Source organism: Rhizobium sp. 01L419 (genome assembly GCF_056400025.1).
This window is the reverse complement of the sequence record NZ_JBFTSM010000002.1, coordinates 169,703-227,373: the sequence shown is the minus strand read 5'-3', so window position 1 is coordinate 227,373 and position 57,671 is coordinate 169,703. Positions and strand designations below refer to the sequence as shown.

Sequence of the window (57,671 nt, the reverse complement as noted above, 5' to 3'; positions counted from 1 at the left end):
GAAGAAGGGCGGATAGGATTCGTTCATGACGCCGAAGCGGACTTCGGCCTGCGCGGCGACGGCGGAAAGCGCAAGTGCAACGCCGGCAAAAAGGGTGGGGATCAGCTTCATTCGCAGGATTCTCCTGGTTTGTGTTATCGATGAGAGTTCGCGCATCAGTGGGCGCGCAGACCGGTAAATTCCCGGCAACGGGCGCTCACCGGCGCCCCGAATACCTGCTCAGGCGGGCCTTCCTCCTCTATCCGTCCCTGATGCAGGAAGAGAACACGGCTCGAAACATCCCGGGCGAAGCGCATTTCATGCGTGACGATCAGCATGGTCCGGCCTTCTTCCGCGAGATCACGGATGACCTTGAGAACCTCGCCGACCAGCTCCGGATCAAGCGCCGATGTCGGCTCGTCAAACAGCATGACGTCAGGGTCCACGCAGAGCGCTCTTGCAATCGCCGCGCGCTGTTGCTGACCACCGGATAAGAAAGCGGGATAGGCGTCGCGTTTATCGAAAAGCCCGACCTTATCGAGCAGAGCCTCGGCCTTTTCGACAGCCTCGCGCCGCGAAATGCCCATCACGTGCACCGGCGCCTCGATGACGTTTTCCAGCACCGTCCGATGCGCCCAGAGATTGAAACTCTGGAAGACCATCCCCAGCCCGGTTCGCAGCCGCTCGATCTGCCGCCAGTTGCGCGGCTGCAGCCGTCCGCCCCGACCGATCTTCAGCGAAATCTCCTCGCCGTTGACCGCAATCCGGCCGCGATCCGGCATTTCCAGGAAATTGATGCATCTGAGGAAGGTGCTCTTGCCGGAGCCCGAGGAACCGATGATCGAAATCACATCGGACTTGTGGGCCTCAGTCGAAATGCCCTTGAGAACCTGTTGCGCGCCGAAGCTTTTATGGAGATCTTCGACACGAAGAGCAGGAAAGGGTTGATCCGACATGCATGGTTCCGGTTGAACTGAATTTGCGAAGGATAATGATAAAATAACGCGGCTTTTTCGCGCAATTTTCATCCATTCTGCATATTTTGTGCAAAATAATCTTCCCCGTGCGGCAAATACGGCAGAAACCATGAAGTGCCGCAGCAACAATTGGACTGGACAATGGTACAACTGGATCGCTTTGACCGTGACATTCTCGATATCGTTCAGCGCGACTGCCAGCTGAAAGCCGAAACGATCGCCGAACGGGTTGGACTGTCTGTCTCGGCCGTGCAAAGGCGATTGAAGCGGCTGCGCGAGGACGGGGTGATCAAGGCGGAGGTGGCCGTCGTCGACCGCAAGGCGACGGGGACATCGATGGTGTTCATCGTCGGGATGGAAATCGAGCGGGACAATTACGACGCTTTGGCGAAGTTCCGCCTCTGGGCAGAAAAGCAGGATCACATACAGCAGGTCTATTACGTCACAGGCGCGGTCGATCTGATCGCGATCGTCACCGCCCGCGACGTCGAGCATTATGACGACATCGCGGCGCTGATCATGGCGGAAAACCCGCAGATCCGCCGCATGCACACGAATGTCGTGCTGCGGGACGTCAAGCTCGGCCTGTTCGTCCCGCTGGAATAACGGGCAAGCAGTGGTCTCACCAGCAAGCTCGATGATGCCGCATCCAGCCAATCTGCAACGCTGCGGATGACGGGTAGGACGATGGCTCAACCTCTCACCCGATCAATCGTCCAATCAGCAGCTTCGCGCCGCTAACCTCTCGGGCGTGGCTGCACATCCGCAAGCGGACCACCAATGATGGTCTTCCTATCCGCCGTTTGACCGGACTGCGATATCGCACCGGACGGAAACGATCGGGAGTCGTCTTGCCGGCAATTCCTCTCGCCCCCGCCGCGGTGCGGTGGGGCAAAACCAACCATTGAAGGTTGACTCTCCCCCACCGGCCACTAGCTTTTCCTACGCGCAGTTGTGCTTTCGACTACCTTGCTGAAACAAACGAATGGTGAGTTAAGTGAAGGGAATCAAAGAACTTTCGCACAGCGAAATCGATCATGTCTCCGACGGCGCTTCCGTTACTGGCTTCGTCAGAAGCTATATCGACGGCGCGGCCGCATTGGCCGGCGGCGGGGCGATGGGTTATGCCGCGGCAATCGGTGCCGGGGTCGGTCTATCGACCTTCGGGGTCGGCGCTCTTGCCGTCGGAGCGGCAGGCCTCGGAGCCTACGGCATCTACAGGCTCGCAACAGCCTGAGACAGTTCCTTTTTCAGATCACTCGGGCTCTTCGCCGTGAGGCGAGGAGCCACCAGAGATCGGTCCGCACCCACAAGTGGCCGATTGGCTCCATCGTCAGAAAGCGTGATCGTTTGATTTCAGCCAGCCGCTTTTACGCCGATCCCGGGGCAAGCTGGGGATATGAACCAAGCTTCGATGAAACGCTGCTGGCCTGGTGGGGCACGAAGGGCGGACACCCGACGGTTTTCATCGGCGAGATTACAGCAAAACCGCCCAAGGCCTTTGCCAGCTTTTCCGGACCCCTGCTGCATTTCTCCTGGCGCAGCTACACCAACCGGCTGTTGCTGACGGAGGGGGACCGGCTGTTCGAGGTGGACCCCAGACATCCGAACGAACGCATCGACGTCACGCCGCAGGGTTTCCAAACCTGGCAGATCATCGCGGAGCCGTCCGCCGCCGGTGCAAGACAGGCCGTCATCTCGCACGACCGCAGTCCCGCCTTCACCGATCTTTACACGACGCTTGCCGACGGCACGGCACGGCAATTGCTCGAGGAAAATTCCGGGCGCACGGAAAGCTGGCTGCTCGATGCCGATCTTTTGCCCTGCCTGCGCGTCGAGCGCGGCGAGGATGGCGTCAGGCGCTATATCGCAAGGCTTGCCGACGACAGCTGGAAAGAGATTGCGGCACTGAAACCCGAGGAAACGCTGATCATCTGGAATGTCGATCCGCATGGCCTCCGCTACGAGGCGCTGTCGAACCGCGGCCGCGACAAGATCACCCTCGTCGACATCGATCCCGCAACCGGGCGGGAAACCGCAATCGCCGGCAGCGACGCTGTCGATATCCTCGATGCGATCCGTCTCAACCCTGCAGAGCCGACCGACCTTATCGTCATCCGCAACGGCTTTCCACGGCTCGTACCGATCTCCAAACGCGGCGAAGCCTTCGCCGAACTCCTGTCCAGCGCTGGCCGGCATGCCGATTTTGAAATTACCGGCGCGTCGAAGAGTGGCAGGATCATCGGCGCCTCCGTCTCCTTCGACGCGCAGCAACCGCGGCCCATGCTCTTCGATCTCGCGGCGAAAACCACTCAGCCGCTCGGGCCCAAGCCACGGGCGCTGCCCACAACGGCAACCACACCTGTTGAGATCGCCACACGCGATGGCGAGCAGTTGAGCGCCATTCTCACATTGCCGGAAAAGGCCGCAACACCGTTGCCAGCCGTCATCACCGCCCATGGCGGCCCGGCGCGGCATGAGAACTGGGGCTACCACCGCGACAAGGCCTTCCTGGCAAGCAGAGGCTATGCCGTGCTCTCGGTCAATTATCGCGGCTCGACCGGTTTCGGAAAGCGCTTCCAGGCGCTTGGATTCCGCCAGTTTGGCCGCACCATGCAGGACGACCTCGCCGATGCCGCACGATGGCTGATCGACAAGGACATTGCCGTGCCCGACCGCATCGCCATCCAGGGCGAAAGTTTCGGCGGCATGATCGCCGCGCTCTCCATGAGCCGGGACCCTGGGCTTTTCGCCGCCGCCATCATCGATTATCCGGTCGTCGATCTGCCCTTCCAGATGGAACACAACCCCGCCACCTGGGCGCTTTTCACCGACCAGGTGGAGCGATATTTCGGCACGCCCGTCAACGAGGCGGATGCCCGCGCGCTCCACGAATTTTCGCCGATCAACCAGGTCGAGCGTGCCCAGGGCGCCTTCCTGCTGACGGCAGGCGAAGCCGATCCGATCGTCGGCGCCGAGCAGACCAGGCGCTACGAAATGGCGCTCCGCAAAGCCGGTCGCACGGTGAGCGCTCTCTACTTCTCCGGCGAAGCACACGGCTACGCGAAATGGCAGACGAAACTGGCCAGAGCCCGTGCAATAGAGCTCTTTCTTGCCGGTTGCATTGGGGGAAGGGCAAAAAAATTCGATTGGCGGACAGCCCTGGCAAGGCATTGGAAATAGGAAAAAATTGCGCATCAAGGACGATTTCCACACGCTGCGCGCGTCGATTTCATTGATCACGAAGGGTTGATGCTCGCAGTGATTGCTCTAAACTTGTTCTCGTTCGCTAGAAACGGCGGATTTCTGTTCACCTCGGAGGCACCTATGGCTGACGTTCAGAGCGTTAACGCAAATTCGAACGACTACTACATCCTTCCCCTCGAAGACTTTGAAATAGATGCTGTCAACGGCGCCGGCTCCTGGGTCGGCCACGTCGATCGCGGCATGATCGGCGGCACGGCTGCGGCCGGCGCTACCTTTTCGACAACAGGCAGCCTCGGCAAGGCCGGGATAGCCAGCGGATTCGGATTTGCCGCAGGCGCCGGGAACAGCGTCTACAACGGCGGATTATCCGGGAGCGGCAACTCGAGCGGCCGCGTGATCTGCACGCATTTCTATCGGCGTGGAAAGCTAGACCGCGATCTTTGGCGGGCGGACCTCGAGTTCACTTTCGAGAACCTGTCGGAAACCACCATTCGCGGCTATCATTACTGGGCGATCCCCTATGTGCGCCTGATGCGGCGCAGCCCGCTCGCAGAGCGGATCATGTATCCACTGGCAAAAGCCCGTGCTGAGGAAATCGCATTCCAAGCAGGCCGTCGCGTCAAAGGATCGTTTTCCGGCAAGATCGTCCGCCTGATAGGCGAGCCGATCTGCTACTTGATCGGCTCCATGGTGAAGCAAAAAGACTTTGCGCCGCTTTGGACCGAAACCAGTAAAGGTTGAGGTGTCGCCGTGAGCCCAGTCCTACGCATCATCATCAGCGAAGTCGGTCTTTCCGCAGTCATTGCGGCGGCCTCTGTGATCGGATTGCCGAAGCTCAGCGATCCGGCAGCGGCGGTAAATTATCCGCTGGCCGTCATCGTGTTTCTGGCATGCTCCTTTGCCTTCACAGGGTACGAACTTCTCACCCGGCAAACCTGAGCTTTCGAATTTGACAAGATCATGGGGCCGGGTCACCGGCCTCATTCTCATCACCCAAGGGGTGTTCCTTCCGTCGGAAGCTTCATTTTTCCTCTCAAGGTTGACGAAAATTCCTTTTCGCCTAGCTCCCTTAAGGACGTCAGAGGAGGAAAATCCAAGTGAATGTCCATACAGGCCATCCTGCTCCGCCCTTACCCGACCATAGAGATCCTGTCTCGCTGAGATGAACCTGTTTCGCCGAGAAGCTCTGGAAAGACAATCCCAGCGGCTGGCGGGAACGGTCTCCATGGCCGTACCGATGGGCTGGCATCTGACCGGCTATCTGATGGCCGTTGTGCTTGCTGCCGTCGTGATCTTCCTCTCGACGGCAAGCTATTCGCGCATTGTCCAGGCCACCGGCGTCATCCTGCCGGACAAGGGAATTGCAGTGGTTATCCCACCCCGCGCCGGTGTCATCATGCAAATGATGGTGGCCGATGGCGACCCTGTGAACGAGGGTCAGGAACTGATCGCAGTGCGTTCCGAGGACTATCTCGTCAGCGGCGAATCCGCCTCGAAAAAAGTCGCTGAGATGCTGCAGCGCCAGAATGCCAGCATCGACGAGCAACTGCAGGAAGTGAAGAACGACGAGGCAGCGCAGACGGCGCAGTTTTCCGCCCAGATCGCCGGCTTCGAGACGCAGATTGCCAAGCTCGACGGCCAGATCGAACTGCAGCAAGACCTCATCAAGTCGATCGAGGCCGATGTGGAGCGCATCCGCGGCCTTGTCAGCAAGGGCATCGTGGCGCAGCGCGACGTACTGCTGCGCGAGGACTCGCTGACCGAGCGCCGCCAGCAGATGTCGGTCATCGAAAGCACGCTGTCCGAGCGCCGTTCCGATCTCTCCGACGCTCAGCGCATGCTCGACCAGGTGAAGGCGCGCGCCAATGAGAAGACGGCGTCGCTTGAGGCGCAGCGCGAAGACGTGAACCGCGGCATGGCGACCAACGAGCAGTCGCGCGCCTATATCATCCGCGCCGCCGTGCCCGGCACCATATCGGGGCTGACGGCCAAGATCGGGGAGGCCGTCAATCCGCAGCAGCCGCTGATGAGCATCGTGCCGGAACAGGCGGTATTGCATGCGCAGCTGGACGTGCCCAATGCCGCCATCGGCTTCGTCGAGGTTGGGCAGGATGTACGGCTTGCCATCGACGCCTTCCCCTACCAGAGTTTCGGCACAGTGGGAGGCCATGTCAGCAGCCTGTCGAAAAGCCCGGTTTCGCGCAGCGGCGCTGACAGTGCCAGCCTCAATTATCTCGTCAGGATCGAGCTCGAGCGGCAGGATATCCTGGCCTACGGCAAGCCGCAGGCGCTGTTTCCCGGCATGACGCTGTCGGCCCGCATCGCGACGGCTCGCCAATCTCTGCTGGAATGGCTGTTCGAGCCACTCTACGCCCTGCAGCGGCGCTAGGGGAGGCCTTGTGAACACTGCCGTCCTTCAATCAGGCTTTCTCTCCAGCGCCCGCGTGCGGCTGATCCGCCAGACGGAGGTCAGCGAATGCGGCCTTGCCTGCCTTGCGATGATCGCCGGTTTCTACGGCCGCAGCACCGATCTGGCGACCATGCGCCAGCACTTCACACCCTCGCTGCGCGGCGCGCCGCTCTCCAGCCTCATCAGGATCGCAGACCAGATCGGCTTGTCGCCGCGCGCCGTCAAACTGCCGCTGGAGCAGATCCCCAATCTGGCGCTTCCCGCCATCCTCCATTGGGACATGAACCATTACGTCGTGGCCGAACGGGTTTCGGCCGGCAAGGTGCTGATCCACGATCCGGCAGGCCGCAGCGAATGGCTCAAGATCTCGGAAGTGTCGGGCCGCTTTACCGGCGTGGCACTGGAGCTCAGGCCCAACGAAACCTTTGAGAAGAAGAGCGAGCGCGAGACGCTGCGCTGGTCGCAGCTCTGGAGCCGCATCACCGGGCTTGCCGGCGCCTTCGTGCAGGTGCTGGTCTTGAGCCTCGTGCTCCAGGTCTATGTGCTGGCACTGCCTTATTACCTGCAGATTGGCATCGACACGGCGCTACCGGCGCTCGATCACGATCTGCTGAGCGTGCTGGCGTTGGGCTTCGGGCTTTTCACGATCTTCAATGCCGCCGCAACCTTTCTGCGCTCCTTCGTTATCCTGGCCGCAGGTGCCGCCCTCGGCTTCGGCATTGCCGCCAATATTGCCCGCAAGCTCTTTCGCCTGCCGCTCGATTGGTTCCAGAAGCGTGAGGTCGGCGATATCCTTTCGCGCTTTCAATCGGTGACGCCGATCCAGAAAATGCTGAGCGAAGGCATTGCCGCGACACTGGTCGATGGCGTGCTAGCGCTGACGACACTGGTCATCATGTTCTTCTACAGCGCCCAGCTGGCGCTGGTCGCAATTACCGCCTTCTTCCTCTATTTCGTCGTGCGCCTCGTTTCCTTCTCACTGGAGCGCCGCGCGCAGGAAGGCAGCATCATCGCCCACGGCAAGGAACAAACGGCCCTGATCGAGACGATCCGAGGCATCCAAACCTTCCGACTCTATAACCGGGAAAGCATGCGTCACAGCATGTGGCAGACGCTGCTAACCGATGCCGTCAACGCCAATATCCGCGTCTCGCGCGTCGGCATCTGGCAGAACACCGCAAATGCCCTGATCTTCGGGCTGGAAAACATCGTGACGATCTGGCTTGCGATAGGCTTTGTGATGCAGGGCGGCTTCAGCGTCGGCATGGTCTTTGCCTATCTCGCCTACAAGGGCCAGTTCCTGGAAAAGACCGGCAACCTCGTGGACCAGGCAACGGCCTTCTTCATGCTACGCCTGCATCTGGAACGCCTGTCGGACATCGCACTGGAACCGGACGACCGCAGCTTCGGCTCGACCCAGGACACGATGACGGAGCTGAAGGGTTCGATCGAGCTTAAGAATCTCTCCTACCGCTATTCACCAACCGATCCGCTGGTGCTCTGCGATGTCGGCCTGACGATCGGCGCCGGCGAGCACATCGCCATCACCGGTCCCTCTGGCTCGGGCAAATCCACGCTGTTGAAGCTGATGATCGGGCTTCTGGAACCGATGAGCGGCGACGTGCTGATCGATGGCATACCGCTCAGCCAGTTCGGCTACAAATCCTTCCACAACCAGATCGCCGCCGTACTGCAGGACGACAATCTCTTCGCCGGCTCGATTGCCGACAACATCGCCCTCTTCGACGAGCGCCCGGACCAGGACGCCATCATTGCCGCCGCCAAGGCAGCCGCGATCCACGACGAGATCATGGCAACACCCATGCAATACGAGACACTGGTCGGCGACATGGGTTCCAGCCTGTCAGGCGGCCAGAAGCAGCGCGTGCTTCTGGCGCGTGCCCTCTACCGCCAGCCGAAGATGCTGTTCCTCGACGAAGGCACCTCGCACATGGATGTCGCCAACGAGGCACGCGTCAACGCCTCGGTCAAGGCCCTCGGCATTACCCGCATCATCGTTGCCCACCGGCTGGAAACCGTGGCTTCGGCCGATCGCGTGCTCTATCTCGACGCCAACGGCCTCGTGCCCGTCGAGACGCGCCAGGTGTTTCAGTGATGACGGCGGAAGGGATTTCTCCAGATGATTTCGCACCTCGCTGGAGCGGGATTGTTTAAGGTCTGTTCAGATCCGGCGTCGATAAAGTAGCTACAGTCCGGGCGCCTCTACGGCCCCACGGACACGAGCGATATGTCTCTGAAAATCCTTCCTTTCCTCCAGTAGCCGGGCATTTGCGACCTTTATCATTCCATTTTCAACCTTCAGCAAACACGAGGATCAAACGAAAGGAGCCTCCGGCGAACTGAGTTACAACCTTTTACCGTGGCAGCGTCTCCTGATTGCTGAATTGATAAGCGTTAACCTTTCGTTAACCATAGCTCCCTAGCTTTCCGGAAGCGAAGCAATACTGTCCGGCTATTTTCGAGGAGGGTGCCATGTCGCTCGTAACCGTGCCCGGTAAAATTCGCCTTTATGGCGGTCACGCAGTCCTGATCATGACGGAAGGAAACCTACATCAGGCCGTATGCATCACGGACGATGCCATGCCTGCTGGTGGCGACGTTATGCAAGGGCTCCTTCAGTCTCTTCATCTTTATGAGAGTATCGCCGATCGCAAGTTCGCCGAAGGCGAACTGGCATATGACGGACGGGTATGGATCACCTCCTCCGACATAAACCCCCACTAAGCAGCGGAACCGAGTTTGAATTCCGCCAACTGAAGATCCGGAAGAGCCCGCGGAGGACGATGGCTGCCGAAAGGCGATTGGATGTCTCCCGCCACGCTGCTGGAACGCAGTGAACCGGCCGCTATTCGTTCTTCCGATATCCGCTCCAGGTGCGTTCGTGCCCTAAAATTTCGCGAGCACTGAAAATCGGAGCCGAGAGCCTGCCGTCGTTCCGGCCCTTGTTCGACATGGCAACAAAGCCGGAAGCAGGCCAGTCGCTAAGGCTCAAAACAACGAACATAACCTCAGAGCATCATAGATGGCGGCATGGATGTTGCGGCTGGAAACCGCGTCGCCGATCCGCACGAGGTCGAAACGCCCCTCGCGGTTGCGCTGCGGCAGCGGTGGCTGACGATCGATCAGAGCGGAATAGTCCACCGCACCGAGATTCCGCGAAAGCGGCTTCATCTCGAGATAGAGCCCGTCATTGGCCAGCGTGCCATGTTCGACAACGACCTGGGAGACGCGCCGCTGCCATTGTGCACCGTCGTCAAAATCCGATCCGAGCACCGCGACGAGGGAGTTGCCGTCGCGCCGGACGGATTTGAGACGCGTGTTGATGGTCACCCTGACGTTCCTTTCCGCGAAGGTCCGTGCATAGGGCACGTGGTTCATGCCACCCATCTCCGGGGCGAAAAAGCGTTCGGGCGAAACGAGTTCCAGCTCAGCACCGCTTCTGGCGATCACTTCAGCTGCCGACATGCCCGGATGTCCGCCATTGTCGTCGAAGAGGAGTACAGAGTCGGCCGCCTTGACGCTGCCGGCAAGGATATCCCAGGAGGAGGTTACAAGTTCATCGCCGGCATCGAGTTCGGGCTGTTGCGCGATACCACCGGTCGCAATGACAACGAGGTCGGGCTCAAGATCCAGAACGTCAGTTGCCTCTGCGTAGACATCATAGTGTATGCGAACACCCAGCCGCTCCAGTTCCGCCAGCCGCCAGTCGATAATGCCTATCATCTCCTTGCGTCGGGGATTTCGAATGAGAAGATTGACCTGTCCGCCGGCCTTTCCCGTCGCTTCCAGAACGTCCACCGCATGTCCACGCTCGGCAAGCACACGGGCAGCCTCAAGACCGGCCGGTCCAGCACCGACCACGACGGCTTTGCGGCGGATCTCCGCCTTGGCGATCTCATGCGGGATCTGCCCTTCACGACCGGTCGCTGCATTGTGGATACAGAGCGCTTCGCCGCCTTCATATATCCGGTCAAGACAGTAGGTGGCGCCGACGCAGGGCCGGATGCGTGCCTCCTCACCATCCGCGATCTTGCGCACGATATGGGGGTCGGCGATATGGGCGCGCGTCATCCCGACCATGTCGAGCTTTCCCTCGGCAATCGCATGACGGGCTGTTGCCACGTCGGCGATACGCGCGGCATGAAAGACAGGGAACTTGGTTATCGCCCTCACCTCGCCGGCAAAATCCAGATGCGGCGCAGACGCCATGCCCTGAATCGGGATAACCTCGTTAAGCGCGACATCGCTGTCGATATGACCGCGGATGATGTTTAGAAAATCGATGTCACCGGATCGCGCAAATCGGGAGGCGATCTCGACGCCCTCGTCGCGTGACAGTCCCTTCTGCCAGTCCTCGTCTGCGACGAGACGCATGCCGACGATGAAATCCGGGCCAACCGCCTTGCGGATTGCCTGCGTGACCATGACAGAAAAACGCATGCGGTTATCAAGCGAACCGCCGAATTCGTCCCCACGCCGATTGGTCGCCGGCGACCAGAAGCCGTCCAGCAGGTGGCCATAGGCCTCGATCTCGATGCCGTCGAGGCCGGCTTCCTGCATGCGCTGCGCGGCTGTGGCATAGTCTTCGACGATGCGTTCGATGTCCCAGTCTTCCGCCTCCTTCGGAAAGGCCCGGTGCGCCGGCTCACGGATCGGCGAGGCAGACAGCACCGGCAGCCAGTCACCCTTGTTCCAGCCTGTGCGGCGGCCCAGATGGGTCAGCTGGATCATGACCGCTGCCCCATATTCATGACAGTCGTCGGCGAGCGCCTTCAGCCAGGGCACGATCTCATCACGATAGGCATGGAGATTACCGAAGGAGGCCGGTGAATCTTGCGAGACGATAGCCGATCCCGCCGTCATGGTGAGCGCAATACCGCCCCTGGCTTTTTCCCTGTGATAAAGCCGATAGCGATCCGTCGGCATGCCGTTTTCAGAGTAAGCCGGCTCGTGAGCCGTAGACATGACGCGGTTTTTCAGCGTCAGATGTTTGAGTTGAAAAGGCTGCAGGAGGGGGTCTCTGGAGATCATTGCCGCTCTCGTCATTTAGATGAACGTGGCCCATCGAACCGCCATCCTGACCGATGTCGCAAAAAATGACGATCCGGCAGGCGTCGCATTCTAGCCTGCCTGCGCCCGCCGGCTGCGGCCGAAATCGATTGCGGTGTGCCAGAGCACGGCGCCAAGGATGACGGCGCCGCCAAAGAAGGTGGCAACCGGCGGCTGTTCGGAAAACATGAGCCAGACCCAGAACGGGGTCAATACAATCTCCATCGTTCCGATCAGCGCGGCTTCCGCCGGCGGCATACGTCTTGCCCCGGCCAAAAAGAGGACAAGCGCGAGTGAGAAGTTGGTGGCGCCGAATGCTGCCAGCACGATCCAGTTGTGAAGGTCGAGCGAGCCGACCGAGCCGAAAGGAGCGAAGATGACGAGGGTCAGAAAGGCACTGACAACGGTCGGCGGCAGGCTCGGCACGTCGGGATTGATGCGCGGAATGATGATGACGAGCGCAAAGGAAACGGTCATGCCGAGCGCCAAGAGGTCGCCGACCCCGGTGCCGCCACCGATCGACGACGCGACGATAACAGCAACACCCAATAGCGAAATGCCACCGGCGATCATCGTTCGCCGAGCAACCCGCTCCTTGAGGATGATCCATCCGAACAGGGCAGCGATGAAGGGCGCTGTCGAATAGATCATCGTCACATTCGCAACGCTGGTCATGTAGAGGGCCCCGATGAAGCAGCCCTGGCTGACAGTCTGGCAGACAATCATCGCCAGACCGGACGGATGCAAGACCGAACGCCATTGGCGCCGCGAGATCCCGCCTTCGAGGAATAGGCAGGGGATCAGCAGGAACAGCCCGCCAAATAGCGATCGCCAGGCGATTGCCGTCCAGACGTCGGTCGTCAGGAGCCGCGAGTAAACTCCACTGGCGCTCCAGGCAAGTGTCGCCCCGATGACGAGAAGGATACCCTTCTCGCGCTCGCCGGCACTGAGGTGCCTGGCCGGATGTTCAATGGTCACGCAGGTTAGTCTCGAAGGAGGAAAGTCAACGCATATCCTTTCTGCACCGGCCATTGACATCAGACAAACGAATAGTAGAGATGAATACCATCGAATTTTTCTATGGCTGCCCATGCGCGAACCCGTCGAAAGCGATCTTCTCAGAACTTTCCTCGTCGTCGTCGAGACTGCCAATTTCTCGGCTGCGGCGCAGCGCGTCGGCAGGACGCAGTCCGCAATCAGCGCGGCAATCAAGAAGCTGGAGGAGACGATCGGTGAGACGCTGTTCGAGCGTGGCGCCCGAGGCGTCGTGCTGACGCGTCAAGGTGTCCAGCTCGTCCCCTATGCCCGACGTGTCATCGATCTCTTGAGCGAGGCTGCAGCCACGATCCGGAGCAAGCCGCTCGGAGGCCCGGTCCGCATCGGCATCCCCGAGGAATATAGCCAGACGGTGCTGCCCGCCGCACTTGCGGCCTTTGCGGTGCGCCATCCCGCCGTCGAGGTCACGATCTCCTGCGATTATACCGTCCGCAACATCGCCGCCCTGGAACGCGACGAACTCGATCTCGCCGTCGTTTTCGACTGGAGCGATCAGATGAGTGGCGAAGTACTCTGCATCGATCCGACCGTCTGGGTGACCTCGATCGTCCACCGGCTGCATGACATCAACCCGCTGCCGATCGCCACCTACAGAGACTCAAGCTGGTGTCGCGAGTTTGCATTGAAGTCGCTGCACCAGCTCGGACGCAACTACCGGGTCGCTTTCATTGCCGATACCAGTTCCGGGCTGAAGAATGCAGTGACGGCCGGTCTGGCCGTCACCACGCTGTCACGCAGCAATATCCCGCCCGGCTGCCGGGAACTGACGACGGAGGACGGCTTCCCGCCGATCGATTCCTCCAAGGTCGTGCTTCGTCGCAACACGTTCCGGTCGAGCGAAGCGGTTCGCGAGCTTGCCGAGATGATCCGCGACGCCTTCCAGCCTATGGCCGCGCCTCCGATTGCCTGACGGGGCGCCTCAGCCGTCGCCTCGTTTCCGAGGGGCTTTCGGTATAGCTTGCCCGATAGCTTCGCGCAAAGGCGGAGGCCGAATTGAAGCCGGTTGAGGCTGCGATGTCGGCAAAGGACGCCGTCGTCTCGATCACCCTGCGCCGCGCTGCGTTCAGTCTCAGGGCAAGATAATGGATATGAGGCGGCGCACCGATCGACGCCTGGAAGAGATCCTGCAGGTGCCGGGCACTGATGCCGACCCTGCGTGCAAGCCGCGCCAGCACGATTGGCTGCTCGATATTGTCCTCCATCAACCGCACCGCCTGGGCCACGCGCGGATCGTCCACGCGCAAGCCTGCCGAGAGCGCCTCGTCGGCGTGAAAGGATGGCTGCTCGTAGCGGAACAGCCGGCTGACCTCGAGCGCCAGCGAATAGCTCTGGCGTCGCCGGATCACCTCCAGCATCAGGTCCACGGTCGGCAGCGAGCCTGATGTCGTCAGCCGCTTGCCGTCGATGACGAACCGGTCCTTGACAGCCAATACCTGCGGATAGGCAAGCGCGAAATCCTCGTAATCCTCCCAATGGACAGTGGCTGACAAGCCGTCGAGCAGGCAGGCTTCAGCAAGCAGCCAGGTGCCGGACTCAATGCCGGCGATCATCGTCCGGTGGCGTGCCGCCTGCGATAGCTGCATCTTCAGGCCTGCTGTCGCGCTTTGACGCCAGTTGTAGCTCGCCAACACGAAGAGCGGAGTATCTGATGCCGTGGTCTGGAACGTTCCCTGCGCCGGTATGGCAATGTGGCTGGTTGTCGGCACAGCCGCTCCGTCAGGGGTGAAAATGCGCCAGCTATAGAGCTCGCTGCCGGAGATGCGGTTTGCTCCCCGCAGCGGCTCGATCACTGAGGCAATCAGGATCAAATTGGTGTCCGGCAGGACGAGAAGATCGATGTCGAGCCGTTCCGTCGATCGCTCCAGCAAACTCCCCTCCCTGGTGTTCCGATAATGTATCGATCGATTCCGAAAATGCAAAGCATCCTCTCCCATCCTGGCGCGTAATGCCCTCAAGACGAGGGAGAACAACAAACATGCCTCTTGCGATGAACCGCGATGTTTTCATCACCTGCGCCGTCACCGGTGCCGGCGATACGGTTTCGAAATCCAGCCACGTTCCCATTACTCCCAAGCAGATCGCGGATTCCGCGATCGACGCCGCCAAGGCTGGGGCGGCAGTCGTTCACTGCCATGTTCGCGATCCGGAAACCGGTGCCGCGAGCCGTCGCAACGACCTCTACAAGGAGGTTACCGACCGCATCCGTTCGGCCGATATCGACGTGGTCCTCAATCTGACGGCCGGCATGGGCGGAGACCTGATTTTCGGAGACGTTGAAAGCCCCCTCCCCCTGAAGACAGAGGGGACCGATATGGCAGGGGCAACCGAGCGCGTCAGCCATGTCGCCGAATGCCTGCCGGAGATCTGCACGCTCGACTGCGGCACGATGAACTTCAGTCTCGGCGACTACGTCATGACCAACACGCCCGCCATGCTGCGGGCAATGGCGCAGAAGATGACCGATCTCGGCGTGCGCCCCGAGATCGAAGCCTTCGACACCGGCCATCTGTGGTTTGCAAAGCAGCTCGCCGAAGAGGGCCTGATCGAGGATCCGGTATTGATCCAGCTCTGCATGGGCATTCCGTGGGGTGCTCCTGACGATCTCAACACGTTCATGGCAATGGTCAACAACGTGCCCGACAGCTGGACTTTCTCGGCCTTTTCGATCGGCCGCAACGCCATGGCCTATCCGGCCGCCGCGGTTCTGGCGGGCGGCAATGTCCGGGTCGGGCTGGAGGACAATCTTTATGTCGGCAAGGGCGCGCTCGCCACCAATGCGCAGCTCGTCGAAAAGGCCGTGCAGGTGGTCGAAGGCATGGGCGCCCGGATCATCGGTCCTGAGGACGTCCGCAAGAAACTGAATTTGACGAAGCGCTGAGGACGACATGACAGGGATTAGCAAAGCGGCCTGTATCGGCGGCGGCGTCATCGGCGGCGGATGGATTGCACGTTTTCTGCTTGCCGGCATTGATGTCAGCGTCTTCGACCCGCATCCGGAAGCAAGCCGCATCGTCGGCGAGGTCCTTGCCAATGCGGAAAAGGCCTATGGGATGCTGACTGGCGCACCGCTACCGCCACGCGGCAGGCTCACCTTCGAAAAATCCCTGCAAGAGGCCGTCTCCGGTGCCGACTGGATCCAGGAAAGCGTGCCGGAACGGCTCGATTTGAAGCGCCGCGTCTTGAGCGAGATCGATGCTGCCGCACGCCCGGATGCCCTGATCGGCTCGTCTACCTCCGGCCTGCTGCCGAGCGACCTGCAGCGCGACATGAAGCATCCCGAACGCCTCTTCGTCGCCCATCCCTATAATCCCGTCTATCTGCTGCCGCTGGTGGAGATCGTCGGCGGCGAGAAGACCTCGAAAGCGACCATCGAGGCAGCGATGGAGCGCCTGGCTCCGATCGGCATGAAGGGGGTCCACATCGCAAAGGAGATCGAAGCCTTCGTCGGCGACCGGCTGCTGGAGGCGCTCTGGCGCGAAGCGCTCTGGCTCATCCATGACGATATCTGCACCGTCGAGACGCTCGACGACGTCATCCGCTATTCCTTCGGACTGCGCTGGGCGCAGATGGGCCTGTTCCAGACCTATCGCATCGCCGGCGGCGAGGCTGGCATGCGCCATTTCCTCGCCCAGTTCGGGCCATGCCTTGCCTGGCCTTGGACGAAGCTTACCGACGTCGTCGATCTCGACGAAGCGCTGATCGAGAAGATCGGAAAACAGTCCGACGAACAGGCTGCCGGCCTTTCAATCCGCGCACTGGAGCGCATCCGCGACGAAAACCTCGTCGGCATCCTGCAGGCGCTGAAGGCTGGAAACGACGGCAAGGGTTGGGGCGCTGGCGAGTTGCTGAAGGATTTCGAACGTGCCCTCTGGGCCGCAGGCGGCGGGAAAACCACTGCTGCCGATCCTACAGAGCCCCTGAAGCTCGTCGAGACGAAGGTAAGCCCCGCCTGGGTCGACTATAATGGCCATATGACGGAGCATCGCTACCTGCAGGTCTTTGGCGACACCTCCGACGCGCTCTTGCGCCTGATCGGGGTCGATCTTGCCTATGTCGAGGCCGGGCAGAGCTACTATACGGTCGAGACCCATATCCGCCATCTCGGCGAGGCAAAGCTCGGGCAGGCCATCCATTCGACATGCCAGATCCTCGCAGTCGATGAGAAGCGGCTGCACCTCTTCCACACGATCTGCGACACCGAGAGCGGCGCCGTGCTCGCCTCTGCCGAGCAGATGCTGCTGCATGTCGATACCGGCGCCGGCAAGGCGACCCCAGCGCCATCACACGTGCTCGACAAGGCGAATGCTATTGCGGCGGCTCACTCAACGCTGCCTCCCCCGGAAGGCGCCGGCCGCCATGTCGGTCCGAAACGGTAAGGAGATCAGCATGGATTTCGGCCTCAGCGAAGAACAGGAAATGATCGTCGAGACGGTCCGCGGCTTCGTCGAAACCGAAATCTATCCGTATGAAAACGAAGTCGAGCGCACCGGCATCGTCCCGCCGGATCTCGCCGTTGAGATCCGGCGCAAGTGCATCGATCTCGGTTTCTATGCCTGCAATTTCCCCGAAGAGGCTGGCGGCGCCGGCCTCGACCATGTCACCTTCACGCTGGTCGAGCGTGAGCTTGGCCGCGGCTCAATGGCGCTGACGGTCTTTTTCGGCCGTCCCTCTGGCATCCTGATGGCCTGCAATAAGGAGCAGCGCGAACGCTATCTCCTGCCTGCCGTCCGCGGCGAGAAGATCGACGCGTTGGCGATCACCGAGCCCGATGCCGGCTCCGACATGCGCGGCATGAAATGCACCGCTCGCAGCAACGGCAGCGATTTCGTGCTCAATGGCACCAAGCATTTCATTTCGCATGCCGATGCCGCCGATTTCATCATCGTCTTTGCCGCAACCGGCGAGGAGGAAACGCCAAAGGGCCTTAAGAAGAAGATCACCGCATTTCTGGTCGACCGCGGCACGCCGGGCTTCGAAATTCTCAAAGGCTATGATTCTGTCTCCCACCGCGGCTATCAAAATTGTACCCTGAGCTTTGCCGACTGCCGTATTCCGCAGTCCCAGGTGCTTGGCGAACTCCATCGCGGTTTCGAGCTTGCCAACCAGTGGCTCTATGGCACGCGGCTGACGGTCGCCGCCACCTGCGTCGGCCGGGCGCGCCGCGTCTTCGACATGGCTTTGTCCTATGCCGCCGAGCGCAAGCAGTTCGGCAGGCCGATCGGCGCCAACCAGGGCGTCTCCTTCAAGCTTGCCGACATGATCACGGAGATCGACGCAGCCGACTGGCTGACGCTTTCGGCGGCATGGCGCCTGGATGCCGGCCTGTCCTCCGATCGCGAAATCGCGTCGGCCAAGCTCTACGCCTCTGAAATGCTTGCCCGCGTCACGGATGAGACGATCCAGATCTATGGCGGCATGGGCCTGATGGACGACCTGCCGCTCGCCCGCTTCTGGCGTGATGCACGTGTCGAGCGCATCTGGGACGGCACATCGGAGATCCAGCGGCATATCATCAGCCGCGATCTCCTGCGGCCTCTGGGAGCGTAGCCGATGACGTCCCGCCCGCTCGAGCGCCTGTTCAGACCACAAACGATCGCCGTCTTCGGTGGCCGTGAGGCGCGCCGGGTGATCGAACAGTGCGACCGGATGGGGTTTGCGGGTGAGATCTGGCCCGTTCATCCGACGCTCGACGAGGTCCTCGGACGGCGCTGTTACAAGAACGTTTCCGAACTGCCCTCTCCGCCAGACGCGGCCTTCGTCGGCGTCAACAGAACATTGACCATCGAGATCGTCCGCAGCCTGTCGGCGGCTGGCGCCGGCGGCGCAGTCTGTTATGCCTCGGGCTTCAGCGAGGCCGTGGCGGAACTTGCCGATGGCGCCGACCTGCAAAAGGCGCTGATTGCCGCTGCAGGCGATATGCCGATCCTTGGGCCGAACTGCTACGGCTTCATCAACGGCCTCGACGGCGCGCTGCTCTGGCCCGACCAGCACGGCATGGCGCGTGTCGATCGCGGCGTGGCGATCCTGACCCAATCGTCGAATATAGCGCTCAACCTGACCATGCAGACACGTGGTCTGCCGATCGCCTATGTCGTAACGGCAGGCAACCAGGCGCAAACTTCGCTGTCCGACGTCGCCTGTGGCCTGCTTTCCGACCCCCGCGTGACGGCGCTTGGCCTGCATATCGAAGGCTTTGGAGATCCAGCAGCGCTCGAACGGCTCGCCACTACCGCCCGCCTGACGCGAAAGCCTGTCGTCGTGCTGAAAGTCGGCAAGTCCGAACAGGCAAGGCAGGCAACGCTCTCCCACACCGCATCGCTTGCCGGTGGCGATGCACTGGCCGATGCGGTGCTTGCCCGCCTAGGCCTGGGTCGCGTCGAAACGCTGCCGGCGCTGCTTGAAACACTCAAGCTCCTGCATGTCGCCGGCCCGCTGCCAGGCCCTTCAATCTCCTCGATGAGCTGTTCGGGTGGCGAGGCCTCGTTGATGGCGGATGCCGCAATCGGGCGCGCCGTCACGTTCCGGGACCTCGAACCCGAGCAATTGCCGCGTCTGAGACGCATACTTGGCGATATGGTGACACTCTCCAATCCGCTCGACTACCACACGTTTGTGTGGGGTGATCTTGCGCGCCAGAAAGAGGCTTTCACTGCCATGTTCGAGGGCAGCTACGCCCTTAATCTCGTCGTGCTCGATTTTCCCCGCACCGACCGGTGCAGTACAGCCGACTGGGTGACGACGGCGGATGCCGTCATTGCCGCAGCCGCTGCGACAGGCGCACTCGCCGGGATCCTGGCGACCCTGCCCGAGACCATGCCGGAAGCCGTTGCCAGCCGCCTGATCGCCGAAGGCGTCGTTCCCTTCTGCGGCATAGATGAAGTCCTGATTGCTGCGGAAGTCGCAGCCGGTATCGGCCGTGCTTGGCGCAAACCACCTCCTCTGCCGCTTCTCGATGTGTCGCCCGTTGAAGGTGCAATCGAAACGCTGACGGAGGCCGATGCCAAGGCCGAACTCAACCTCGCCGGCCTTCGAATACCCAAAGGCCTGATTGCAAGCTCGCCCCTTCAGGCGGCAGACTGCGCTGAGCGGATCGGTTTCCCCGTCGTCCTGAAAGCTCTGGGCATCGCCCACAAGACAGAGGCTGGCGCAGTCGCACTCAACCTGAAGGATGCGAAGGCCGTATCGGATGCCGCATCAAAGATGGCTGCGACAAGCGGTTTTCTGGTCGAGCAGATGATCGACCGTCCCGTCGCCGAGCTGATTATCGGCGCCTCCCGCGACCCGGTTTTCGGATTATCACTGACGCTTGGCGCCGGCGGGATTTTCGTCGAATTGCTGGAGGATTCCGTCATTTTGCCGTTGCCGACGACGAGAGCGGAGATTTCCGAGGCAATTACACGCCTGAAGATCGCAAAACTGATCGATGGCTATCGTGGACGCCCGAGAGGCGACCTCGAGGCGACCGTAACGGCTGTCGCACGGGCGGCAGATTATGTCGTAATGAATGCGGCACGGCTGGAGGAACTGGACATTAATCCATTGTTGGTTCTTCCCGAAAGTCGCGGCGTTGCCGCAGTCGATGCCCTGATCCGGCGAAGGAGGTAGCATAGGTTGAGCGACCCCATTCGCACCCGACAGGTTGGCGCAGTGCTGGAAGTCATCATCGATCGGCCGAAGGCAAATGCCATCGACCTTGCCACCAGCCGCGCCATGGGACTGATATTCCGTGATTTCCGCGACGACCCTACGCTGCGCGTGGCGATCATCTCCGGCGCGGGCGAGAAATTCTTCTGTGCCGGATGGGACCTGAAGGCAGCCGCTGCAGGCGACGCGGTCGACGGCGATTATGGTGTCGGCGGTTTCGGCGGGCTGCAGGAACTGCGCGATCTCAACAAGCCGGTCATCTGTGCTGTCAACGGCATCTGTTGCGGCGGCGGGCTGGAGATCGCGCTCTCGGCCGACCTGATCCTAGCAGCCGAGCATGCGACCTTCGCCCTTCCGGAAATCCGCTCCGGCACGGTTGCCGACGCCGCTTCGGTGAAGCTGCCGAAGCGCATTCCCTATCATATCGCCATGGACATGCTTTTGACCGGCCGCTGGCTTGACGTCCAGGAGGCGCATCGCTGGGGTTTCGTCAACGAAATCCTGCCAACGGACAAGCTGATGGAGCGGGCCTGGGATCTTGCCCGCCTGCTCGAAAGCGGACCGCCGCTCGTCTATGCGGCAATCAAGGAAATCGTGCGTGAATCGGAGGGCTCGACCTTCCAGACTGCCATGAACAAAATCACCAAACGGCAGTTTGCAACGGTCGACAGGCTCTATTCGAGCGAGGACCAATTGGAGGGCGCACGGGCTTTCGCCGAGAAACGAAGCCCTAACTGGAAAGGACGCTAACAAGGCGGCGGCAACCGCATCGTCTTCCCGCAAGCGTACGGGCACCACGAACGGAAGAGGAAACCGCGCGTGGATCATGCCCAAAATCGAAGTCAACGCACCATAAGAAGGAGAAGGGGAATGAACGACTACACGAAATATCTCGCAAGCCGGGTGACCGCCGGCGGCCTCAGCCGCCGCGAATTCCTGGGACGTGCCATGGCAGCCGGCCTGACGCTTGCTGTTGCCGACAAGCTCTTTACCGAAAGTGCCGAAGCCGCCGAACCGAAGCGCGGCGGTCATCTGAAGCTTGGCCTGGAGGGCGGAGCTGCAACCGACTCCAAGGATCCGGCGAAATTCCTGTCACAGTTCATGTTCTGCGTCGGTCGCTGCTGGGGCGACATGCTGGTTGAATCCGACCCGCTGACGGGTGCCGCGGTGCCGGCGCTTGCCGAATCCTGGGAGCCGTCGAAGGATGCGGCGATCTGGACCTTCAAGATCCGCAAGGGCGTCAAGTTCCACAATGGCAAGGAACTGACGATCGATGATGTGGTCGCGACCCTCAAGCGTCATACTGACAAGGCATCGGAATCCGGCGCGCTCGGCGTTCTCGGCTCGATCAAGGAAATCAAGGCGGACGGCGCCGACCTTGTTCTGACGCTGTCTGAAGGCAATGCCGACATGCCGCTGCTTTTGACCGACTATCATCTGGTCATCCAGCCGAACGGCGGTGTGGACGATCCGCTCGCCTCGATCGGCACCGGCCCCTACAAACTGACGAGCTTCGAGGCGGGCGTGCGCGCCACCTTCGAGAAAAACGCCGACGACTGGCGCACCGATCGTGGCTATGTCGATTCCGTCGAAATCATCGGGATGAACGATGCCACGGCGCGCATCGCCGCACTTTCGTCCGGCCAGGTGCACTACATCAACCGCGTCGATCCGAAGACTGTCGATCTCCTGAAGCGCGCTCCGACTGTCGAAATCCTTTCGACTGCCGGACGTGGCCACTACGTCTTCATCATGCATTGCGACAAGGCACCGTTCGACAATAACGACCTGCGCCTCGCGCTCAAATACGCCATGGATCGTGAAACCATGGTGCAGAAGATCCTCGGCGGTTACGGCAAAGTCGGCAACGATTTCCCGATCAATAGCACCTACGCGCTGTTCCCAGAGGGCATCGAACAGCGCGCCTATGATCCGGACAAGGCGGCCTTCCACTACAAGAAGTCGGGCCATAGCGGCTCGGTTCTGCTGCGCACATCGGAAGTCGCCTTCCCGGGTGGCGTCGATGCTGCCGTCCTCTATCAGGAAAGCTGCAAGAAAGCCGGCATCGAGATAGAGGTCAAGCGCGAGCCCGGCGACGGCTACTGGTCGAACGTCTGGAACGTCCAGCCCTTCTCCACATCCTACTGGGGCGGGCGTCCGACGCAGGACCAGATGTATTCCACCGCCTACCTTTCGACGGCCGACTGGAACGACACCCGCTTCAAGCGTCCGGATTTCGACAAGCTTTTGCTTCAGGCCCGTTCCGAACTCGACGAGGCCAAGCGCAAGGAGCTCTATCGCGCCATGGCGATGATGGTCCGCGACGAAGGTGGCGTCATCCTGCCGATGTTCAACGACTTCGTGAACGCCTCCACCAAACAGGTGAAAGGCTATGTCCACGACATCGGCAACGACATGTCGAATGGATACGTCGCGACACGCGTCTGGCTGGAGGCCTGACGAAGGGCGTCTGCCCTCCGATCTCCACCGAAGCCAGGACCGTGGGATACCCCCCGCGGTCCTCCTGACGTTTCAGCGCGAGGCCTTCATCATGTCCAATCCGATCCCAGGCAATATCCTGCCCGGCCTTAGGTTCCGGCAGCGTTTTCCGCTGCTTGCCCTCATTCTCGAGCGCTTCGTGCTCAGCATCATCCTGCTCTTTGCCGTCTCCATCCTGATCTTCGGCGGCCTTGAAGCCCTGCCTGGCGATTTCGCCACGACCTATCTCGGCCAGTCGGCAACGCCGCAGGCGGTTGCCAATATCCGCAAAGATCTCGGGCTCGACCGGCCGGTGACGACACGCTACGTCGAATGGCTCGGAAATGCCGTAAAGGGGGATTTCGGCACCTCCTGGGCCAGCAAGAATTCCGTCAGCGAGCAGATAGGCAAGCGGCTCGGCAACTCGCTCTTCCTTGCGGGATTTGCCGCGTTGATCTCCGTTCCGCTTGCCGTCGGTCTCGGCATGGTCTCGGTACACTTCCGAAACCGCCTGCCGGACAAGATCATCAACATCATTTCGCTTGCGGCAATCTCGTTGCCGGAATTCTTCATCGGCTACCTGCTCATCATGTTTTTCGCCGTGAAATTCGGCGTCGCCACCTTTCCCGCCACGGTCTACGAGAGCATGGGCTTCGTCGACCGGCTGAAGGCCATCGCCCTGCCGACGGCGACCCTCGTGCTCGTCGTGCTTGCCCACATGATGCGCATGACACGCGCTGCAATTCTCTCCGTCATGTCGTCGGCCTATATGGAAACGGCAGAATTGAAGGGGCTTTCTGCATTCCGCTCGATCGTCAAGCATGCCGCGCCGAACGCACTTGCACCGATCATCAACGTCGTGGCGCTGAACCTTGCCTATCTTGTGGTGGGCGTGGTCGTGGTCGAGGTGGTCTTCGTCTACCCGGGTATGGGCCAGTATATGGTCGATGCCGTCACCGTGCGCGACATGCCGGTGGTGCAGGCCTGCGGCCTGATCTTTGCTTCCGTCTACATTTTCCTCAACATGCTGGCTGACATCCTCGCCATCATCGCCAATCCCAGGCTGAGGCATCCAAGATGAGATTGAGAGACATCCCCATCACCGCCTGGATCGGCATGATCGGCATCGCCGTCGCTTTCATCTTCGCGCTCTTTGCGCCCTTCATCGCTCCCCACGGCGAGACCGAGGTCGTCGGCAGCGTCTGGCAGATACCGGACGCGCAATATATCTTCGGCCTCGACAATCTCGGCCGTGACATCCTCTCTCGTCTGATCTACGGCGCGCGCACAACACTCTTCGTGGCACTCGCCGCCACCATCATCTCCTTTTCGCTAGGCGTCATCTTGAGCTTCACGGCAGCCGTCTCGCGCGGGATGATCGACATGATCTTCTCCCGTTTCAACGACTTGATGATGTCGATCCCGACGCTGATCTTCGCGCTCGTGGTACTTGCTGTCCTGCCACAGAACATCATCGTGCTGATCCTCGTCATGGCTATCCTCGATTCCACCCGTGTCTATCGTCTCGGCCGTGCCGTGGCGCTCGATGTCGCGGTCATGGAATTCGTCGAGGCGGCCAAGCTGCGCGGCGAAGGAAAGCTCTGGATCATCTTCCGGGAGATTCTGCCGAATACCATGACGCCGCTGCTTGCCGAGTTCGGCCTGCGTTTTGCCTTCTCGATCCTGTTCCTGTCGACATTGTCCTTCCTCGGTCTCGGCATCCAGCCGCCTTCGGCCGACTGGGGCGGGATGGTCAAAGACAACAAGGACGGCATCATCTTCGGCATTTCGGCCGCCCTCGTGCCGGGGACGGCGATCGCCGTGCTTGCCGTCTGTGTCAACCTTGTTGTCGACTGGCTTTTGAAACGAACCTCGAGCCTCAAGGGAGGGCGCGGCGATGCCTGATCTTCTTTCCGTGCGCAATCTCAAGATCGAAGCCACCAGCTATCCACCGGGCGAAGCGCCGAAGCGTGTGACCATCGTCGACGGCGTTTCCTTTGATGTGCAGAAAGGCCGGGTGCTCGGCCTGATCGGCGAATCCGGCGCCGGAAAGTCGACGATCGGGCTCTCTGCACTTGCCTATGGTCGCGGCGGCGCGGAGATTACCGGTGGCCAGGTGCTGCTTGACGGCAGCGATATACTCACCCTCGGCAGGGGCGGCATCCGGCAGATCCGTGGCGCCCGCGTCTGCTACGTCGCACAGTCGGCCGCGGCCGCCTTCAATCCCGCCCACCGGCTCGGCGACCAGGTGATCGAGGCCTCGGTCAAGCACGGGCTGATGAATAAGCAGGAGGCGAAGAAACGGGCGCTCTACTTGTTTCAGGTGCTTGGTCTTCCCCATCCCGAAAGCTTCGGCGAACGCTTCCCCCACCAGGTCTCGGGCGGCCAGCTGCAGCGGGCCATGACGGCGATGGCGCTCTGCTCCAATCCCGAACTGATCGTCTTCGACGAGCCAACCACGGCGCTTGACGTCACCACCCAGATCGACGTGCTGGCGGCGATCAAGCATGCGATCGAAGAGACCCATACCGCTGCTCTCTACATCACCCATGATCTGGCTGTCGTCGCGCAGATCTCCGATGACATTATGGTGCTGCGGCACGGCAGAACCGTGGAATATGGCAGCGTCAAGCAGATCATCGAAGAACCGCGGGAGGATTATACGCGCGCCCTCGTCAATGTCCGGCAAACGCTGCGACAGGAGGCGATTGACCAGTCCGACACACTGTTGAAGGTCGAAAACGTCAGCGCGGAATATTCCAATGGCTTCAGGGTGCTAAACGACATCAGCCTGCATGTCCCAAAGGGACAGACGCTGGCAATCGTCGGCGAATCTGGCTCGGGAAAGTCGACGCTTGCCCGCGCCATCACCGGGCTCTTGGCACCGACCGCCGGTACGATATCCTTTGCCGGAAAACCACTGACGCCTGAAGTCCGGCATCGGCCACGCGACGACCTGCGCCGCATCCAGCTCATCTATCAGATGGCCGACACGGCGATGAACCCGCGCCAGACCGTGCGCGACATCATCGGCCGGCCGCTGACCTTCTACTACGGCCTGCGCGGCACCAGGAAGACTGCCCGGGTGAAGGAACTGCTCGACCAGATCGAGATGGGCAACGGCTTCATGAACCGCTACCCGGCCGAACTTTCCGGCGGGCAGAAGCAACGCGTGGCGATCGCACGCGCCCTTGCCGCGAGACCCGAGCTCATCCTCTGCGACGAGCCGACCTCAGCGCTCGACCCGCTGGTGGCCGAAGGTATCCTGAAGCTGCTGCTGCGCCTGCAGGAGGAGGAAAAGCTCTCCTATGTCTTCATCACCCACGACATCGCCATCGTGCGCGCCATTGCAGATAGTGTCGCTGTGATGCATCGCGGCAGGCTCGTGCGCTTCGGCCCGAAGGCGAAGGCGCTCTCGCCGCCCTTCGACGACTATACCGACCTGCTGTTGAAATCCGTTCCCGAAATGGAGATCGGTTGGCTGGAAAAGGTGCTCGCCACCCGCCGGATGGAAAGTGCCGGAAACTGAACCATTGAGGCGGCCAATCCCAGTTGGCTGCCCGAACAATTGCTTCCGGGGAGAACCATGAGCCAACGCTCCTTCACGACGATCGAGAACCAGTGGATCACACTTGAGGACGGAACGCGCCTTGCCGCGCGCATCTGGATGCCGGATGGAGCAGACGCCGATCCGGTGCCGGCCGTCTTCGAATTCTTGCCTTATCGCAAGCGCGATGGCACGAGCCTGCGCGATGAATCGACCTATCCGGTCTTTGCCGCCGCAGGTATTGCCGGAGTGCGCGTCGATATCCGCGGCTCGGGCGAATCCGAGGGGGTGATCGACGGCGAATATACCGAGCTTGAGCTTGCCAATGCCTGCGAACTGATCGCCTGGATCGCCGCCCAGCCGTGGTGCAACGGGTCGGTCGGCATGATGGGCATTTCCTGGGGCGGTTTCAACAGCCTGCAGGTCGCAGCGCTTCGTCCCCCGGCTCTGAAGGCCGTCATTTCGATCGCCTCGACCGTCGACCGCTATAATGACGACATCCATTACAAGAACGGCTGTCACCTTTCTGCGCAACTCTCCTGGGCCGCGACCATGCTCGGCTACCAGTCCCGCCCGCCAGATCCTGCCGTCGTCGGCGATCGCTGGAAGGACATGTGGCTGGAACGCCTCAGGGAGGAGCCCTTCTTCATGGAGGAGTGGCTCACCCACCAGCGGCGCGACGCTTTCTGGCAGCACGGTTCGATTTGCGAAGATTTTTCGAGTGTCCGGATCCCGGCACTTGTGATTGCCGGTTGGGCCGACGGCTATCGCAATACGCCATTGATGGCGATCGAGGGGTTGGGGACCGATGCGAAAGCGTTGATTGGCCCTTGGGTGCACAAGTATCCGCATTTCGCCTGGCCGAAGCCGCGCGCGGACTTCCACGGCGAGGCGATCGCCTGGTGGAACCGCTGGCTTCGCGGCGAGGAAAACGGTGCGGAGAAGACGCCGCAGCTTCGCGCCTATGTCCTCGATGCCGTACGGCCTGCACTACGCCGCGATGCCGACCCAGGTTTTTGGATCGCGAAGGATGCATGGCATGCACCCAGGATGCATTCACTGCACGTCGGACCGTCAGGCAGGCTCGAGGAAGGTGTGGCGGACCCGCAGGCATTGTCGAATGACGTCTATCTGCGTTCGCCGCTCGATACCGGAACCGCCTCCGGGGAATATTTCACGCTGAAACCGGATGCCGAAATGGCGATGGATCAACGTGGGGATGATGCCGGCTCGCTGGTTTTCGAAACCGCACCGCTTTCTGACGATCAGGACTATCTTGGCCGGCCCGTCCTCACTCTTGCGCTGCGTTGCGAGGGCGAAAACGCCAATATCTGCGCACGGCTTGTGGACGTGCATCCTGACGGTACGGCAACGCGTGTTGCATTCGGTGTCCTCAATCTTGCCCATCGCAATGGCAATGCCGAACCGGAGCCCATGGAGCGCGGGAAACAGACGACAGTGCGGCTGCTTCTGGATGCCTTCGGCTATCGGTTTCGTGCGGGTCACCGCATCCGCCTTTCGCTTTCGACGGCCTATTGGCCAATGATCCTGCCACCGCCGACCGATCCGGGACTTGTCATCGACACCGCTTCGGTCGAGTTCGCCCTGCCGCTTCTGGGCGACCATCAGCTTTTTGCCGTGAAGGAACCGGAAAATCCCGATCCGCTGCCGAAATATATCGAGCATGCGCCGGGAGAGACGAGAAGGCGGGTCACGCACGAACTGTCGGCCAACCGGACCGAATACGCTATTCGCGAGGATACCGGCCTCTTCGAGCATCCCGACACCGGGCTCAGCACGCGCCAGCTGCGAGACGAGATTTGGTCGATTGCATCAGACGACACGCTCTCGATGACGGGGCGGTCCACCTGGACCTGCGACATGCAGCGCCCCGGCTGGGCCGTCACCACGGTCGCCACCGCCTCGATCGGCTGCACGGCAACACACTGGATCATCGCGGCCACCGTCACTGCCTATGAAGGTGGTTTAAAAGTCTTCGAGAAGGACTTTGGCGAAAGGCAGATAGCCCGCGACCTGATGTAGCCCTCAGCGCGAGGCAAATAGCCGTACTGCCTCGCGCACCGCCCGGAATCCCTCCCGGGCGCCCTCACTCATGTGACGGGCACGCAACCAGGCGTGCACCATCTGCGGCTCCTCCCGAAACCAGACCTCGATGCCTGCGGCCGCAAGCCGGGCAGCATAGGTGCGGCCGTCATCTCTCAGGGGATCGAAGTGAGCAACGGTGATGAAGGCGGGCGCAAGTCCGTTGATCGAGGCTGCGTGAAGCGGCTCGGCCACCGGGTCACGCGGCGGAGCTTCTACGACGTCACGGTAATAAGCGACGTCGGCCGTGGTCAGGCCCGGCGCATTCGCCATCTCGACATAGGAACCCGTTTGCAGGTCGCCACCCAGCGCGGGGTAGATCAGCACCTGGCCGGCGACGCCGGGCAGATCCTCTTGCAAAGCCCGTACGGCCAGCCCCGCCGCGAGATTGGCGCCTGCGCTGTCACCGATCAGGACGACCTTGGCGCCGGTAGACGACAGAAGGTGTTTCAACACGAGGAAGCAATCCTCGCTCTGCGCCGGCCAGCGGTATTCGGGTGCCAGTCGGTAATCGACGGAAACGAGTTCGGCGCCAGCAAAATCTGCGATTTCAGCACAGATCGAGTGATGGCTTTCGAGCGAGCCGACAACGAAGCCGCCACCGTGAAGATAAAGGAGAACGGTTGATGTCGTGATTGTCCGCGGCCGATACCGGCGGATCGGTATACGCAGCACCATGCCATCGGCATAGACCAGCCCCTGCGGCAGAAGGTGGTCAAACCGCGCGCAGAGCGCATCGTACCATTGCCGTTGCTGCTGGATCGATGCTTCGACCGCGTCCGGCGGATAAAAGCCTTCGCAAATCTCCAGAAACTCCAGAATACCCTCTTCGGTGGGCATCGGTCGGGCGGTCGACATGAAGATCCTTCCACGTGCTCGCAAGATGCTGTCGAGGCGGCGGCCAGCCAATACCTCATCATGCACGCGCTCCGCCACGACACCTGTCTTGCCGCGACCCTTGGTGTCGCCGGCAAGTCTGTCGCTGGAAAACAGACCCGCGCGCTTGTCCGGAACAACCGATGTCGGCGAGGCGATAGTGCGCAGTCACTCGGTCGGCTATCGTTAAAGTGCCAATTGCGACCCACGCCGCCGAGAGGATCACTCATGCGACGACCAGTGCCGTTTCTGAAGAGGATAATGGATCTGATTGGCGCTAGCCGAAGCAGACCGGCACCCGCCGCCTACAAGCAGTTCCGTCAGGCGGTCGTCGACCGGTAGCGGATGCATCCGTAGGCCTTTCCCCCTTAAAGCCAACGAACACAAGCAACAGCGATTACATCATGGCGCGTCCCAATATTCTCATCATCATGGTCGATCAGCTCAACGGCACGCTGTTTCCGGACGGGCCGGCCGACTTCCTGCATGCGCCGCATCTCAAGGCACTCGCGGCACGTTCGGTCCGCTTTGCCAATAGCTATACGGCAAGCCCTCTTTGTGCTCCGGCGCGCGCCTCCTTCATGTCGGGCCAGCTGCCGAGCCGAACGCGTGTCTACGACAACGCGGCTGAATTTGCCTCCGACATTCCGACTTATGCGCATCATCTCAGATCCGCCGGCTATCACACCAGCCTGTCGGGCAAGATGCATTTCGTTGGCCCCGACCAGCTGCACGGCTTCGAGGAACGCCTGACGACCGATATCTACCCGGCAGATTTCGGCTGGACGCCCGATTACCGCAAGCCTGGAGAGCGTATCGACTGGTGGTATCATAATCTCGGCTCGGTCACCGGCGCTGGCGTTGCGGAAATCACCAACCAGTTGGAATATGACGACGAGGTCGCCTACAACGCCAGCCGAAAGCTCTACGACCTGTCGCGCCGCCAAGACGAGCGTCCCTGGTGCCTGACCGTCAGCTTCACCCATCCTCACGATCCCTATGTGGCCAGGCGCAAATTCTGGGATCTCTACGAGGACTGCCCGGCTCTCGACCCAACGGTTTCGGCACTGCCGTTCGACGAGATGGATCCGCATTCGAAACGCTTGCTCGAGGCCTGCGACAACGGGGCCTTCGATATCACCGCCGAACAGGTCCGGCGGGCGAGGCGCGGTTACTTCGCCAATATCTCCTATGTCGACGAGAAGGTCGGAGAAATCCTCGACGTGCTGGAGCGCACGCGGATGCGCGACAATACCGTCATCCTGTTCGTCTCTGACCACGGCGACATGCTGGGCGAGCGCGGACTGTGGTTCAAGATGTGCTTCTTCGACGGCTCCGCGCGTGTGCCGCTGATGATTTCGGCGCCCGGCTGGCAGCCCGCCTTGGTCGATCAGGCGGTTTCGACGCTCGACGTCACGCCGACTCTTGCCGGTCTTGCCGGTCTTGATATCTCGGCGATTGCGAAATGGACGGATGGCGAAGATCTGGCACAACTGGTGAACGGCGCGAGCGCCCGCGGTCCGGTTTTGATGGAATATGCAGCCGAAGGATCGATTGCACCGCTTGTGGGAATTCGCGACGGGCGCTTCAAACTCACGGTCTGCGAGAAGGATCCGCCTTTGCTATACGATCTTCAGGCCGATCCGCACGAACTGGTCGATCTAGCCGGCGATCCGGCCTATGCGCAGACGCTGGAAGCGCTTCTCAGTCAAGTAAAGCTACGCTGGGACCTTGCAGGTTTCGATGCGGCGGTTCGAGAAAGCCAGGCGCGTCGCTGGGTCGTCTATCCCGCGTTGCGGCAGGGGTCTTACTATCCCTGGGACTATCAACCGCTACAGAAAGCCGCCGAGCGATACATGCGCAATCATATGGACCTCAACGTGCTGGAGGAGAACCAGCGTTTTCCTCGGGGCGAATGACGGTCGAAGAGGCGCGTGGCCGACCTGAAGGACATGTTCGAGCGTGATGTGTCGCTCGTCGCTGACATCCTCATTCGTCTGGCAACTGAACGCAGACACGGCTTACTCTCTGAAGACCATTCGGCGGCCGAACAACGTTTCCACCCGTCTGCCCGGTATCGGCCGAGCGGTCGGGCATGATGACCCGCGGATCCCGCAAATGCGTTTGGACACATTGGAGGACCAAATCATATCGGGGGTAGATGCGTCATGAGCACCTCACCCCCCCGGAAAACTCCAGCCTTCGCCGGTCCAGAAACCTGGAGCGGCTCAAAAAGGGCCTGGGCTCCAATCGCCTCCGGATGAAAGTTCAGTGGTGGGTCATCAAGCCACCAGACCCTTGGTCAACTCCAGCGCCTGCCGCTCGAACAACCGGCGATAGATGCCTTCCTTAAGCCGGATCAGCGCTTGATGGTCGCCCTCTTCAACAATCTTCCCTTTGTCGAAGACCAGCAGCCGGTCCAGCGCCCGCACCGTGGACAGCCGATGCGCGATCACCAGCGTCGTGCGGCCGTCCATCAGGCGTTCCATGGCCTGCTGAATCTGCACTTCGCTCTCGCTGTCGAGGCTCGACGTCGCCTCGTCCAGGATAAGCACCGGCGCATTAGCCAGGAAGGCACGGGCAATGGCGACACGCTGCCGCTCGCCGCCTGACAACTTGACGCCGCGTTCCCCCACCATCGTCTCATAACCCTTGGGAAGGTTCATAATGAAGTCGTGCGCACTGGCCTGTTTCGCCGCGTACTCGATCTCGCGGCGCGAGGCGGCCGGTCGACCATAGGCGATGTTTTCCGCCAGCGTGCGGTGAAACAGGATGGGTTCCTGCTGCACGATGGCGATCTGGCCGCGCAGGCTTGATTGCTTGACCCCTGCGATATCCTGTCCGTCGATGCGGATCGAGCCCGACGTCACGTCGTGGAGGCGCTGGATGAGCTTGACGAATGTCGTCTTGCCCGAGCCCGAATGCCCCACCAGGCCCACGCGCTCGCCCGGCTTGATGGTGACCGAAAAGTCCTCATAAAGCGGGGTGGGATGCGCGCCATATTGGAAGGTGACGCGATCGAAGACAATCTCGCCCTCGCCAATCTTGATAGACGTGGCGTGCGGCTTGTCCTCGATGCCCAGCGGCATCTTGTCGAGCAGTACCAGTTCTTCCATGTCGTTGACGGCACGTTGCAGATTGCGGATGTCCTGGCCTACATTGCGCAGATAGCCTTGCAGAACGAAGAACATTGCCAGCACGAATGTGATGTCGCCAGCCGTCGCCAGCCCCTGCTGCCACATGATCAGGCCCGTGCCCAGAATACCTGCCTGCATGGAAACCATCATGAAGCCCTGGATCGTGCCGCTCGATGTGCCGCGCTTCCAGGTCCGTCGCGTGCGGCTGTCCCATTTGGCCAGCACGTGGCGCAAGCGGGCCTCTTCGCGGCTTTCAGCGCCGAAGGCTTTGACCACCGCGTTGCAGCTTATGGCATCCGCCAGCGCACCACCCAGCTTGGTGTCCCAGGCATTGGCAAGCCTCGCCGCCGGTGACACGAAGCCCATTGAAAGCGCCACGGTCACGCCGATATAAATCAGCGACCCCGCCCCAACGATCAGACCCATGATCGGCCAGTAACTGCCCAGCACGATACTGGCGCCCACGAGCATGACGATGGACGGCAACAGGGCTACCAGCAGCAGGTCGTTGAGCGAGTCGAGCGCCCACATGCCGCGGGTGATCTTGCGCACAGTCGATCCGGCAAAGCTATTGGCGTGCCAGTCGGTCGAGAACCGCTGCACCTTGTGGAAGCCGTTATTGACCACATCCGCCATGATGCGCAGTGTCAGCCGGATGATGCCATTGAAAATGAACCAACGCAGTACCACACTGGTCAGGCCCAGAACGACGACGATGACAAAGGCGCGGAACGCACTATCAGCTGCATTGCTGCCGGCAATGGCATCGACGATCCTGCCGGAAAACACCGGCACCATGACTTCGGCCAACGTACTGGCAATCACCAGCACAATGATGATGCCGACCAATGCCGGCCGATTGCTCCAATGATGAAAAACAAAGCCGAGCACGTGGCGATAGGCATCGGCGCGGAAATCGAGCTTCTTGCGAGTCATTTTAACCAGCCCGGCCCCGTGTTTCGGCAACCGGTCCTCAAAATCGAGAGTTAGATGGCACAGCCCGAACGGGAGACGAAATGATCCCGTCRGATCAATCGGGCTATGAAGGAAGAGAAAACCGCATGTCGCGCCCTCGAGGCGGGCCGCGAATGGAAATGGCCTAGTGTCGGGACATCCCACTCGGGAAGGTTTCGATGATTGCTGGTGTCATGCAACGCCTCCCTTATGTTCGATCTAAAGCGGTGAGCGTTTTGTACCGAACCAATTCGCCATTGCCAACCGGTTTTTTACAACCTTATCGAAAGTGATGCGAAAACGACACAATTTGGCTGGCGGACTGGCGAGAGCGCGTCACCCGATCTGATACAGGTTTGCAGATCGTGAGGAGACTTCTTTAGACGACGGACGCCCTCCTGCCGGCCGAAGGCGCACGTCGCCTTGTCGGCGGTCACCTCCTCCCTAGATCTGCGATATGGACGCGGCGCAAACAACAGTCGATGGCAGATCGGTCGGAGCAGCCCCACGCAAGCCTCTGCAAAGGCTGAACGCAACCGTTGTGCAGGAAGTCGAGCGCCAATTGGGTGGGCGCACGCGTGATATCCACCTCGATGGTGAGCTAGCTTATCTTTTTCGCGAGCGCTCCTGGCCGCAGGCTTCAAAAATCATCCGCGCATGGATGGTCTGGGTTATCGTGCTCGATGTCCTGACCTTGAGCCTCAACGCCGTCCTGCTTTCGATCGAGACTGTTGAGCCAATGCTGCTTCCAGCATCTATCCTTCCCCCCGCTGCGATCGTCACGGCGATAGCTTTTCGAAAGCCGCTGTCCCCGTGGCAACAGGGCGCTTTCCTTATTTCTGGGGTTTTCCTGATTCTACTGTCCGTGGCGTTGGTAGGCGTCAACACTGGTGGCGAGTTTTATGAACGGCACCTCACGATCATGCTGTTTGTGGCCGTCACCGCCATCGTTATATTCCCTGTCCCATTAAGCTGGAGCATCACGATTGGTGCCTACGCCTTGGGCATCTACCTCGTGTTTCAGCTGCGAAATCCGAACATCGGCGTGGGTAGTGCAATTGCGGGAACACTGTTTTTCACAAGCGGCGTGGCTGCAACCGTGGTGGCGCGCCGCACAGCAACAATCCTTGCCCAGAAGACTTTCCTGCTCGAGCTGCGGGATCGAAATCGCCTCGCGGACCTGACTGATGCAAATGCCCGCCTCGAACTGCTTGCGCGAACAGATCCGTTGACAGGTGTCGCGAACAGACGTTCGATGATGGACGCGCTGCAGCGTTGCTGGAACGACGATCATAGCCCAAACAACGGTGTCGCGATGCTGATGTGCGATATCGACGACTTCAAGAAGCTCAACGATAATCTCGGTCATTCCGAGGGCGACCGCTGCCTGGTCAAGGTTGCCGGCATTATTCAGAGCAGCATGAGAGATGAGCGGGATCAGGTCGCTCGCTACGGAGGTGAGGAATTTCTTGTTCTTCTTCCAGGCGCCTATGAAGAGGCTGCCAGGGCAGTCGCTGAGACAATCCGAGGACGTGTGGAAGCTGCCTCTCTTCCGAATCCGACATCTCACGTCATCCCTTATATCACCGTGAGCATTGGAGTAGCGACAGCGACGCGAGACGGTGCCGGGGCGTCGGCGGAAGACCTTCAACGCCAGGCTGACGCGGCTCTCTACCTTGCCAAGAAAAGAGGAAGGAACTGCGTTGTTTCCTACGGGGCCGAAGCAGAGCAAGCCTTGAAATTAGCTGATGGTCCTTAGCGTGTCATAGATGGACAGCCCGGCGAGACAACTCGAGTGATCTGCTTCCGCCGCAAAGTCGACGTGGACCAAGGCAGGGCCTGATCTGCACACGGACGGTACCTCAAAGGCGTCTTTAAGCATTCGCATCGAGCGCCAAGTGAACCTTCCTTCGGCGAAATCGGTTCTATTAATTACAGACGGAAAACGACGATGGAGGAAACCATGGCTCGTCATGGCGGCTGCCTGTGTGGCGCGGTTCGATATCAGGTGGCGGGAGAGCCATATCGCATCGGTCTTTGCCACTGCGCTGATTGTCGGAAAGAAAGCGGATCGTCCTTCACATCCTTCGCCCACTGGTCACGCGACGCATTCTTATTTTCCGGCCACATCGAGACCTACAAGGGGCGCAGCTTCTGCCCTCGATGCGGCAGCAGGCTGTTCTGCCTGAACGATAACGACGTCGAGATACGCTTGGGCTCCCTTGACGCTGCGCCTGCCCGACTCTTTCCGGAAATTGAGGTCTGGACGAAGAGGCGCGAACCTTGGCTGCAGCCGCTAAACGGGACAACTCAGCATGTCGAAGACACGCCTCCGGAGTAGAGCGACTGTTCCCGGCTCGGCAGAGCTTGGATTGGTCTCACCGTTCGAGAGCTGCGATGGCATGTGGAATGTCGTCAAAGCACTCTTGACGGTCATGTCGCCCCTTATCGCAGACTGGGTGCTCAAACGCAGTTTGGTCTCAGTTGAATATCCAGTGATAAATGAGTTTCAACAACCAATCGCGCAATTTACGGTCGTTTCATCAGTTCATGATTATGTACACGACGCCTCGGGTCTGAGCAGCGGCAACTGAGTGGCCTTCTCGATCTCCACCGGCTTCGGCCGGAGCCCGACGACCCGACTACTCCTTTCGGTTGAAAACCTGCAAAGCTCCTTCCTTCCGCCGATGACGATGCTAGAGTTTCGACTAGTGATCCGGCTAACATCGACAGAGTGGTGAATGAAGGCATTGCTTACAAAAGCCGCGGCGACGGTCATCGTACTGTTCGCCCGCGCGGTCACGGCGGTCCGCGCCGTGTGGCCCGAGGGAGGGCTGCCTTCCCGCCCCTGCGTTTATTATGCCAACCACTCCAGTCACGGCGATTTCGTTCTGGTCTGGACGGTATTGCCGCCAAGACTGCGTCATCGGGCTCGTCCGGTGGCAGGGGCCGAATATTGGCTGAAATCCTGGCTCAATCGCTTCATCGGCAGCGATGTCTTCAATGCGGTGCTGATCGCGAGGGATCGGGACAAGCGGACGGAAGATCCCGTTACGCAGATGGCCTCGGCCATCGATGACGGTTCGTCCCTCATTCTCTTCCCTGAGGGCACGCGAAACCAGTCCGATGCCCGGCTCCTTCCGTTCAAAAGCGGCATTTTCCATCTGGCCGTGGCGCGCCCTGATGTCGATCTAGTGCCGGTCTGGATCAGCAATCTGAACCGCGTCATGCCAAAGGGTGAGATCGTTCCGATACCGCTGATCTGCACAGTGACCTTCGGCAGCGCTTTGCAGATCGCGCCGGGCGAAGACAAGGATGTTTTTCTCGAACGGATGCAGGCCGCTCTCCTGGCGCTGTCTCCGAACATTGTAGGCGGTGGGGAATGAGTGGCGCGAATTCCGATCTTATGACGCTCGTAGCCGGGATCTTCGGCGTGCTCATCGTTGCGTCAGTCATCGGTTACATATTGCAGCAACGCCTCTCGCCGAACGGTTCGAACGCAGCTGTCGAAAACCTCAACGCGCGGATCAAGGCCTGGTGGGTCATGGTCATCCTGATCGGCATCGCTTTCATAGCGGGCCGTATCGGCGTCTTGATCCTGTTTGGCTTCTGTTCATTCGCAGCACTTCGCGAATTCGTAACCCTCATCAATACAAGAAGGGCGGATCATTGGGCGCTTGCTGCAGCCTTCTTCATCGTCGTTCCAATCCAGTATTTTCTGCTCTGGGCTGAACAATACGGCATCTTTTCGATCTTCATCCCGGTCTATGCCTTCCTGCTGATGCCGATCATCTCGGTATTGAGAGGCGACACGGAGCGTTTTCTCGTTCGCATCGCGGAGGTACAGTGGGCCCTGATGATCTGTGTCTTCTGCGCTTCCCATGTACCTGCACTGCTGACCTTGAAGATACCGGGATATGAGGGGCGCAATGTGCTGCTGATCGCCTTTCTGGTCATCGTCGTCCAGCTTAGCGATGTCCTGCAATATGTCTGGGGCAAACTGTTCGGACGCACGAAGATTGCGCCAAGACTGTCGCCATCGAAAACAGTCGAGGGCTTTGTCGGTGGGATCATAAGCGCGACGCTGATTGGGACAGGCCTTTGGTGGATTACACCATTTGCCCCGCTTCAGGCGGGGCTGCTCGCCTTGGTCATCACCCTGATGGGCTTCTTCGGTGGCCTGGTCATGTCGGCGATCAAACGCGACCGCGGTGTCAAGGACTGGGGCAATCTCATCGAGGGCCATGGCGGATTGATCGACAGACTGGATTCCGTCGTCTTCTCGGCACCCATCTTCTTCCATCTTACCCGTTACTGGTGGTCGCTCTGATGCCTGTTGTCCTGCAACGTCTGTTGCGCAGCGGTGTGGTACACGTCCTGTTCGCTTTTCTGGCGATGGGCAGCTGGGCCGTCTTCGCCAATCGCGTTCATACCATGCCAGCGCCGCTCTATGCCGGTCTTGTGCAGGGGACGATATCCGCCTGCCTGACGCTTTTCCTGAAATCGGTGATCGACTGGCTTTCCAGCCGCTTCAGCGGTTCAACACGATTTTGGGCGCCACCGCTGATCGCCTGCCTTGGCTCGGCCGGCATTCTCGTGACGATCCATGCGGCAAGCGGCACCCCCGAGATACTTAGGACCATCACGCTGCCGCTGCTAGTGTCGACGACCTATGCCGCAATCTACAACTATTCGATCTCCACAAGACGAGGTTTCGACACATGATGGAGACAGGAGACAGGAGACCTCTGGCGAGCCGCAATACCCGCTGGGCGGGCGCGATTGCCAGATGGATGGCCGCGCGGGCCATCACGCCGAACCAGATTTCGCAAGCCAGCATGCTGGCGGCAGCAATCGCCGGCGGCGCTTTCTATCTGGCGGGACAGACAACAGACCTGCCACGTGCCTGCTACCTGCTGCTGGCCGTTCTATTCTGCCAGGCACGCCTCCTTTGCAATCTTTTCGACGGCATGGTCGCCGTCGAAGGCGGAAAGGGAGAGGCTGACGGTCCATTCTGGAACGAGTTTCCGGATCGCATCGCCGATCTGATGATATTCGCCGGCGTTGGATATGGAATCGGCATGCCGGGACTGGGCTGGGCGGCCGGCGCCTTCGCCGTGTTGACAGCCTATGTCCGCGAACTCGGTCGCGCCACCGGCAATCCCAGCGACTTCTCTGGCCCGATGGCAAAGCAGCATCGGATGGCGGCGGTCACGGCGGCGGGATTGGTATCCCTTCCTGAGCCATTGTGGGGCGGGCAGAACCAGATCCTGGCGATAGGACTCTGGATAATAATGCTGGGAGCAGTCCTTACAACGATCCGCCGCTCGAAGACTTTGGTCACGCGCCTCAAGCTTCGTTGACGAAGCAGTCATAGGGATCTCGGCGTCGCCGGTCTCGACAGTCGTCAGGCGCCTTCCGGTTCTCTCATTGCCAGGCCTGACCAGAGCGCGCAGATCGGAGCGAAGGCCGAGGACGGTATCGTCGTTGACATAAGCGCGAGAGCGCAGCCAAAGCGGCCGGTATCCATGTCAGCCAGCTCTTCCGCTAGCGCAAGGGCCGCCGTCCCGGAAGATTCCTCTCTCAGTCCGCAGCTTTTCATTTTCCGCGCCTTGCAATTGCGTCAGCTCTCCGCTTCCTTGCTGTACGAAAATGTTTTGGGAGGCACGGATGAGGGAAGCCGAACGCGTCGATCAACTGTTCGAGGCCTGGAACAATCAAGAGTCGCCCGGCTGCGCGGTTGCGGTCATACGCGATGGCGATGCTGTCTATAAGCGCGGCTTCGGCATGGCCAATCTGGCCCATGGCATCGCGATCGGGCCGTCCACTGTCTTTCATTCGGCATCCGTCTCCAAACAGTTCGCGGCATTTTCAATCCTGCTGCTGTCAGCCGAAGGAAAACTGTCGCTTGATGATGCCGTGCGGAAATACGTGCCCGACCTGCCTGATTTCGGCGCGCCGATCACCCTGCGACATCTGCTCCACCATACCAGCGGCATCCGCGATCATTGGGAATTGCTGGCCCTCGCAGGCTGGCGTTACTCCAAGGACTTGATCACCGACGACGACATCCTTGCCGTCGTCTCCCGCCAGCAGGATCTGAATTTCCAGCCGGGCGACGAACATCTCTATTGCAACACGGGTTATGCCTTACTGGCGCAAGTCGTGAAGACGGTCAGCGGCCAGTCCCTACGTGCCTTTACCTCGGCCCGGATTTTCGAACCCCTCGGGATGCGCAATACGTTCTTTCGCGACAACTATGCCGAGGTCGTCAGGAATGTCGCCGACGGTTATGTGGAGACGGAATCCGGGGTGGAGATCTCGAACACCAATTTCGACACGGTAGGCGCGACCAGCCTGCTGACGACAGTCGAAGATCTCGCGCTTTGGGACGAAAATTTTTACCATCGGCGCGTAGGAGGGCCAGACGTCATCACAAAGATGCTCGAACGCGGACGGCTGAACGATGGCAGTGAAATCGGCTATGCCGCGGGCCTCGGCATCGGTACCTATCGCGGCATAACGATCGTCGAACATACCGGCGGCGATGCCGGCTTCCGCTCCGATCTCATCCGTTTTCCCGAGCAGCATTTCTCCGTGGCGATCCTCGCCAATTTCGGGTCGATCGTGCCCAGCGCCCTCGTCCGACGGATCGCCGATATCTACCTCGCGGATGTGTTGCAGCCGGTACCGGAACCTGCGCCGAGCAGGTTTCCACAGCCCGACGCGGATGCATTGGAACTGCTCACCGGCTATTACGCCGAGGCGCGGCTAGCCGGCCGGGTCGCCCGCCTCGCGACGCATGATGGGAAGTTGCTGGGCGGCTACGACATCGAGTATGATGGCTATGCCCTTGAAGCAGTGGATGATCGTCGCTTCCGTTTCAGCGATTTCCCAAACAGTGAGATCGAGCTGGAGCAACAAGAAGGTCAGCCGGCGACCGAGCTAACGTCCTATGTCGACGGCAAGCGCGGCTACCAATACCGGCGATTGCCTGCATATACGCCTTCACCAATGGAGCTTGCCGATCTGGCCGGCTCCTATCGTCCGGTCGAAAACGACATGCCCTATGAAGTGAAGGTCAGGGAGGCGGGCCTGGTGTTCAGATCTTTGAAGTCCCGAGAAATCTCGCTGACTGCGGTCGCTCCGGATCATTTTCTCGGTGATGGCGACCGGTTCACCTTCACCCGCGACGGAGACGGCCGGGTCACCGGCGTGCTGATGAACAGCGGTCGCGTCCGCAATTTCCGCTTCGAACGGCTTTGATCCGCTCGCTTGTGGCACACAACCGTTCAGTTTGAACTTTTCGGGCGTCGCAGGATCGGCTTCCGCCTTGGAAGGACGTGAACCAACGACCCCGTCGTCCGAATGTGCCAAGGCGCGTGAAAAGCAAAATTTGTGGTGATTTCGTTTGGTTCGTAAGGTCTTCGCTTCGCCGCCGCCTAACTCGGCCAGGCGTCATGACCGCCGGCGGCTCTTTGACCTAAGCGGGCAACAACTTCAGTGCGGTTCTGCGCCTGCAACTTGCGCATTATGTGTTGCAAATGCATCTTCACCGTATGTCCCGATAAATTCAGTTTTCCGGCAATCACCTTGTTTGAGCAGCCGGATTGCAACTCTGCGAGGACATCCGCTTCCCGGGGAGTGAAATCGGCAATCGCCAGATGCTGCATCCTGTCATCCAAGCTTTTTTCGGCCTCGCTTCTGGCCGGACCATGCTCGTTTGAGCCGTTTGTGCCAGCTCCCAACAGCTGCGGGAAGAATGTTCCTCCTGCCAGAACGAGACGAAGACCGGCAAGGGCAATGTCAATCGGCAGTGAAGTCGAGAAAAAGCCGCGGATACCCATCTTGAGCGCCTGACGGGCTATGTCGACGTCGTCGGTACCTGAGAGCAACGTGATAGAAGCCTCGGGAAAACGTGCAGCAATTGCCGCGAGGTCATCCCGCAGGCTGGTGCTCTCAACACCTCTGCCGGCGAGATCTAGTGCAATCAAGCGCACCTCAGCTCCAAGAGCTCGGTCGAGGCTCTCGGTCGAGACCAGATCGATAAAACTCCAACCGGCGAGTTCACGCTCGAGAAGCTTCACCACGGTGGTGCGCGCCAGTGTAGAATGCTCAATAACGATCACAGTTGGTGCATTGCGCCCCATACGGCGCTTAGGTTTAACACTGTCGGACACTTGCGTGCTCCCCGGAATATTTGCAACCCAACAGTTTTGGATAATATTCCTGTTCTCGCTTCATGTCATGATAAAAAGCGAGTGTATTTTCGATATCAATAGTCTGATCTCTCATGATAATTCTTATAGTCTATAAAGCTTCATCGAGAGATAAATGGGCTTGCAGAGCATGTTGAAAAGCTTATTTCGAGGATCTGCTGAATCGACTTGTCGCTGCAGACTTTCCAGTCTTCGCCTAATTGACGTACGGCAAGCAAGTCAACAAAGCTTTCAAAGGCACTGAAAAGGTAGCCGATCTACTACAGACCCTTTCCGGAAAGAGCCGTTGGATATAACGAGCTGCCGATCAGCTCGGCTTTGTTTCCATTTCTCAATTCAAAGCAGGTGCAGACCTCGACAGTGAAAGCGACTAACGCGAAAAGTGACACAAGCGTGAGATCGCGGATAACCCGTTATGATTATTGAAAAACTCGGCTCTGGCGACGCATAAATACCAGTTAGCATCGTTTTCACTCAGGCAGCACTCCGCCGGTACCCGCAGATGCAGGCCGGAGGCAACTGCCTCGCCGCCGACATCCAAAGCATGTCACCCAAAAGTGTACAGCGGTTTTGCGACGACGACATGCGAAAACAAAGGCCTACGCATCGGCCCGCAAATCGGAATCGATTTGCGGGCCGATGCGTAGATTAAAAGAGTCAGAGGGTTCCTTAGCGCGTCCGAATGGACGCTCAGCGTTCTAAAGTGTGGCAAGCGAATCTCAAAGATTGTGACACGCCTTAAGGCAATGCGGATAGGTCATGGTGGAATGTTCGGCGTCTCAATGAGCCGGCCGTGGCCATGTCGGCCCGGGAGACGGAAGCCGGGCGGAGGAAGCAATTCAACATAAGGCTTGAAATGGCACGAAGAACAGTCTCGTGCAATTGAGCCTCCGTAAAGCAAGTGGGGAGTCCATCCGCTAGAGTATTGTTTTCACGCGATTCCGAACGCAAACCGCTGCACGCTTTTGCTGGAATTGCGCTAGCTATGCATGAAGCCCAGAATGTCGTCTACGAGAGCCGAATGGGCGTCCGTGAGGTTGCCCCCGCCGCCATGGCCCCCGATACCGGCCAGCTGAAGCGCATCCTGATCATAGAGAACGTGATCGATCTGTTGGGCGTCTGCCGTGCCACCGGCGGGAACGGCAATGTTGATGGGATGGAAATAGGCGAGATTGACGTCGACCATGCTGCCGGTCGACGATCCGTCACCGCCACCGCCGCCCGCATGGCTGCCGGTGAAAATCGTGTCTGACGACAGGTTGAAGCCACCGCCATCGCCGCCCATGCCCGCGATCTGCATAGTGCGCTGATCGAAAATGACATTGTTTGTCTGATGAGCCTCCGCCGAGCCGCCTGCGGCGCCGATGGCGATGTTGATCGGTGAGAAGATGGCAATACTAATGTCGACCATGCTGCCGACGAAATATCCATTGCCGCCGTGGCCCGCATAAAAGTCGCCCGTCAACGTGAGCGCAGTTCCCGGGCTCATCGACGGGCCGTGGCCCGCGACGTTATGGTCTCCGCCCGAGCCGCCCATGCCGCCGATCTGGGTTGCGCCCTGCAGGAACAATGCGTTGTTCGATTGATCGGCGTGAGCCTCCGCGCCAGGGCCTGCAGCCACGGCAGTATTGACAGGGGCAAACACCGCGACTGCGGTGCTGACGAGTCCACCGTAGAAAAGCCCATCGCCCCCGCTGCCGGCATGATTGCCGCCCTCGCCGCTGCCGATGGCAACATTGCCGCTTCCGCCATTCCCGCCTATCCCGGCCATTTCGGTGGGATGCTGATTGATGAGCGCATCGTTGCCCTGGAAGGCGTTGGCAGCCGAATGCGGTCCTGCAATAGCGGCATTGGACGGCATGAAGACGGCCAATGCGTTGCTGCTAATCACGCCTTCGCTTATTCCATCACCGCCGCTGCCGGCTGAATTGTGGCTTGGACCGGAAGCGATATCCAATGGAAGCCAGGTCGGCACCAATGCCAGATGCCCCGCGGCCAAGGCGGAGACGAGGTGTTGATCGGTGCCTGCCTTGGGCAAGTCTTCCAGTAAGGGACGAGTTTCCGTCATTACCGTCTCCATTCCGCGGTCAACCGCACGTCCACCGATGCATGCGGCGGTATGCAGCCTGAATTGTTCAGCCATTGTGCATCTGAACGGACGAAAAGCAGAGCCTGCAATTCGTCTACATCCCGTCGGCTAGTTCTGTAGCCATTTGGCTGTCATGGCGCGCAGCGCCCGTTGTGCGAGTTTGAGAGCACTCAATCCGCCTTTGGGTTAGAGGCCCCGCATCTTGCACCCCCCGTTCTCGCGGCGTGTCATGAGAGTTTTTCAGCCCAGAACAGGATCTTCTTTTCCAGGCGCAACCTGATCAGAACCCCGCAATAGAGCCGGTTTGCTTGGGCGGCCGTTGCTTCGAAAAACGACGTCGCTTCTACGATGTCTCAGACATGATCATAACAATGCTATCCGGCGCCAAATCACCAGGTACCGATCCAAAATAACGCTCCGCCACTCCAAGTATACACCCGAAAGAACGTCACCGAATATCTAGATAGTTCACAGATTAAATCGCAGGCATTATTCGCCCGCGGTTGTATTGTCTGGCGGTGACATCCTGAATACCCACACCGTAGGGGGGGACGCCGTCGAAGAAACCCGGACGAAACGAAGTAGAAGGAGTGACATCAATGCCTATTCCACAAATGTCTGACACGATCTATCTCCACAACCCGGATGCGGGTGACGCGAATGCCGGCAACGGCGGCGATGGCAACAACCATGGCAACATCGACTTCCACCCGGTTGCGTATGTTGAACCTACGCAAAAGGTCTACGGGGCAGATACCGATCTGCACAACGGCGACCACGTTTGGCAGAAGGCAGATTGGGACGCCGGCAATGCCGGAGACGGTGGCTTTGCCCAGGCCAAGAACGGCTTCCTGGCGGCGGTCACGAACAGCGGCGACGGCGGCGCGGGGGGAGATTCCCACTCCAACGGCAGTCAAGGAAACTCGAGCGGCGGCGACACGGCTGCGGTGGCTGCGGCTACGACCGCGACACAATATACGCAGCTCGTGGCTGATCAGAAGGCCACCATCCTCGCAGGCGTCGGCGGCAACGGCGGTGACGGGAACATGGCTCGCGGCGGCGATATCGGGTCAGCATTGGTTCACACGGATCCCGAAACGACCACGGTGACCAATACCCTCGATCATTTCATAAACGCCTTCGGCCATATCGACGTCAGCCATCTCGGCTCATGAACCCCAGCGCATAACCCCGAAAATCGGAATCGATTTTCGGAAAGGATTATGCGCAAATTCAAAGTGATAGAGCCCTCAGCGCGTCTGAAAAGACGCGCGGCGCTCTAGCCCTGAGGGTCGCCGGTTTCGGCTGGCGACCCTCCTATATTGCTGAACCAGCAAGCGCCCTGTTCTTGTCAGTATCAAATGCAGCGAGATCTGATAATGGCAACGATTTCCATAAAACCATCGCGCCCGCAGACACACCTCGTTGTTGCGCTCCGAGCTTGCACCGGAGCCTTCGGGTTGGTCTTCCTCTATAGCTGCGGCTACAATCTCTTTCTTCTGGCGCCTTCCATCTACCTCCTGCAGATCTATGACAGGGTCCTGTCGAGCCGAAGCTCTGACACGCTCCTGATGCTGACGTTGATCATCGCCGTCGCGGTGCTGGTCGGGTCCATGCTCGATATCGTGCGCAGGGCAGCTCTTTCGCGCATCGGGAGCTGGCTGGACCACAGGCTGCGGCCCGTGGTGCTGACCGCATCATTCGAATATGCCGCTCGCGCCGATACGGGAGCCGCCACGGAATGCTACAGGGATCTGGCCGCATTGCGCCAGTTCCTCGATTCACCGGCCAGCTCGCTGTTTTTTGACGTTCCCTGGGCGCCGCTATTCCTGCTCCTGCTCTTTCTTGTTCATCCGCTGCTCGGGACCATCGGTCTTCTGAGCGCATTTGCACTTCTGCTGTTTGCATTCCTGACGGAACTGGCGACGCGAGAGCCGCTTGGCCAGGCCAATCTTGCCCTTTCGAGGAGCTATCTGCGATTTGCGACCGCCCTCAAAAACATCGAGGTTATCAGGGCGATGGGCATGCAGGATGGCGCAGCGCAGATCGTCTATCGCGATGCGGAAATGGCAAGAAGGTCGCAGGACATCGCGATGCATCGCACGGAGATCATTCTTGGTTTCTCCAAATCGATCCGCACACTCGCGCAGATCCTCATGATGGGATCGGCGACATGGCTGGTGCTCGCCAACAATGGCAGCCCCGGAATCATCTTCGTTGCCAGCCTGTTGCTCGGACGCGGGCTCGCGCCGATCGAGGGCGCAATAGGGGCATGGCGCGCCTTCACGTATGCTCGCAATGCCTTCAATCGTCTGAACAATATGCTGATAACAGTTGCATCGGGATCCGATGCCCGAATGGTGCCGGTACCGGAACCCGGTGGCCTCGTTCTCGATAACGTCAGCTATATCAAGCCATTCGCCAATCAGCCAATATTGACGGATATCACCTTGCGCCTGGCACCTGGCGATTGCGTAGCGCTTATCGGTCCGTCCGGATCGGGAAAATCGACACTTGGACGCGTCATAGCAGGCGTTGTGCAGGCGACGAGCGGATGTGCTCTTCTCGGTGGGGTCGATATCTCGGCTCTACGCCTTTGCGGCGGGACCCGCCACGTCGGATACCTGCCGCAGGACATCGAACTCTTTGGCGGAGCGATCAAGGATGTGATCGGCCGGCTGGACGGAGGAGATCCCGGCAAGGCGATCGACGCCGCAAAGCTGGTCGGATTGCACGAAGCGATCATGCGGCTCCCGCGAGGCTATGAGACCGATATCGGTGAAGGGGGAAACCTGCTCCTTCGAGCTCAGCGCCAGCAGCTGGGACTGGCACGGGCGGCCTATGGAAATCCATCTCTTATCGTTCTCGACGATCCGAATTCGAGCCTGGATTATGACGGCGAACGAATGCTGTTCATGGCAATCGAGCGCATGAAATCCAGGGGCATGACCATCGTCATCATAACGCACCGGATGGGGATCCTGCCGGTCACCAACAAGATTGCCGTCATGCGTAACGGGACCGTGGCTGCCTTCGGCGACAGTGAGCGGATTTATGAAACTTATCTTCAACCACCGTCTCGAACAAGAACATAGGGAAGGACGCTGCCATGACCCTTGTTCAACTGGACGCAAAGCCGGCGAGATCTTCAAATTGGTCAAAGACGGTCCAGCGGTTCGCTCGACGATCGACAGCGGCAACCAGGCAACAGACGGCCTATTCGTCTGATATCGGATCGCAACAGCGCGGGCTCGCCCCCCCTTCACCCATGCCGGGGCTCAGAGGCGTTGTTTGGACGGGTAACCTGTTGATCCTGGTCTTCATCGTCGGATTGGGGATCTGGTCGGTTCTGGCGCCGCTTAAAAGCGCTGCGATCGCATCGGGCGTCATCGAGCCGGAATCCAGCCGCAAGACCATTCAACATCTGGAAGGCGGGATCGTGCGACGGATACTCGTCAAAAACGGCGATGCGGTCACGGCCGGGGAAGTCGTGATAGAACTCGACGATACAAAATCTCGCTCGGAGCGCGACAGCATTCAAGGGCAACTTTGGGACGCCGAAGGAAGCCGCGCCCGCCTGCTTGCGGAGCAGACGGGCCGCGACAATGTCGCCTATCCCCAGGATCTCAGGGCAGCAATGGACAAATATCCTGCGGTCAGCGCGATTCTGACCGGGCAACAGAAAATTTTCGAAGCCCGCCGCCGGGTCATGCAGGCGGAAATCAGGATCACCAATGAGAAAATCGCGCAGGTGCGGCAGGAAATCGTCGGGCTTGGCGCGCAGAAGGCGGCACTGGCCGACAGAGTCACAATCTCGCAGCAGGAAATGGAACAGGTTGCGGTCCTCAACGCCAAAGGACTGGAAAAAAAGAGCCGGCTTCTCAACCTCGAGCGGGAAAAAGCAGACCTTGACGGCCAGCAGGGTGAAGTAGAGGCACAGATCTCTCGCGCCTACCAGGTGATCAGCGAATCACAGGCCGATCTCGCAAAGCTTGAGAGCGACCGGTTGAGCGAAGTCGCCCAAGGTATGCGCGATATGGAAAGTCGGATCATGCAACTGCGCGAGCGCTTGCGGGCGATCGACGACCAGCTTTCAAGGACCGATATCCGAGCTCCCGAAGACGGAACAATCATGAATCTGCGCATCCACACATCAGGTGGAGTGATCGGCGCGGGCGAGCCGCTCGTCGATCTCTTGCCACGCTCCGATCGCCTTATCGTGTCTGTCCACGTGAGACCAGAAGACATCAATCTCGTCCGTGTGGGGCTCGAGGCACAGGTTCATCTCCTTCCATACAATCAGCGGCGCGTTCCACTCCTGAAAGGTCGTGTCGAGTATGTTTCAGCGGACCGTCTCACCGATACGCAGAACGGCCAGCCCTACTTTGCCGCGACAATCCGTGTCACGGACGAGCGGTTGGCGAAAATGAATGATGTCGAACTGGTCGCGGGCATGCCCGCACAGACACTGATCGAAACGGGCAAAAGCAGCGTGGCGCTCTATGCCGTTAGACCACTCCTCGACAGTTTCAACAGAGCATTTCGCGAGGACTGACACGGTGATGGGCAAGAGAAAATTCGACGACGACCAGATTACCGGCATTCTGAAGGAGCACCAGGCCGGAGTGACGGTGGCAGATGTTTGCCACAGACACGGTATCAGCGAGCCGACCTTCTACCGGTGGCAATCCCTGCAGTTCCGAAATGTCGGTCTCGAAGCCAAAAGGGTGAGAGCACTGGAGGAAGAGAACCAGAAGCTCAAGAAGCTTTTGGCCGAGGCCATGCTCTCGGCGGCAACGCTCAGCGAGATGCTGGCGAAGACATCGAACGGGCGAAACTAACCTCTAAATGAGGGAGCGGGGCGAAGGATACGGCTGTATCTGCAGGCGTTCGAGCCCACCGTCCAGCTCTTGCCATCGCTTATTGGCAAAATCAACTTTCGCTAGAATGAAGTACTTATCGATAAAAAACAATTCACTATCCTGTACAATCATACGTTGACATCAACAGCGGGGCGCCTGAAGAGGATTCGTCAGGAATATTTCCTCAAGTTGCATTTCATTCATGTCCCGCGGATTCTTTCATTCAACATCTTTCCCCTCTTTCAAAACCGACAGGTTCCCCTTTGACCCATCTCTTTCCAATGTAGGCCAGGCGCCGCCACTTTCATACAAGATATTGTTTATAAAGGATAAAATTATTGTCGGTAGAGAAATTGGCAGGCTGCAAGAGCYGGCTGGCGATCTCCCAGACTTATCACTTCAACGTCCTCAGAGAGTTATCATGCGCCTATCACGGCTTCTCGTGGCCTTTCCTCTTTTTGTCCTCCTCACCTCTTGCGTAACCACGGATCCGAGGCTTGCGTCGGTGCTTCGGGAGACCTCTGTCACCCAAATCCGTGTGGAGACGGCGCCCGATATCAACATGGGAGGCTTCGACCGCACGCGAGCCGATCCACAACTACCAGCAGTCGTTCGCGCGCTCGATAGTTCGCTGAACCGTGACGTTAAGGGAGTGCCGGACGGCAAGACAGCGGGCAGACTGATCGTCACCCTGCACATCGTCGATCTTTCCAGTAAAGCCGGACGCATCATTGCCGGCAATGACAGCTATATCTCCGGAACGGTTCGCTTGGAGGACACAAAGACGGGCCGACTGATTGCTGAGGCCCAAAACATTCGCGGCGAAGACAAGGGAATTCGAGGTGACGGGGAGATCGGGATCGTCATAGCCATGGCGATCAATGCCGCGCAGTCTTCCCAGACAGAGGACGCTCTCGCGCAGAGACTGTCGGATGCCTTCAGCCGCAAGGTAAAAGCCTGGCTGACGCAAAAATAGATCCGACTTGCAACGCAGATGATTTGGGAATCCGGCGCCGGTTCCGCAAAACCATGAACCACTCTAACCGCGGGCTGCACTGCGATCGGCAGCGAGGTCTTCGCATCGCGGGGCAGCGTCGAGTGGATGCGGCTCGACACGCCCTGTCACCTCTCTCCAAACGACCCGTTCCGCAGGGAAGGTCCTGCGTCATCCACTACGCCATGACGGCCGACAAAAAGGTCCCGGTGCTTTCTTTACGCGGCGACGTCAGGAACAGGCACGCCGAGTATCTCGGCATGTTTACAGAGCTTCTCCCAGGGCACATCGCCGACCGGCACACCCTCTTCCAACGCCAAACGGCGCCGGCGCGCTGCGCTGTCACCCGGCATACGGACGGGGCCATTGTTCCAGGGCGCCGGAGGATTATTGCGGCATGCGGTCGCAAGAAAGTCAGACTGCACTGTAAAAGCGTCCAGCCCGGCGAAAAAAGCGGGATCAATGACTTGCACAAAAGCGCTTTGCGAAAAGACACCGGATGGCGCATTCGCCCGCCCCTTGCCGGAAAGCCCCTGCCCCAGCAGTTCGACTATCAGGCTGAGACCAAACCCCTTGTGTCCCTTCAGCTGACCGCCGAGAGGCATCATCGTCCCGCCACGTTCGGTCACCTCGCGCGGATCGTCGGTCGGCTCGCCTGCGGCGGTGAAAGCCCAGGCCTCGGGAAATCTCTTGCCGGCCTTGGCCAAATTTTGCGTCATGGTCGTGGTGGTAATCGATGCCGAAACGTCGATCAGGATCGGATCCGTGGACGTCGGAAAGCCGGCGGCCATCGGGTTGGGCGTCAGTAGCGGCTTAGTGCCTCCATAAGGCGCAACACGGCTTGCGGCCGGGTGCGACACCGACAACTGTACGATGAGGCCCTGTTCGGTGACCTTTCGCATGAAGGCTGAAAGAGCACAGGTATGATGACAATTGCGGATTGCGGCGGTGACGACGCCATGATCGCGTACGCGTTCGCAGGCCTGGTTGATCGCCATAGTCAGCAGCCATGCGCCTGGTAGCGATTTGCCGTCCCAAACAAAGGCTGCGCCACGGTCGTTGACGACCTCATAGCTGCCCGACTTTGCCAGCGAACCGTCTTCCAACGCCTCGACATACCAGTTCAGAAGGCTGACGCCATGCGTTTCATGGCCGATCATGTCGCCTTCCACCAGGATGGCGGCTGTCATTTCGGCCTTGTCGGCCTCCATGCCCGCGCAGGTCAGTATTTGCTCGGCGAATTGGGTTAGGGCAATACGGTCGATCAGAGGCATGGGCATCCATCCGTCATATCCGAGAAAGTACGGGCCGCCATGAGCGGGCAGCCCGTGCCTGAATCGGCTCACGAGGTCACTTGAAGTGGATCTGCGACAACTGCAGCTCGGAATTCGTCGCAATCGTCGGCTTGAAGTCGAGACGCGGCGAGACACGCGTGAAGCCCACCATGTGAAGCATCGGGATGTCGGCAATGATCTCGGTGTTCACCTTGGCGAAAAGCTCCTTCCAGAGTTTCGTGCGATCGTCGCCGGTGGCGGCAGTCGCCTTGGCAATTAGTGCGTCGACAGCCGGATCCCGAACCATGGAGTGGGAGCCGTCGGTCGCGTATTTTACAAAAGCGGTGAAGACGGGATCGCCGGTCGCATTATCGTGCTGCGACTGGGTCAGCGTCGGGCCTGAATTGGCTACGAAAGGTGCAACGAAGTATCCGTTCCACACGGAAACGTCATACATGTCGAGCTTTACGTTCAAACCTATTTCCTGAAGCATTGCCATTATCGCTTCCATCGCTTCGGTCGCATTGGGATATTGCCCGTTGCGACCGATGATGCGAATCTCACGATCGACCGGGACACCATCAGCTTTCGCCGCTTCCACCAGTTCCTTTGCTTTTTCCGGATCATAGGACCAGACGGGGATATCGGCATTGTATCCGATGGTGGTCGGCACGACGAGCTGTGTTGCGATCTTCGCCTGTTCTGGGAACAGCGTTCCGAGCATCGCCTGACGATCGATGGCGAGGTTCATAGCTTCGCGTATGCGTCGGTCGTTAAGCGGCGCCTCGCGCGTATCAATGCGCAGCGATGTCGTCTCCGAATTCGGATAGGCGAAATCGGTTTCCTTGTTGGTGGCATCCTGCACGGATACGGCGGGAACGACATCTGCTTCGCCTGCATCGACCATGGCGGCGGCGACCGCACTGTCAGAACGGAAGAGATAGGTGGCTTGCTCCACCTGCGGCTTCTCACCCCAATAGTCCGGATTGCGCTTCAGCACGATGGACTGGCCGATATCCCATTTGTCGAACGTGTAAGGGCCGGTTCCAATCGGCTTGCGGGTAAACTCGTCAGCTGGGGTCGCCTCGGCCGATTCCACAGCCATCACGGTCATTAAAAGCGGAAGAATCGGCTGCGCCGGCTTTGTCGTAATGCGGATCGTGTTGGCGTCCGGCGTTTCGAAGCTGAATTCCGTGCCGCCGAAATATTTGCCGCCGGTCTCGCAACTGAGCTTCTTGTTCTTGTTGCGCTCGATCGTGAACTGGACATCTTTGGAGGTGAACGGCTTGCCATCGTGCCATTTGACATTCGGGCGCAGCTTGAACTCCCAGGTGTCGTCGTCGATCTTCGACCACTCCGTCGCCAGGCGGGGCTTGAGGCCGCCGTTGACGTAGTCAAATTCGACCAGCATCTCGTTGACGTTTTCAGAAATGACCCGGCCGACGTCCTGGCGGGCAGCCATACAAGGCTCGACGACATCGACGGTTTCGGCAAGCACAACACTTACGTTGCGTTTGGCATCTTCAGCCTGAACCGAGCCGAAGCTCAGCGCGATCATCGTGGTGGATAGGCAGGCAGCTCTGATATGCAGTTTCATTCCGTTCTCCTCCCATGCGCCTTCGGCGCTCCTCACATAAAATTTCCTCGTCTACTTTCTGGGATCCGGCACCATTTTCTCCCGGCATGCGGATCAACTGATACACAAAAGCACTAATATTTTAGTTGATATACTCGATCAAACGCGTCACCCGACGCACGAGCTTGCAACCCTGTCCGGGACGCTGAAACTTCACTTGGCCGAAGCAATCAGTGCGCGCATCATCCCGACTTCCTCGTCGGTAAGATCTGTCAGCGGCGCACGTACCGGTCCCGTCTCAAAGCCGCGCAAACGCACGCCTGCCTTGACGGCGGATACCGCATAACCCGTTTTGCGATCGCGGATGCGGGCAAAAGGATAATAGAAGTCGCGTAGCATCTGTTCACAGGTCGCGTCATCGCCGGCAAGGAATGCCTTGTGGAATCTCAATGCCGTTTCAGGCACAAAATTGAAGACCGCCGAGGAATAGGTCGACATGCCGGCGCCGCGATAAGCCTGGGCGAACAGTTCGTGCGTCGGCATGCCACCGATATAGGAAAGACGGTCACCGAGGGCGATCGTGACACGGCGCACCGTATCGATGTCACCGGTACCATCCTTGAAACCGATCAGATTGGGGCATTCGTCGGCAAGCTGGGCAAGCTGCTCGGCCGAAACCCGTGCCTGGCCACGATTATAGACGATAACGCCCATATTGGTGGCCTTGCAGACGGCCCGGACACGCGCCGCGATGCCGTCCGCCGGCGCCTCGGTCAGGTAATGCGGCAGCAGAAGAATGCCGTCGCCACCTGCCGCCTCGATCTCGCGGGCCATGTCGCAGGCAATGCGCGTGCCGTAGCCGCATCCGGCAATCACCGGCGCGTCGCCAGACACGGCACGGGCGGCCTTCACCACCTCAACCACCTCGCCCGGCGTCAGCGAGAACAGCTCACCCGTGCCGCCGGCAACGATCAGGCCGGCGACGGGATAAGATGACAGCCATTCCAAATGCGCTGAAAACGGCTTGGTTGCAAATCGATCCTCCGCATCGAAAGGCGTGACGGGAAAAGACAGAAGGCCGTTTCGAATGATCTCGCGAAGTTCGGTCGGGGCGATCATCGTGCTACTCCTCGTTTCAGTTCCGCAGGTCTGCGGGCAACAGCGCGGCGGGGAAATTCTGGTAGGCCACGGGGCGCAGGAACCTGCGGATCGACATGGTCCCGACGCTGGTTGCGCCGAAATTGGTCGAGGCCGGGTAGGGTCCGCCATGCACCATGGAATCGACGACCTCGACGCCGGTCGGGAAGCCATTGACGAGCACCCTGCCCGCCTTCCTTTCGAGGATCGGCAGCAGGTCGCGGGCAATGCCAATATCTGCGTCGTCCATATGGATCGTCGCGGTCAGTTGCCCCTGGAAGCTTTCAGCAAGGGCGACCATTTCTTCAGGCGAGCCGACGCGCACGATGAGGCCGAGAGGACCGAACACCTCCTCGCCGAGCGAATGATCGGCAAGCCAGGCCGAGCCATTCGTCTCGAACAGGTTCGGGCCTGCAGCACGCTCAGCACTCTCTGTCGTCAGAACCGGCGCGACCGCGTTGCTTGCCCGCATGCGTTCGACACCTTCGCGATAAGCGGTGGCGATACCTTTGGTCAGCATGGTCTGAGGCACCACTTTTTCAAGAGCGGCCTTGGCAGCGCCGGTGAACTTGTCCGCCTCCGGCCCGTCAACGACGACAGCAAGACCGGGATTGGTGCAGAACTGGCCGGCACCGAGCGTCAGCGAACCGGCCCAGCCTGAACCGAGCGCCTCTGCCCGGGCAGCGGTAGCGGCCGGCAGCAGGAACATCGGATTAACACTGCCGAGTTCGCCGAAAAAGGGGATCGGTTCAGGTCGCTGGGCACAAAGGTCAAAGAGCGCACGGCCGCCGCCGAGCGAGCCGGTAAATCCAACGGCCTTGATGGCCGGATGGGTCACCAGAGCCGTTCCGACATCACGGCGGCCGCCCTGGATCAGGCTGAACACGCCGGCCGGCATGCGGGTGCGCTCGACAGCAGCTGCAATGGCCTCCGCAATGATCTCGCCTGTGCCGGGATGAGCGGAATGTCCCTTCACCACGACCGGGCATCCCGCGGCAAGCGCGGCTGCCGTGTCGCCGCCGGCCGTCGAGAATGCGAGCGGAAAATTCGAGGCGCCGAAGACGGCGACCGGGCCGATCGGCCGTTGCACCAGACGGATCTCGGGCCGCGGCGCCGGTTGCCGATCGGGTTGGGCCGCATCGAGGCGAGCGTCGAGATGCGCACCCTTGCGGATATGGTCGGCGAACAGTTTGAGCTGGCCGGTGGTGCGACCGCGTTCGCCGTCGAGGCGGCCTTCTGGAAGTCCGGTTTCCTGCGTTCCGATGAGGGTGACCGCCTCACCGCGCTTGTCGATCTCCTCGGCGATTGCCTGAAGGAAGATGGCGCGCTCCTCGCGTGTCGTTGCCGAAAACGCCGCAAAGGCAGCTTCGGCCGCGCGGCAGGCGCGGTCGACCAGTTCCGTCGTACCGACGGCAAAATCATGAGCCTGCCCATGGGCCGGCTCGGAACGAAATGTCGCCGTTCCGGCAATCCATTCGCCGGCAATGAGATGCCTGCCTGAAGGGGTCCAGGTCATTGTTATCCTCCTCGGCGGAGCCTTGCTCCCTGCTTATGCATGACGATCTGTTGCTGAGGACATGTCGCCCTATCGGCCGTTCGTCTTCCGCCAATCGGCAAAGAGCGTCAGATTGTTTTCGTCGGTGGCCGGGTAGAGGCCGATGATCGTATGACCTTGCTTGACGCGCTCGGTGACGAAATCCTCGTAGGCGGTCATCTCTACCGCTTCGTCAGCGATCTCGTCGGCGATCTCAGCCGGGATGACGATTACGCTCTCGTCGTCGCCGACGATAACGTCTCCCGGGAAGACCGGCACATCGCCACAACCGATCGGCACATTGATGTCGATCGCCTCGTGCAGCGTGAGGTTTGTCGGGCTGGAGGGGCGATTGTGATAGGCGGGAATATCAAGGCCACCGATTGTCATGGCGTCCCGAAAACCGCCATCGGTGACGACGCCGCCGCCGCCGCGCATCATCAGGCGGGTAATCAGGATGTCGCCGGCGGAGGCGGCTCGCGGATCCTTGCGACTGTCCATCACCAGAACATGGCCTTCCGGGCAGGTCTCGATGGCAAGCCGTTGCGGGTGTTTCGGGTTGCGAAAGACGTTCATTGTGTTGCGGTCCTCGCGCGCCGGCATATAGCGCAATGTGAAGGCCGGCCCCACCATGTTGCGTCCCTTCGGCTGCACGGGCCGAACGTCCTGGACCGTCTGGTTTTTCAGACCGCGCTTGTAGAGTGCCGAACAGAGCGTTGCGACGGAGACACCCATCAGCTTTTCACGGGTTGCAGGGTTCATGTGTCCTTCTCTCCTCCTCGTTCAGGCGCCGAAGCTTTGCGTTTCCACAGTCCAGTCGCGGGCCTTGCCCGTCAGGCTGCAACCGAGCCCCGGACGTGCGGGCACGATCATCCGGCCGTCCTTGATGTCGAGTTGTTCGTTGAACAATGGCGCCAGCCAATCGAAATGCTCCACCCACGGCTCATGCGCATAGGCGGCCGCCAGGTGCAGATGGATTTCCATGGCGAAATGCGGCGCCAGGCGCATGCGTTTCGCCTCGGCCTGCGTGCAGATGCGCAGAAAGGGCGTAATGCCGCCGACCCGCGGCGCATCCGGCTGAATGAAGTCGACGGCATCGGCCCGAATGAGCGCCATATGCTCCTCGGCACTTGCCAGCATCTCGCCGGTCGCGATCGGTGTGGCGAGTTCCCGCGCCAATGCCGCGTGGCCCTCGGCATCATAGGCGTCAAGCGGCTCTTCGATCCATTCAAGATTGAGCGGCTCGACCAGGCGGCCGAAGCGCAAGGCCGTCGTGCGGTCCCATTGCTGGTTTGCATCGACCATCAGCGGTACACGACCATCGATGTGGCTGGTCACGGCATCGAGCCGACGAAGGTCGGCCATCGGGTCGGGCTGTCCCACCTTGATCTTGATGCCGCCGATACCGGAGGCGATCGAGTGATCGATGGCATCGCGGATTTCCTCGATGCTCGATGACAGGAAGCCGCCGGAGGTGTTGTAGCAGGCGACGCTGTCGCGATGGGCGCCAAGCAATTTTGCAAGCGGCAGACCGGCACGTTTCGCCTTCAGGTCCCAGAGGCAGATGTCGATGGCCGCAATTGCTTGCGTGGCAATGCCGGAGCGGCCGACCGAGGCCCCTGCCCAGCAGAGCTTGTCCCATATCCGCGCGGTATCGTTGGGATCTTCGCCAATCAGGTTGTCGGCGATCTCGCAGGCATGTGCATAGAGGCCGGGCCCGCCTGCCCGCTTCGAGTAACTGAAGCCGAGACCACTATGCCCTGCCTCCGACACGATCTCGCAAAACAGAAAGGCCACCTGCGTCAGCGGCTTCTGCCGGCCCGTCAAAACCTTGGCATCGCTGATCGGCCGCGCCAACGGCAGGTAAGCGAGCGACAGGGTGACCGAGCGGATGGCGTCCAGCTTGGACGGACCGGCAGCAAAGCCAGCCTTGGGAGGCTGTGCAGGGATCATGCGTCTTTGGGGATCAGACATTGTGGTGCCTCAATTGATAGCCGGTTCAGGTGTCTTGCCGCCGAATTCCGTCTTCAGGAAATCAAAGTCGCAGCCTTTGTCCGCCTGCTCGATATGGCTGGAGAACATGAAGCCGTAACCGCGCTCGTAACGCCTGGTCGGCGCAAGCCAGGCGGCGCGCCGCGCTGCGATTTCTTCTTCGGAAATCAGCATATTGAGGCTGCGTGCCGGAATATCGAGCTCGACCATGTCCCCCGTTCTCAACAGTGCCAGAGGCCCTCCAACATAGGATTCCGGTGCGACATGCAGCACGCAGGCACCAAAGCTGGTTCCCGACATGCGGGCATCCGAGATGCGCACCATGTCGCGCAGGCCAAGCTTCAACAGCGCCTTCGGCATCGGGATCATGCCCCATTCCGGCATGCCCGGCCCGCCTTGCGGGCCGGCGTTGCGCAGCACGAGCACGGTGTCCGGCGTCAGCGGATAGTCGGGATCGTCGATGATCTTCTTCATGTCCGCATAGCTGTCGGCGACCAGCGCCGGGCCGCGATGGCGATGGAATTTTGGGTCGCAGGCCGCTGGTTTGATGACCGCA

Annotated in this window: 48 protein-coding genes and 1 pseudogene (2 of these 49 running past the window's edge); 33 read left to right on the top strand and 16 right to left on the bottom strand. The window is 60.0% G+C overall.

Features of this window, described 5'->3' with window-relative positions; genetic code table 11:
- On the bottom strand, positions 1 to 111 hold the 5' portion of the coding sequence (locus AC1DUP_RS04930) for a transporter substrate-binding domain-containing protein (RefSeq protein ID WP_113309057.1). Its footprint begins 663 nt before the window's first position; 111 of the gene's 774 nt are visible here — the first part of the coding sequence; the start codon lies at positions 109 to 111; the stop codon falls past the left edge of the window.
- A gap of 44 nt (positions 112 to 155) precedes the next feature.
- Entirely contained in the window at positions 156 to 935 is a 780-nt protein-coding gene (locus AC1DUP_RS04925) for an ATP-binding cassette domain-containing protein (RefSeq protein ID WP_113309056.1), read from the bottom strand.
- A gap of 162 nt (positions 936 to 1,097) precedes the next feature.
- Here AC1DUP_RS04925 and AC1DUP_RS04920 point away from each other — a divergent pair, with 162 nt between their 5' ends.
- From AC1DUP_RS04920 to AC1DUP_RS04885, 8 genes are all read left to right on the top strand, one after another.
- Complete coding sequence (locus AC1DUP_RS04920) at positions 1,098 to 1,562, top strand: Lrp/AsnC family transcriptional regulator (RefSeq protein WP_113309055.1); 465 nt, start codon at positions 1,098 to 1,100, stop codon at positions 1,560 to 1,562.
- A 391-nt stretch (positions 1,563 to 1,953) separates the two neighbouring features.
- The gene (locus AC1DUP_RS04915; protein ID WP_113309054.1) at positions 1,954 to 2,193 is read left to right on the top strand and encodes a hypothetical protein; all 240 of its coding nucleotides are present in this window, start codon (positions 1,954 to 1,956) and stop codon (positions 2,191 to 2,193) included.
- A gap of 113 nt (positions 2,194 to 2,306) precedes the next feature.
- Positions 2,307 to 4,139, top strand: coding sequence for an alpha/beta hydrolase family protein (locus AC1DUP_RS04910; protein ID WP_113309053.1), 1,833 nt, complete (start codon positions 2,307 to 2,309; stop codon positions 4,137 to 4,139).
- A gap of 69 nt (positions 4,140 to 4,208) precedes the next feature.
- Positions 4,209 to 4,904, top strand: coding sequence for a hypothetical protein (locus AC1DUP_RS04905; RefSeq protein ID WP_477832219.1), 696 nt, complete (start codon positions 4,209 to 4,211; stop codon positions 4,902 to 4,904).
- Between the two features lie 9 nt (positions 4,905 to 4,913).
- Positions 4,914 to 5,102, top strand: a complete 189-nt coding sequence (locus AC1DUP_RS04900) for a hypothetical protein (protein ID WP_113298651.1) — start codon at positions 4,914 to 4,916, stop codon at positions 5,100 to 5,102.
- Between the two features lie 286 nt (positions 5,103 to 5,388).
- Positions 5,389 to 6,552, top strand: coding sequence for a beta-barrel domain-containing protein (locus tag AC1DUP_RS04895; RefSeq protein WP_477832218.1), 1,164 nt, complete (start codon positions 5,389 to 5,391; stop codon positions 6,550 to 6,552).
- A 10-nt stretch (positions 6,553 to 6,562) separates the two neighbouring features.
- Entirely contained in the window at positions 6,563 to 8,689 is a 2,127-nt protein-coding gene (locus AC1DUP_RS04890; protein WP_113309051.1) for a peptidase domain-containing ABC transporter, read from the top strand.
- A 377-nt stretch (positions 8,690 to 9,066) separates the two neighbouring features.
- A complete protein-coding gene (locus AC1DUP_RS04885) occupies positions 9,067 to 9,318 on the top strand; it encodes a hypothetical protein (RefSeq protein WP_113309050.1) in 252 nt (83 codons plus the stop codon).
- Positions 9,319 to 9,582: 264 nt separating this feature from the next.
- Here the strand turns inward: AC1DUP_RS04885 and AC1DUP_RS04880 are convergent, their stop codons facing one another.
- Complete coding sequence (locus tag AC1DUP_RS04880; protein ID WP_113309049.1) at positions 9,583 to 11,625, bottom strand: NADH:flavin oxidoreductase; 2,043 nt, start codon at positions 11,623 to 11,625, stop codon at positions 9,583 to 9,585.
- Between the two features lie 90 nt (positions 11,626 to 11,715).
- The gene (locus AC1DUP_RS04875) at positions 11,716 to 12,621 is read right to left on the bottom strand and encodes a DMT family transporter (RefSeq protein ID WP_113510223.1); all 906 of its coding nucleotides are present in this window, start codon (positions 12,619 to 12,621) and stop codon (positions 11,716 to 11,718) included.
- A gap of 112 nt (positions 12,622 to 12,733) precedes the next feature.
- Between AC1DUP_RS04875 and AC1DUP_RS04870 the strand changes: the two genes are divergently transcribed.
- A complete protein-coding gene (locus AC1DUP_RS04870) occupies positions 12,734 to 13,609 on the top strand; it encodes a LysR family transcriptional regulator (protein ID WP_113298815.1) in 876 nt (291 codons plus the stop codon).
- On the opposite strand, the gene AC1DUP_RS04865 is transcribed toward AC1DUP_RS04870, so the two are convergent.
- Complete coding sequence (locus tag AC1DUP_RS04865) at positions 13,584 to 14,633, bottom strand: GlxA family transcriptional regulator (protein ID WP_477832277.1); 1,050 nt, start codon at positions 14,631 to 14,633, stop codon at positions 13,584 to 13,586. The two genes, AC1DUP_RS04870 and AC1DUP_RS04865, sit on opposite strands and share 26 nt — an antisense overlap.
- Positions 14,634 to 14,674: 41 nt before the next feature.
- Between AC1DUP_RS04865 and bcoG the strand changes: the two genes are divergently transcribed.
- The 10 genes from bcoG to AC1DUP_RS04815 all read left to right on the top strand — a co-directional run bounded on the left by bcoG (position 14,675) and on the right by AC1DUP_RS04815 (position 28,411).
- Positions 14,675 to 15,577, top strand: coding sequence for a 3-dehydrocarnitine:acetyl-CoA trimethylamine transferase BcoG (gene bcoG / locus AC1DUP_RS04860; protein WP_477832217.1), 903 nt, complete (start codon positions 14,675 to 14,677; stop codon positions 15,575 to 15,577).
- A 7-nt stretch (positions 15,578 to 15,584) separates the two neighbouring features.
- Positions 15,585 to 17,075 carry a carnitine 3-dehydrogenase gene (locus tag AC1DUP_RS04855; RefSeq protein WP_477832216.1) on the top strand — a complete coding sequence of 497 codons (1,491 nt, stop codon included), beginning with the start codon at positions 15,585 to 15,587 and terminating at the stop codon, positions 17,073 to 17,075.
- Positions 17,076 to 17,085: 10 nt separating this feature from the next.
- A complete protein-coding gene (locus tag AC1DUP_RS04850; RefSeq protein ID WP_477832215.1) occupies positions 17,086 to 18,246 on the top strand; it encodes an acyl-CoA dehydrogenase family protein in 1,161 nt (386 codons plus the stop codon).
- Between the two features lie 3 nt (positions 18,247 to 18,249).
- Positions 18,250 to 20,304, top strand: coding sequence for an acetate--CoA ligase family protein (locus AC1DUP_RS04845; protein WP_477832214.1), 2,055 nt, complete (start codon positions 18,250 to 18,252; stop codon positions 20,302 to 20,304).
- A 6-nt stretch (positions 20,305 to 20,310) separates the two neighbouring features.
- Complete coding sequence (locus tag AC1DUP_RS04840; protein WP_477832213.1) at positions 20,311 to 21,093, top strand: carnitinyl-CoA dehydratase; 783 nt, start codon at positions 20,311 to 20,313, stop codon at positions 21,091 to 21,093.
- A gap of 120 nt (positions 21,094 to 21,213) precedes the next feature.
- Positions 21,214 to 22,803 (top strand): ABC transporter substrate-binding protein, encoded by a 1,590-nt coding sequence (locus AC1DUP_RS04835; protein WP_113298640.1) that lies wholly within the window; start codon positions 21,214 to 21,216, stop codon positions 22,801 to 22,803.
- A gap of 91 nt (positions 22,804 to 22,894) precedes the next feature.
- Positions 22,895 to 23,902, top strand: a complete 1,008-nt coding sequence (locus AC1DUP_RS04830; protein WP_115037792.1) for an ABC transporter permease — start codon at positions 22,895 to 22,897, stop codon at positions 23,900 to 23,902.
- Positions 23,899 to 24,726: an ABC transporter permease gene (locus AC1DUP_RS04825; protein ID WP_113309041.1), complete on the top strand. Its 828-nt coding sequence runs from the start codon at positions 23,899 to 23,901 to the stop codon at positions 24,724 to 24,726. The genes AC1DUP_RS04830 and AC1DUP_RS04825 overlap by 4 nt, the downstream gene beginning before the upstream one ends.
- Entirely contained in the window at positions 24,719 to 26,350 is a 1,632-nt protein-coding gene (locus AC1DUP_RS04820) for an ABC transporter ATP-binding protein (protein WP_115037793.1), read from the top strand. Before AC1DUP_RS04825 ends, AC1DUP_RS04820 begins: the two co-directional genes overlap by 8 nt.
- A 57-nt stretch (positions 26,351 to 26,407) precedes the next feature.
- Entirely contained in the window at positions 26,408 to 28,411 is a 2,004-nt protein-coding gene (locus AC1DUP_RS04815; RefSeq protein WP_477832212.1) for a CocE/NonD family hydrolase, read from the top strand.
- A 3-nt stretch (positions 28,412 to 28,414) separates the two neighbouring features.
- Here the strand turns inward: AC1DUP_RS04815 and AC1DUP_RS04810 are convergent, their stop codons facing one another.
- Positions 28,415 to 29,329 (bottom strand): alpha/beta hydrolase, encoded by a 915-nt coding sequence (locus tag AC1DUP_RS04810; RefSeq protein ID WP_113298814.1) that lies wholly within the window; start codon positions 29,327 to 29,329, stop codon positions 28,415 to 28,417.
- Between the two features lie 422 nt (positions 29,330 to 29,751).
- Between AC1DUP_RS04810 and betC the strand changes: the two genes are divergently transcribed.
- Both betC and AC1DUP_RS04800 read left to right on the top strand, forming a co-directional pair.
- Positions 29,752 to 31,266 (top strand): choline-sulfatase, encoded by a 1,515-nt coding sequence (gene betC, locus AC1DUP_RS04805; RefSeq protein WP_477832211.1) that lies wholly within the window; start codon positions 29,752 to 29,754, stop codon positions 31,264 to 31,266.
- A gap of 15 nt (positions 31,267 to 31,281) precedes the next feature.
- On the top strand, positions 31,282 to 31,446 hold the full coding sequence (locus tag AC1DUP_RS04800; RefSeq protein ID WP_162747164.1) for a hypothetical protein: 165 nt from the start codon (positions 31,282 to 31,284) through the stop codon (positions 31,444 to 31,446).
- A gap of 183 nt (positions 31,447 to 31,629) precedes the next feature.
- Here the strand turns inward: AC1DUP_RS04800 and AC1DUP_RS04795 are convergent, their stop codons facing one another.
- Positions 31,630 to 33,420, bottom strand: a complete 1,791-nt coding sequence (locus AC1DUP_RS04795; protein ID WP_477832210.1) for an ABC transporter ATP-binding protein — start codon at positions 33,418 to 33,420, stop codon at positions 31,630 to 31,632.
- Between the two features lie 475 nt (positions 33,421 to 33,895).
- Here AC1DUP_RS04795 and AC1DUP_RS04790 point away from each other — a divergent pair, with 475 nt between their 5' ends.
- The 7 genes from AC1DUP_RS04790 (at position 33,896) to AC1DUP_RS04760 (ending at position 40,704) form a co-directional block, all read left to right on the top strand.
- Positions 33,896 to 35,197 carry a GGDEF domain-containing protein gene (locus tag AC1DUP_RS04790; protein ID WP_477832209.1) on the top strand — a complete coding sequence of 434 codons (1,302 nt, stop codon included), beginning with the start codon at positions 33,896 to 33,898 and terminating at the stop codon, positions 35,195 to 35,197.
- A gap of 192 nt (positions 35,198 to 35,389) precedes the next feature.
- Entirely contained in the window at positions 35,390 to 35,779 is a 390-nt protein-coding gene (locus tag AC1DUP_RS04785) for a GFA family protein (RefSeq protein WP_115037797.1), read from the top strand.
- Between the two features lie 400 nt (positions 35,780 to 36,179).
- On the top strand, positions 36,180 to 36,824 hold the full coding sequence (locus tag AC1DUP_RS04780; RefSeq protein ID WP_477832208.1) for a lysophospholipid acyltransferase family protein: 645 nt from the start codon (positions 36,180 to 36,182) through the stop codon (positions 36,822 to 36,824).
- Entirely contained in the window at positions 36,821 to 37,768 is a 948-nt protein-coding gene (locus tag AC1DUP_RS04775; RefSeq protein WP_477832207.1) for a phosphatidate cytidylyltransferase, read from the top strand. Before AC1DUP_RS04780 ends, AC1DUP_RS04775 begins: the two co-directional genes overlap by 4 nt.
- Positions 37,768 to 38,163 carry a hypothetical protein gene (locus AC1DUP_RS04770; protein WP_477832206.1) on the top strand — a complete coding sequence of 132 codons (396 nt, stop codon included), beginning with the start codon at positions 37,768 to 37,770 and terminating at the stop codon, positions 38,161 to 38,163. Before AC1DUP_RS04775 ends, AC1DUP_RS04770 begins: the two co-directional genes overlap by 1 nt.
- Positions 38,160 to 38,801 (top strand): CDP-alcohol phosphatidyltransferase family protein, encoded by a 642-nt coding sequence (locus tag AC1DUP_RS04765; RefSeq protein WP_477832205.1) that lies wholly within the window; start codon positions 38,160 to 38,162, stop codon positions 38,799 to 38,801. Before AC1DUP_RS04770 ends, AC1DUP_RS04765 begins: the two co-directional genes overlap by 4 nt.
- Positions 38,802 to 39,108: 307 nt before the next feature.
- Positions 39,109 to 40,704: a serine hydrolase domain-containing protein gene (locus tag AC1DUP_RS04760; protein ID WP_477832204.1), complete on the top strand. Its 1,596-nt coding sequence runs from the start codon at positions 39,109 to 39,111 to the stop codon at positions 40,702 to 40,704.
- 176 nt (positions 40,705 to 40,880) lie between these two features.
- Here AC1DUP_RS04760 and AC1DUP_RS04755 read toward each other — a convergent pair whose 3' ends face one another.
- Positions 40,881 to 41,588 (bottom strand): response regulator transcription factor, encoded by a 708-nt coding sequence (locus tag AC1DUP_RS04755; protein WP_477832276.1) that lies wholly within the window; start codon positions 41,586 to 41,588, stop codon positions 40,881 to 40,883.
- A 1,048-nt stretch (positions 41,589 to 42,636) separates the two neighbouring features.
- Positions 42,637 to 43,725 (bottom strand): hypothetical protein, encoded by a 1,089-nt coding sequence (locus AC1DUP_RS04750; RefSeq protein WP_477832203.1) that lies wholly within the window; start codon positions 43,723 to 43,725, stop codon positions 42,637 to 42,639.
- Positions 43,726 to 44,345: 620 nt separating this feature from the next.
- Here AC1DUP_RS04750 and AC1DUP_RS04745 point away from each other — a divergent pair.
- From AC1DUP_RS04745 to AC1DUP_RS04725, 5 genes and pseudogenes are all read left to right on the top strand, one after another.
- Positions 44,346 to 44,921, top strand: a complete 576-nt coding sequence (locus AC1DUP_RS04745) for a PE-PGRS family protein (protein ID WP_477832202.1) — start codon at positions 44,346 to 44,348, stop codon at positions 44,919 to 44,921.
- A 204-nt stretch (positions 44,922 to 45,125) separates the two neighbouring features.
- Entirely contained in the window at positions 45,126 to 46,841 is a 1,716-nt protein-coding gene (locus tag AC1DUP_RS04740; protein WP_477832201.1) for a type I secretion system permease/ATPase, read from the top strand.
- Between the two features lie 14 nt (positions 46,842 to 46,855).
- Positions 46,856 to 48,301: an HlyD family type I secretion periplasmic adaptor subunit gene (locus tag AC1DUP_RS04735; RefSeq protein ID WP_477832200.1), complete on the top strand. Its 1,446-nt coding sequence runs from the start codon at positions 46,856 to 46,858 to the stop codon at positions 48,299 to 48,301.
- A 7-nt stretch (positions 48,302 to 48,308) separates the two neighbouring features.
- Positions 48,309 to 48,566 (top strand): annotated as a pseudogene (locus AC1DUP_RS04730) (transposase); the annotation flags it as partial.
- A 463-nt stretch (positions 48,567 to 49,029) separates the two neighbouring features.
- The gene (locus AC1DUP_RS04725) at positions 49,030 to 49,584 is read left to right on the top strand and encodes a hypothetical protein (RefSeq protein ID WP_477832275.1); all 555 of its coding nucleotides are present in this window, start codon (positions 49,030 to 49,032) and stop codon (positions 49,582 to 49,584) included.
- 236 nt (positions 49,585 to 49,820) lie between these two features.
- Here the strand turns inward: AC1DUP_RS04725 and AC1DUP_RS04720 are convergent, their stop codons facing one another.
- The 7 genes from AC1DUP_RS04720 to araD all read right to left on the bottom strand — a co-directional run.
- On the bottom strand, positions 49,821 to 50,882 hold the full coding sequence (locus AC1DUP_RS04720; protein WP_477832199.1) for an Ldh family oxidoreductase: 1,062 nt from the start codon (positions 50,880 to 50,882) through the stop codon (positions 49,821 to 49,823).
- A gap of 70 nt (positions 50,883 to 50,952) precedes the next feature.
- Positions 50,953 to 52,473, bottom strand: a complete 1,521-nt coding sequence (locus tag AC1DUP_RS04715; RefSeq protein ID WP_477832198.1) for an ABC transporter substrate-binding protein — start codon at positions 52,471 to 52,473, stop codon at positions 50,953 to 50,955.
- Between the two features lie 192 nt (positions 52,474 to 52,665).
- Complete coding sequence (locus AC1DUP_RS04710; RefSeq protein WP_477832197.1) at positions 52,666 to 53,571, bottom strand: 5-dehydro-4-deoxyglucarate dehydratase; 906 nt, start codon at positions 53,569 to 53,571, stop codon at positions 52,666 to 52,668.
- 16 nt (positions 53,572 to 53,587) lie between these two features.
- Complete coding sequence (locus AC1DUP_RS04705; RefSeq protein ID WP_477832196.1) at positions 53,588 to 55,105, bottom strand: aldehyde dehydrogenase (NADP(+)); 1,518 nt, start codon at positions 55,103 to 55,105, stop codon at positions 53,588 to 53,590.
- A gap of 69 nt (positions 55,106 to 55,174) precedes the next feature.
- Positions 55,175 to 55,885, bottom strand: coding sequence for a ribonuclease activity regulator RraA (locus AC1DUP_RS04700; protein ID WP_477832195.1), 711 nt, complete (start codon positions 55,883 to 55,885; stop codon positions 55,175 to 55,177).
- A gap of 21 nt (positions 55,886 to 55,906) precedes the next feature.
- Positions 55,907 to 57,097, bottom strand: coding sequence for an L-talarate/galactarate dehydratase (locus tag AC1DUP_RS04695; RefSeq protein ID WP_113309023.1), 1,191 nt, complete (start codon positions 57,095 to 57,097; stop codon positions 55,907 to 55,909).
- Positions 57,098 to 57,106: 9 nt separating this feature from the next.
- On the bottom strand, positions 57,107 to 57,671 hold the 3' portion of the coding sequence (gene araD, locus AC1DUP_RS04690) for an L-arabinonate dehydratase (protein WP_477832194.1). It continues 1,172 nt past the right edge of the window; the window shows 565 of its 1,737 coding nt (coding positions 1,173-1,737); the start codon falls outside the window, past its right edge — the gene reads right to left on this strand; its stop codon occupies positions 57,107 to 57,109.

Bases quoted from the DNA above. Each gene is read 5' to 3' on its own strand.
- AC1DUP_RS04925 (WP_113309056.1), bottom strand. From the start codon at position 935: ATGTCGGATCAACCCTTTCCTGCTCTTCGTGTCGAAGATCTCCATAAA.
- AC1DUP_RS04920 (WP_113309055.1), top strand. From the start codon at position 1,098: ATGGTACAACTGGATCGCTTTGACCGTGACATTCTCGATATCGTTCAG.
- AC1DUP_RS04905 (WP_477832219.1), top strand. From the start codon at position 4,209: ATGCTCGCAGTGATTGCTCTAAACTTGTTCTCGTTCGCTAGAAACGGC.
- AC1DUP_RS04895 (WP_477832218.1), top strand. From the start codon at position 5,389: ATGGCCGTACCGATGGGCTGGCATCTGACCGGCTATCTGATGGCCGTT.
- AC1DUP_RS04885 (WP_113309050.1), top strand. From the start codon at position 9,067: ATGTCGCTCGTAACCGTGCCCGGTAAAATTCGCCTTTATGGCGGTCAC.
- AC1DUP_RS04880 (WP_113309049.1), bottom strand. From the start codon at position 11,625: ATGATCTCCAGAGACCCCCTCCTGCAGCCTTTTCAACTCAAACATCTG.
- AC1DUP_RS04870 (WP_113298815.1), top strand. From the start codon at position 12,734: ATGCGCGAACCCGTCGAAAGCGATCTTCTCAGAACTTTCCTCGTCGTC.
- AC1DUP_RS04865 (WP_477832277.1), bottom strand. From the start codon at position 14,633: ATGGGAGAGGATGCTTTGCATTTTCGGAATCGATCGATACATTATCGG.
- bcoG (WP_477832217.1), top strand. From the start codon at position 14,675: ATGCCTCTTGCGATGAACCGCGATGTTTTCATCACCTGCGCCGTCACC.
- AC1DUP_RS04855 (WP_477832216.1), top strand. From the start codon at position 15,585: ATGACAGGGATTAGCAAAGCGGCCTGTATCGGCGGCGGCGTCATCGGC.
- AC1DUP_RS04850 (WP_477832215.1), top strand. From the start codon at position 17,086: ATGGATTTCGGCCTCAGCGAAGAACAGGAAATGATCGTCGAGACGGTC.
- AC1DUP_RS04845 (WP_477832214.1), top strand. From the start codon at position 18,250: ATGACGTCCCGCCCGCTCGAGCGCCTGTTCAGACCACAAACGATCGCC.
- AC1DUP_RS04835 (WP_113298640.1), top strand. From the start codon at position 21,214: ATGAACGACTACACGAAATATCTCGCAAGCCGGGTGACCGCCGGCGGC.
- AC1DUP_RS04830 (WP_115037792.1), top strand. From the start codon at position 22,895: ATGTCCAATCCGATCCCAGGCAATATCCTGCCCGGCCTTAGGTTCCGG.
- AC1DUP_RS04825 (WP_113309041.1), top strand. From the start codon at position 23,899: ATGAGATTGAGAGACATCCCCATCACCGCCTGGATCGGCATGATCGGC.
- AC1DUP_RS04820 (WP_115037793.1), top strand. From the start codon at position 24,719: ATGCCTGATCTTCTTTCCGTGCGCAATCTCAAGATCGAAGCCACCAGC.
- AC1DUP_RS04815 (WP_477832212.1), top strand. From the start codon at position 26,408: ATGAGCCAACGCTCCTTCACGACGATCGAGAACCAGTGGATCACACTT.
- AC1DUP_RS04810 (WP_113298814.1), bottom strand. From the start codon at position 29,329: ATGTCGACCGCCCGACCGATGCCCACCGAAGAGGGTATTCTGGAGTTT.
- betC (WP_477832211.1), top strand. From the start codon at position 29,752: ATGGCGCGTCCCAATATTCTCATCATCATGGTCGATCAGCTCAACGGC.
- AC1DUP_RS04795 (WP_477832210.1), bottom strand. From the start codon at position 33,420: ATGACTCGCAAGAAGCTCGATTTCCGCGCCGATGCCTATCGCCACGTG.
- AC1DUP_RS04790 (WP_477832209.1), top strand. From the start codon at position 33,896: ATGGACGCGGCGCAAACAACAGTCGATGGCAGATCGGTCGGAGCAGCC.
- AC1DUP_RS04785 (WP_115037797.1), top strand. From the start codon at position 35,390: ATGGAGGAAACCATGGCTCGTCATGGCGGCTGCCTGTGTGGCGCGGTT.
- AC1DUP_RS04780 (WP_477832208.1), top strand. From the start codon at position 36,180: ATGAAGGCATTGCTTACAAAAGCCGCGGCGACGGTCATCGTACTGTTC.
- AC1DUP_RS04775 (WP_477832207.1), top strand. From the start codon at position 36,821: ATGAGTGGCGCGAATTCCGATCTTATGACGCTCGTAGCCGGGATCTTC.
- AC1DUP_RS04770 (WP_477832206.1), top strand. From the start codon at position 37,768: ATGCCTGTTGTCCTGCAACGTCTGTTGCGCAGCGGTGTGGTACACGTC.
- AC1DUP_RS04765 (WP_477832205.1), top strand. From the start codon at position 38,160: ATGATGGAGACAGGAGACAGGAGACCTCTGGCGAGCCGCAATACCCGC.
- AC1DUP_RS04760 (WP_477832204.1), top strand. From the start codon at position 39,109: ATGAGGGAAGCCGAACGCGTCGATCAACTGTTCGAGGCCTGGAACAAT.
- AC1DUP_RS04755 (WP_477832276.1), bottom strand. From the start codon at position 41,588: ATGGGGCGCAATGCACCAACTGTGATCGTTATTGAGCATTCTACACTG.
- AC1DUP_RS04750 (WP_477832203.1), bottom strand. From the start codon at position 43,725: ATGACGGAAACTCGTCCCTTACTGGAAGACTTGCCCAAGGCAGGCACC.
- AC1DUP_RS04745 (WP_477832202.1), top strand. From the start codon at position 44,346: ATGCCTATTCCACAAATGTCTGACACGATCTATCTCCACAACCCGGAT.
- AC1DUP_RS04740 (WP_477832201.1), top strand. From the start codon at position 45,126: ATGGCAACGATTTCCATAAAACCATCGCGCCCGCAGACACACCTCGTT.
- AC1DUP_RS04735 (WP_477832200.1), top strand. From the start codon at position 46,856: ATGACCCTTGTTCAACTGGACGCAAAGCCGGCGAGATCTTCAAATTGG.
- AC1DUP_RS04725 (WP_477832275.1), top strand. From the start codon at position 49,030: ATGCGCCTATCACGGCTTCTCGTGGCCTTTCCTCTTTTTGTCCTCCTC.
- AC1DUP_RS04720 (WP_477832199.1), bottom strand. From the start codon at position 50,882: ATGCCCATGCCTCTGATCGACCGTATTGCCCTAACCCAATTCGCCGAG.
- AC1DUP_RS04715 (WP_477832198.1), bottom strand. From the start codon at position 52,473: ATGAAACTGCATATCAGAGCTGCCTGCCTATCCACCACGATGATCGCG.
- AC1DUP_RS04710 (WP_477832197.1), bottom strand. From the start codon at position 53,571: ATGATCGCCCCGACCGAACTTCGCGAGATCATTCGAAACGGCCTTCTG.
- AC1DUP_RS04705 (WP_477832196.1), bottom strand. From the start codon at position 55,105: ATGACCTGGACCCCTTCAGGCAGGCATCTCATTGCCGGCGAATGGATT.
- AC1DUP_RS04700 (WP_477832195.1), bottom strand. From the start codon at position 55,885: ATGAACCCTGCAACCCGTGAAAAGCTGATGGGTGTCTCCGTCGCAACG.
- AC1DUP_RS04695 (WP_113309023.1), bottom strand. From the start codon at position 57,097: ATGTCTGATCCCCAAAGACGCATGATCCCTGCACAGCCTCCCAAGGCT.